At 61.5% G+C, this 53,580-nt stretch carries 60 protein-coding genes, 2 tRNA genes and 1 pseudogene (2 of these 63 running past the window's edge); 28 read left to right on the top strand and 35 right to left on the bottom strand.

All coding sequences use genetic code 11. The features are described from left to right. A protein-coding gene (locus tag EN824_RS07340) for a hypothetical protein (protein WP_135932132.1) crosses the window boundary here: on the bottom strand, positions 1-2,389 show its 5' portion. The gene continues 26 nt to the left of window position 1, outside the view; only the first 2,389 of its 2,415 coding nucleotides appear in the window; it begins with the start codon at positions 2,387-2,389; its stop codon lies beyond the left edge, outside the window. Between the two features lie 107 nt (positions 2,390-2,496). Here EN824_RS07340 and EN824_RS07335 point away from each other — a divergent pair, with 107 nt between their 5' ends. Continuing rightward, a complete protein-coding gene (locus EN824_RS07335; RefSeq protein WP_135932040.1) occupies positions 2,497-2,931 on the top strand; it encodes a hypothetical protein in 435 nt (144 codons plus the stop codon). Positions 2,932-2,953: 22 nt separating this feature from the next. Here EN824_RS07335 and EN824_RS07330 read toward each other — a convergent pair whose 3' ends face one another. The 4 genes from EN824_RS07330 to EN824_RS07310 all read right to left on the bottom strand — a co-directional run bounded on the left by EN824_RS07330 (position 2,954) and on the right by EN824_RS07310 (position 4,581). Then, a complete protein-coding gene (locus EN824_RS07330; protein ID WP_135932131.1) occupies positions 2,954-3,256 on the bottom strand; it encodes a hypothetical protein in 303 nt (100 codons plus the stop codon). 166 nt (positions 3,257-3,422) lie between these two features. Next, positions 3,423-3,668, bottom strand: a complete 246-nt coding sequence (locus EN824_RS07320) for an ABC transporter permease (protein ID WP_135932038.1) — start codon at positions 3,666-3,668, stop codon at positions 3,423-3,425. Next, positions 3,668-3,892: a hypothetical protein gene (locus EN824_RS07315; RefSeq protein WP_135932037.1), complete on the bottom strand. Its 225-nt coding sequence runs from the start codon at positions 3,890-3,892 to the stop codon at positions 3,668-3,670. Before EN824_RS07315 ends, EN824_RS07320 begins: the two co-directional genes overlap by 1 nt. 2 nt (positions 3,893-3,894) lie before the next feature. Beyond that, the gene (locus EN824_RS07310) at positions 3,895-4,581 is read right to left on the bottom strand and encodes a glycosyl hydrolase 108 family protein (RefSeq protein ID WP_135932036.1); all 687 of its coding nucleotides are present in this window, start codon (positions 4,579-4,581) and stop codon (positions 3,895-3,897) included. A 142-nt stretch (positions 4,582-4,723) separates the two neighbouring features. Here EN824_RS07310 and EN824_RS07305 point away from each other — a divergent pair, with 142 nt between their 5' ends. Then, the gene (locus tag EN824_RS07305; RefSeq protein ID WP_135932035.1) at positions 4,724-5,008 is read left to right on the top strand and encodes a hypothetical protein; all 285 of its coding nucleotides are present in this window, start codon (positions 4,724-4,726) and stop codon (positions 5,006-5,008) included. Between the two features lie 28 nt (positions 5,009-5,036). On the opposite strand, the gene EN824_RS07300 is transcribed toward EN824_RS07305, so the two are convergent. The 11 genes from EN824_RS07300 to EN824_RS07250 form a co-directional block, all read right to left on the bottom strand. Continuing rightward, positions 5,037-5,399, bottom strand: coding sequence for a hypothetical protein (locus tag EN824_RS07300; protein ID WP_135932034.1), 363 nt, complete (start codon positions 5,397-5,399; stop codon positions 5,037-5,039). Between the two features lie 8 nt (positions 5,400-5,407). Continuing rightward, on the bottom strand, positions 5,408-6,799 hold the full coding sequence (locus tag EN824_RS35110; protein ID WP_189522129.1) for a hypothetical protein: 1,392 nt from the start codon (positions 6,797-6,799) through the stop codon (positions 5,408-5,410). A 501-nt stretch (positions 6,800-7,300) separates the two neighbouring features. Further along, a complete protein-coding gene (locus tag EN824_RS07290) occupies positions 7,301-8,761 on the bottom strand; it encodes a hypothetical protein (RefSeq protein WP_135932033.1) in 1,461 nt (486 codons plus the stop codon). Continuing rightward, entirely contained in the window at positions 8,733-9,209 is a 477-nt protein-coding gene (locus EN824_RS07285; protein ID WP_135932032.1) for a terminase small subunit protein, read from the bottom strand. The genes EN824_RS07290 and EN824_RS07285 overlap by 29 nt, the downstream gene beginning before the upstream one ends. Positions 9,210-9,317: 108 nt before the next feature. Further along, entirely contained in the window at positions 9,318-9,692 is a 375-nt protein-coding gene (locus EN824_RS07280) for a helix-turn-helix domain-containing protein (RefSeq protein WP_135932031.1), read from the bottom strand. A gap of 600 nt (positions 9,693-10,292) precedes the next feature. Next, positions 10,293-10,733: a hypothetical protein gene (locus EN824_RS07275; protein WP_135932030.1), complete on the bottom strand. Its 441-nt coding sequence runs from the start codon at positions 10,731-10,733 to the stop codon at positions 10,293-10,295. Between the two features lie 29 nt (positions 10,734-10,762). After that, the gene (locus tag EN824_RS07270) at positions 10,763-11,038 is read right to left on the bottom strand and encodes a DUF6074 family protein (protein ID WP_135932029.1); all 276 of its coding nucleotides are present in this window, start codon (positions 11,036-11,038) and stop codon (positions 10,763-10,765) included. Beyond that, positions 11,035-11,889 (bottom strand): hypothetical protein, encoded by an 855-nt coding sequence (locus EN824_RS07265; RefSeq protein WP_135932028.1) that lies wholly within the window; start codon positions 11,887-11,889, stop codon positions 11,035-11,037. Before EN824_RS07265 ends, EN824_RS07270 begins: the two co-directional genes overlap by 4 nt. Next, positions 11,889-12,071, bottom strand: coding sequence for a hypothetical protein (locus EN824_RS07260; RefSeq protein ID WP_135932027.1), 183 nt, complete (start codon positions 12,069-12,071; stop codon positions 11,889-11,891). Before EN824_RS07260 ends, EN824_RS07265 begins: the two co-directional genes overlap by 1 nt. Continuing rightward, positions 12,068-12,508 carry a hypothetical protein gene (locus EN824_RS35875; RefSeq protein WP_245520953.1) on the bottom strand — a complete coding sequence of 147 codons (441 nt, stop codon included), beginning with the start codon at positions 12,506-12,508 and terminating at the stop codon, positions 12,068-12,070. Before EN824_RS35875 ends, EN824_RS07260 begins: the two co-directional genes overlap by 4 nt. Continuing rightward, on the bottom strand, positions 12,505-12,750 hold the full coding sequence (locus EN824_RS07250) for a hypothetical protein (protein WP_135932026.1): 246 nt from the start codon (positions 12,748-12,750) through the stop codon (positions 12,505-12,507). Before EN824_RS07250 ends, EN824_RS35875 begins: the two co-directional genes overlap by 4 nt. 89 nt (positions 12,751-12,839) lie before the next feature. Between EN824_RS07250 and EN824_RS07245 the strand changes: the two genes are divergently transcribed. The 4 genes from EN824_RS07245 (at position 12,840) to EN824_RS07230 (ending at position 15,098) form a co-directional block, all read left to right on the top strand. Further along, positions 12,840-13,325: a hypothetical protein gene (locus EN824_RS07245; protein ID WP_135932025.1), complete on the top strand. Its 486-nt coding sequence runs from the start codon at positions 12,840-12,842 to the stop codon at positions 13,323-13,325. Continuing rightward, positions 13,322-14,512, top strand: a complete 1,191-nt coding sequence (locus EN824_RS07240; RefSeq protein WP_135932024.1) for a site-specific integrase — start codon at positions 13,322-13,324, stop codon at positions 14,510-14,512. The genes EN824_RS07245 and EN824_RS07240 overlap by 4 nt, the downstream gene beginning before the upstream one ends. Positions 14,513-14,592: 80 nt before the next feature. Further along, positions 14,593-14,682: transfer RNA gene (locus tag EN824_RS07235), tRNA-Ser, on the top strand. Between the two features lie 182 nt (positions 14,683-14,864). Then, positions 14,865-15,098, top strand: a complete 234-nt coding sequence (locus tag EN824_RS07230; protein WP_127872417.1) for a hypothetical protein — start codon at positions 14,865-14,867, stop codon at positions 15,096-15,098. 99 nt (positions 15,099-15,197) lie between these two features. Here the strand turns inward: EN824_RS07230 and EN824_RS07225 are convergent, their stop codons facing one another. After that, complete coding sequence (locus EN824_RS07225) at positions 15,198-15,911, bottom strand: SDR family NAD(P)-dependent oxidoreductase (protein ID WP_135864829.1); 714 nt, start codon at positions 15,909-15,911, stop codon at positions 15,198-15,200. 133 nt (positions 15,912-16,044) lie between these two features. On the opposite strand from EN824_RS07225, the pseudogene EN824_RS07220 reads away from it, so the two are divergent. Next, a pseudogene (locus EN824_RS07220) lies at positions 16,045-16,973 on the top strand (LysR family transcriptional regulator). A 53-nt stretch (positions 16,974-17,026) separates the two neighbouring features. On the opposite strand, the gene EN824_RS07215 reads toward EN824_RS07220, so the two are convergent. Then, a complete protein-coding gene (locus EN824_RS07215) occupies positions 17,027-17,263 on the bottom strand; it encodes a hypothetical protein (RefSeq protein ID WP_127277298.1) in 237 nt (78 codons plus the stop codon). A 326-nt stretch (positions 17,264-17,589) separates the two neighbouring features. Here EN824_RS07215 and EN824_RS07210 point away from each other — a divergent pair, with 326 nt between their 5' ends. From EN824_RS07210 to rimO, 6 genes are all read left to right on the top strand, one after another. Next, positions 17,590-18,456: a sterol desaturase family protein gene (locus EN824_RS07210; RefSeq protein ID WP_127277296.1), complete on the top strand. Its 867-nt coding sequence runs from the start codon at positions 17,590-17,592 to the stop codon at positions 18,454-18,456. A 119-nt stretch (positions 18,457-18,575) separates the two neighbouring features. Continuing rightward, positions 18,576-19,382: an alpha/beta hydrolase gene (locus tag EN824_RS07205; RefSeq protein WP_127277294.1), complete on the top strand. Its 807-nt coding sequence runs from the start codon at positions 18,576-18,578 to the stop codon at positions 19,380-19,382. A 101-nt stretch (positions 19,383-19,483) separates the two neighbouring features. After that, on the top strand, positions 19,484-20,182 hold the full coding sequence (locus tag EN824_RS07200) for a DUF2161 family putative PD-(D/E)XK-type phosphodiesterase (RefSeq protein WP_127277292.1): 699 nt from the start codon (positions 19,484-19,486) through the stop codon (positions 20,180-20,182). A 56-nt stretch (positions 20,183-20,238) separates the two neighbouring features. Further along, positions 20,239-20,646 (top strand): DUF930 domain-containing protein, encoded by a 408-nt coding sequence (locus tag EN824_RS07195; RefSeq protein WP_167531434.1) that lies wholly within the window; start codon positions 20,239-20,241, stop codon positions 20,644-20,646. A gap of 180 nt (positions 20,647-20,826) precedes the next feature. Further along, entirely contained in the window at positions 20,827-21,513 is a 687-nt protein-coding gene (locus EN824_RS07190; RefSeq protein ID WP_127277290.1) for a TerC family protein, read from the top strand. Between the two features lie 158 nt (positions 21,514-21,671). Beyond that, positions 21,672-22,985: a 30S ribosomal protein S12 methylthiotransferase RimO gene (gene rimO, locus EN824_RS07185; protein WP_127277288.1), complete on the top strand. Its 1,314-nt coding sequence runs from the start codon at positions 21,672-21,674 to the stop codon at positions 22,983-22,985. A 76-nt stretch (positions 22,986-23,061) separates the two neighbouring features. On the opposite strand, the gene EN824_RS07180 is transcribed toward rimO, so the two are convergent. The 8 genes from EN824_RS07180 to EN824_RS07145 form a co-directional block, all read right to left on the bottom strand. Continuing rightward, a complete protein-coding gene (locus tag EN824_RS07180) occupies positions 23,062-24,129 on the bottom strand; it encodes a BMP family ABC transporter substrate-binding protein (protein ID WP_127277286.1) in 1,068 nt (355 codons plus the stop codon). A gap of 51 nt (positions 24,130-24,180) precedes the next feature. After that, positions 24,181-25,101, bottom strand: a complete 921-nt coding sequence (locus tag EN824_RS07175) for an ABC transporter permease (RefSeq protein ID WP_135864827.1) — start codon at positions 25,099-25,101, stop codon at positions 24,181-24,183. Further along, a complete protein-coding gene (locus EN824_RS07170; RefSeq protein WP_135864825.1) occupies positions 25,101-26,231 on the bottom strand; it encodes an ABC transporter permease in 1,131 nt (376 codons plus the stop codon). The genes EN824_RS07175 and EN824_RS07170 overlap by 1 nt, the downstream gene beginning before the upstream one ends. Then, entirely contained in the window at positions 26,228-27,805 is a 1,578-nt protein-coding gene (locus tag EN824_RS07165; protein ID WP_189343669.1) for an ABC transporter ATP-binding protein, read from the bottom strand. The genes EN824_RS07170 and EN824_RS07165 overlap by 4 nt, the downstream gene beginning before the upstream one ends. Positions 27,806-28,021: 216 nt before the next feature. Continuing rightward, positions 28,022-28,999 (bottom strand): quinone oxidoreductase, encoded by a 978-nt coding sequence (locus EN824_RS07160; RefSeq protein WP_135864821.1) that lies wholly within the window; start codon positions 28,997-28,999, stop codon positions 28,022-28,024. Positions 29,000-29,026: 27 nt separating this feature from the next. Then, complete coding sequence (pcsA, locus tag EN824_RS07155) at positions 29,027-29,869, bottom strand: phosphatidylcholine synthase (protein WP_127280773.1); 843 nt, start codon at positions 29,867-29,869, stop codon at positions 29,027-29,029. Beyond that, positions 29,842-30,456: a DUF1326 domain-containing protein gene (locus tag EN824_RS07150; protein ID WP_135864818.1), complete on the bottom strand. Its 615-nt coding sequence runs from the start codon at positions 30,454-30,456 to the stop codon at positions 29,842-29,844. The genes pcsA and EN824_RS07150 overlap by 28 nt, the downstream gene beginning before the upstream one ends. A gap of 14 nt (positions 30,457-30,470) precedes the next feature. After that, complete coding sequence (locus tag EN824_RS07145) at positions 30,471-31,358, bottom strand: DUF2182 domain-containing protein (protein ID WP_245464524.1); 888 nt, start codon at positions 31,356-31,358, stop codon at positions 30,471-30,473. Positions 31,359-31,472: 114 nt separating this feature from the next. On the opposite strand from EN824_RS07145, the gene EN824_RS07140 reads away from it, so the two are divergent. Together EN824_RS07140 and hspQ are read left to right on the top strand one after the other, a co-directional pair. Then, a complete protein-coding gene (locus EN824_RS07140) occupies positions 31,473-32,687 on the top strand; it encodes a UbiH/UbiF family hydroxylase (RefSeq protein WP_135864816.1) in 1,215 nt (404 codons plus the stop codon). Between the two features lie 148 nt (positions 32,688-32,835). Then, positions 32,836-33,159 carry a heat shock protein HspQ gene (hspQ, locus tag EN824_RS07135; protein ID WP_189343674.1) on the top strand — a complete coding sequence of 108 codons (324 nt, stop codon included), beginning with the start codon at positions 32,836-32,838 and terminating at the stop codon, positions 33,157-33,159. A gap of 85 nt (positions 33,160-33,244) precedes the next feature. Here the strand turns inward: hspQ and EN824_RS07130 are convergent, their stop codons facing one another. Continuing rightward, entirely contained in the window at positions 33,245-33,874 is a 630-nt protein-coding gene (locus EN824_RS07130) for an invasion associated locus B family protein (RefSeq protein ID WP_135864814.1), read from the bottom strand. 232 nt (positions 33,875-34,106) lie between these two features. Between EN824_RS07130 and EN824_RS07125 the strand changes: the two genes are divergently transcribed. From EN824_RS07125 to mgtE, 4 genes are all read left to right on the top strand, one after another. Further along, the gene (locus tag EN824_RS07125) at positions 34,107-35,927 is read left to right on the top strand and encodes an extracellular solute-binding protein (RefSeq protein WP_127278993.1); all 1,821 of its coding nucleotides are present in this window, start codon (positions 34,107-34,109) and stop codon (positions 35,925-35,927) included. Between the two features lie 16 nt (positions 35,928-35,943). Further along, entirely contained in the window at positions 35,944-36,624 is a 681-nt protein-coding gene (locus EN824_RS07120) for a DsbA family protein (protein ID WP_135880360.1), read from the top strand. Between the two features lie 491 nt (positions 36,625-37,115). Then, positions 37,116-39,008 carry an ABC transporter ATP-binding protein/permease gene (locus EN824_RS07115; RefSeq protein ID WP_167531431.1) on the top strand — a complete coding sequence of 631 codons (1,893 nt, stop codon included), beginning with the start codon at positions 37,116-37,118 and terminating at the stop codon, positions 39,006-39,008. 270 nt (positions 39,009-39,278) lie between these two features. Next, entirely contained in the window at positions 39,279-40,643 is a 1,365-nt protein-coding gene (gene mgtE / locus EN824_RS07110; protein ID WP_135880362.1) for a magnesium transporter, read from the top strand. A 56-nt stretch (positions 40,644-40,699) separates the two neighbouring features. Here the strand turns inward: mgtE and gor are convergent, their stop codons facing one another. The 3 genes from gor to rpiA all read right to left on the bottom strand — a co-directional run bounded on the left by gor (position 40,700) and on the right by rpiA (position 43,555). Then, positions 40,700-42,091, bottom strand: a complete 1,392-nt coding sequence (gene gor, locus EN824_RS07105; RefSeq protein WP_135918498.1) for a glutathione-disulfide reductase — start codon at positions 42,089-42,091, stop codon at positions 40,700-40,702. A 119-nt stretch (positions 42,092-42,210) separates the two neighbouring features. Next, complete coding sequence (locus EN824_RS07100; protein WP_127872438.1) at positions 42,211-42,837, bottom strand: DUF2059 domain-containing protein; 627 nt, start codon at positions 42,835-42,837, stop codon at positions 42,211-42,213. Further along, positions 42,824-43,555 (bottom strand): ribose-5-phosphate isomerase RpiA, encoded by a 732-nt coding sequence (gene rpiA / locus EN824_RS07095; protein ID WP_127872439.1) that lies wholly within the window; start codon positions 43,553-43,555, stop codon positions 42,824-42,826. The genes EN824_RS07100 and rpiA overlap by 14 nt, the downstream gene beginning before the upstream one ends. 249 nt (positions 43,556-43,804) lie before the next feature. Between rpiA and EN824_RS07090 the strand changes: the two genes are divergently transcribed. From EN824_RS07090 to EN824_RS07070, 5 genes are all read left to right on the top strand, one after another. Next, positions 43,805-44,488, top strand: coding sequence for a phosphoglycolate phosphatase (locus EN824_RS07090; protein ID WP_135880365.1), 684 nt, complete (start codon positions 43,805-43,807; stop codon positions 44,486-44,488). Between the two features lie 137 nt (positions 44,489-44,625). After that, positions 44,626-44,700, top strand: a tRNA-Val gene (locus EN824_RS07085). Between the two features lie 272 nt (positions 44,701-44,972). After that, positions 44,973-45,230, top strand: a complete 258-nt coding sequence (locus tag EN824_RS07080; protein ID WP_127280102.1) for a PepSY domain-containing protein — start codon at positions 44,973-44,975, stop codon at positions 45,228-45,230. Between the two features lie 121 nt (positions 45,231-45,351). Further along, positions 45,352-46,086, top strand: a complete 735-nt coding sequence (locus tag EN824_RS07075) for a lysozyme inhibitor LprI family protein (RefSeq protein ID WP_135932023.1) — start codon at positions 45,352-45,354, stop codon at positions 46,084-46,086. A 114-nt stretch (positions 46,087-46,200) separates the two neighbouring features. Continuing rightward, on the top strand, positions 46,201-46,677 hold the full coding sequence (locus EN824_RS07070; RefSeq protein ID WP_135932022.1) for a hypothetical protein: 477 nt from the start codon (positions 46,201-46,203) through the stop codon (positions 46,675-46,677). 3 nt (positions 46,678-46,680) lie between these two features. Here EN824_RS07070 and EN824_RS07065 read toward each other — a convergent pair whose 3' ends face one another. Both EN824_RS07065 and EN824_RS07060 read right to left on the bottom strand, forming a co-directional pair. Next, entirely contained in the window at positions 46,681-48,567 is a 1,887-nt protein-coding gene (locus tag EN824_RS07065; RefSeq protein WP_127280693.1) for a murein L,D-transpeptidase, read from the bottom strand. 211 nt (positions 48,568-48,778) lie between these two features. Beyond that, positions 48,779-49,525: a 3-oxoacyl-ACP reductase family protein gene (locus tag EN824_RS07060; protein ID WP_135932021.1), complete on the bottom strand. Its 747-nt coding sequence runs from the start codon at positions 49,523-49,525 to the stop codon at positions 48,779-48,781. A 100-nt stretch (positions 49,526-49,625) separates the two neighbouring features. Between EN824_RS07060 and EN824_RS07055 the strand changes: the two genes are divergently transcribed. Both EN824_RS07055 and EN824_RS07050 read left to right on the top strand, forming a co-directional pair. Then, positions 49,626-50,240, top strand: a complete 615-nt coding sequence (locus tag EN824_RS07055; protein WP_135932020.1) for a TetR/AcrR family transcriptional regulator — start codon at positions 49,626-49,628, stop codon at positions 50,238-50,240. 63 nt (positions 50,241-50,303) lie between these two features. Continuing rightward, positions 50,304-50,702 (top strand): rhodanese-like domain-containing protein, encoded by a 399-nt coding sequence (locus EN824_RS07050; protein ID WP_135932019.1) that lies wholly within the window; start codon positions 50,304-50,306, stop codon positions 50,700-50,702. A gap of 7 nt (positions 50,703-50,709) precedes the next feature. Here EN824_RS07050 and EN824_RS07045 read toward each other — a convergent pair whose 3' ends face one another. Beyond that, positions 50,710-51,621, bottom strand: coding sequence for an alpha/beta hydrolase (locus tag EN824_RS07045; RefSeq protein WP_135932018.1), 912 nt, complete (start codon positions 51,619-51,621; stop codon positions 50,710-50,712). A 47-nt stretch (positions 51,622-51,668) separates the two neighbouring features. On the opposite strand from EN824_RS07045, the gene EN824_RS07040 reads away from it, so the two are divergent. Beyond that, positions 51,669-52,121, top strand: coding sequence for a MarR family transcriptional regulator (locus tag EN824_RS07040; protein ID WP_127279942.1), 453 nt, complete (start codon positions 51,669-51,671; stop codon positions 52,119-52,121). A 24-nt stretch (positions 52,122-52,145) separates the two neighbouring features. On the opposite strand, the gene EN824_RS07035 is transcribed toward EN824_RS07040, so the two are convergent. Beyond that, positions 52,146-52,757 carry a pyridoxamine 5'-phosphate oxidase family protein gene (locus EN824_RS07035; RefSeq protein WP_127872449.1) on the bottom strand — a complete coding sequence of 204 codons (612 nt, stop codon included), beginning with the start codon at positions 52,755-52,757 and terminating at the stop codon, positions 52,146-52,148. Between the two features lie 63 nt (positions 52,758-52,820). Continuing rightward, positions 52,821-53,174 carry a DUF971 domain-containing protein gene (locus EN824_RS07030; protein WP_135915939.1) on the bottom strand — a complete coding sequence of 118 codons (354 nt, stop codon included), beginning with the start codon at positions 53,172-53,174 and terminating at the stop codon, positions 52,821-52,823. Positions 53,175-53,366: 192 nt separating this feature from the next. Here EN824_RS07030 and moaA point away from each other — a divergent pair, with 192 nt between their 5' ends. Next, positions 53,367-53,580, top strand: the beginning of a protein-coding gene (gene moaA / locus EN824_RS07025; protein ID WP_135932017.1) for a GTP 3',8-cyclase MoaA. Its footprint extends 782 nt past the window's final position; only the first 214 of its 996 coding nucleotides appear in the window; its start codon is at positions 53,367-53,369; its stop codon lies off the right edge, out of view.

Genomic DNA, 53,580 nt, shown 5'->3' with positions numbered 1-53,580 from the left:
TGGGCTTGCCGGCCTTGTCCTTGATGATCTTCTTCGGCGCGGTGATCGCTGAGATGACAGCGCCGATCGTGGCCTGGTTAGATTGGACGATGGCGCTCACCAGGGCCTGCATCTCCTTCGCCGACTGCTCGCGCGCCGCCGCCATCTCGGCCATGATCAGTTGGAACTGCTGCTGGTTCATCTGGTTCTGACCCTCAACACTGTAGTCGGGCGGGAAGCCCGCACCCACCAGCGCCTGCTTGAAGTTGGCGGTGTGATCCTGCTGCTTGGAATGCAGATCGAACGACTTTTCCTTCATGGTCATGTCGTGCTGCTCGCGGGCAAACTGCATATTTTGCGCGGCCTGATCGCCTTTGATCTTCGCGTCAGCAGCTTTTGCCGCCGTATCCGCCTCTCGCGCCTTTGCGTCCGCTTCCGCTTTTTGTTGTTCGGGGTTTGGTGGCGGAGGCTTATCGGCCGCTTCCTTGGCTTCGGTCACCATCTTCTCAAGCGTGTCCTCAACCGACTTGCCGAGGTTGAACAGCCGCGAGTTCGCCGCAAAGATTTCGACGGCGACCTCTTTCGACAGAGCGCCCTGCTGCACCAGCGGACCGACTGCCGCCCAATAGGCGCCGGCCGCCTGCATGAATTCGGCCGTTTCGGATTTCTGCCTGGTCAGGTCCGCCTTGATGGTCGAATCGCTCTCGACGTCGACCCGGTAGGACATGGCAAGGGGCTGGCTCAGAAGCCGCTGGATATCGGCGAGCTTCGCCAGCTTGGCCTGGCGCGCCTTCTCCGCCTCCTGAGCGGCCTGCATGGCTTGCTGTAGCTGCTTCTGCTGCTCGGGCGGTATCTGCGCGCCTTGGGGCGGTGCTGGCGGCGGTGTGACCGGCTGCAGATCCTGTTGCGCGGGGATGATCTGCACCCCGGTCATCTGCTGAAGCGTCTCGTGCGTAAACTTCGAGGGGATGATTTCGGACATCATGACGAACAGGTCGCGCGCGCTGCGCTCCATCATCCGCTGCATCTTCTGGATGCGCAGAGAGCCCCATTGGCTCTTGATCTGCTGTGCACCCAGGGTCTCCTGCGCCTTGCTCGCGCCTCGCACGATGTCGGAAATGCCGGTGATTTCGTAGATGGCCTGCTTCGTCTGGTCGCGGGACGCGTACAGCTCGCGGAGCACGAGGATGAACTTCTCGACCGGCCAGAACGCCACCGCGCCCTGAAGACCGCCATTCGCTGCCCAGATGTCAGCATTGGCGATCGGTACGAAGTCGTCGTCATCGGCGTCGACCATGGCTTTGATGTCGCCGGCATCGCCGGGATACCAGCCCTTCACGCGCATCTTGTTCGTGATGAGGTTGATGCGCTTGGTGGTCAGGTCGAGTTCGTCGGCGAGCTTTCTGTAGATCGCGAACGGATTGACCGGCATCAGCCGGCCGGTGACCTCGATTGGCTGCACCGGCGTTGCAATGCAGAAGAAGTTGGTCAGCCCCAGCGGGTCATCGACCTTCTTCAGAATGACGCCGTTGTCCTCGATGAAAATGACCTTGCGGCTGCTCTTGTCCCAGATTTCCCAGCCGGTCAGGTCATCGTCGCTTTCACCGCGGGCTTTTTTCTCGACGTCATCGGTCTGTGTGCTGATCAGGCCGGCATCGAATACCGAGCCCTCGTCTTCGCGCTGCACTATGAACCGGAATGCGTCCCACGGCCTGGCTGCCCAGCGCTTGGCCGGTCCGTGCCTATAGTCGCGCCAGCTTACCGCCTCGAACTCGATGCACTCGTTTGCGAGGCGTTCGCTTGTCGAGCCGTCCGCAGCAGATGCGCCAGATGGTGCTGAATATTCGTCCCCGCTTTCAACATCGTCGCCAGCCGTCGCAGTGCGAACAGTTGTTCCACCGTCGGCGCTGGCGCTCGCCTGCTCAAGTTCGGCATTGGTCGCTTCATCCTTCACGATGTCGCTCTTGAAGCGAAGGCGCACGATGCCACGACCGGCCAGGAACCCGTCTTGCGCCTGTGCCTCCAGTTCGACCTGAAGCTTCGAATCGTCGACTTGCTTGCGAATGGCCCGCTCGATGATCTCGGCGACGTCGGCAGCGGCCGGGTCTTCATCGGCGAAGCGGCGGCGAATGTCCGGCGCTGGCGGGCTGTTGATGATCGCCGGCACGATGGTTTCGGTGTTGGCGAAAAGGATGTTGAAATCGTAGGTGCCGCCGAGCGCGGTCGACGACGTCAGGTCTTGCGACCGGGCCTCGCCGGTGTAGGCCTTCACGGCCTTTTCGGCGTCGTCCATCCAGTCTTTTTCGAGCTTGCCGGCTGCCTCGACACGCGCCAGCCATATCGCGCCCTCCTTGCGAAGGGTCTCGCCCTCTTTCTGCTGATCGGCAGTCCGCGCGTCTTTCTTGGCCATGGCGGGGAGAATGATCGGCACAGCAGCGAAATTCTAAGCCGCTTGAACTAACACTGGACAAGCGTCGAACAATTGCGCTCAATGACAGCGGGATTGGGAGAGTGGCGATGAGCAAGTACACGACAATACTCGCGTTGGTAGTCACAACGGGGTTCGCGCCAATGTTAGAAGCAAAAGCAGCCACGATCAGCAGCCCGGTTGGAAGAGCATTGAAGGCGTGTATAAGCGCAGGCATCGAAAACAATGATTTTTCGAAAGATTGGATCGATCGCACCAGTGACCATACCGATCGGCACAACAATATAGGCGTCCTATGCCGCCGCAGCGATGCTAAGCAGTTGTGGATCGAACTGGGACGCCTTAAAATTATTGACGAGGATAATGATTTAAAGACTCATGATGGGGATAAAGGTGTCGGTCGATGGTTTGGACGAGGCACTGTCTGTTCGCATCTGACTGAGCACGCCAATGGCGATCCCATCGATGAGTTTTTCTGCACTGTAGGCTTCGACATTGATTCAGCGGTCGTTGACGCATTCTAGGCAAGGTTGAGCGGCAGCGCTGTCAGGAAGCGCTATTCTTCAGTCGCCGGCTTGATCTTCCGCACATTGCGGAGACGCCGATCAGAAACGCTGCCGCGAGAGTGGTCGTGTCATTGGTCGGATCCGGCATAGGGAGGCCGGTCGATTGAAAGTATGCAACGGCCGGCAGCGTCAGATATGCGGCGGCCAGCGCCCCGCAAATCGGAGAGGCCACCATTTCACGCAGCTTGTACCGGTGCCGCGACAACGCCCTGAGAACGCCACCAGCGAGGCCGGCCGCCACCACGGGGCCTTTGATCCCGAGAAGATCGAAGAGGTCGTGCATCATGGCCTCCATCCGCATAGACGTTGGCCTTTGAGATTATGGACCAGCGCGTCTCGGGCCTCGACAATCGTCATGTCGTCGACGGGGTTTCGGTTTGGCTTCTCGATGTCGCAGAACGAGCCGCCGGTATGCTGGCAGGCAGCGAGGGCAACGAAAGCTGCAACGGTCAGGACTTTGGGCGCGACCATTGGGCCTGTCCTTTCAGCACTTCGGCATCGGACATGCCGGCCACAGCCTGGTCGATCTTGTCGGATTCGGTGCGTGCCTCCAGCCGTTCAGCTGCACCCTTGGCGCGCTCGGCACTGGCGCCAGCCAGGCGCTGGTGGAACCCCCAGCCGATTGCCGCGATGAATGCCGCGCCAAAGCCCACAATCGTCGGGTTGCCCAGAAAGAAGGCGACGATTGCGCTCATCACTGATCCTTCCCAAGGTCAGGCGCCCGGCGGCGGCGCGCGTATTCCGTCAGGACGCCCATCCCGAGCAGATAGAGCGGGACGTATGGGGTCGGCACATATGCCTGGAAAAGCGATGGATCGAGCGCCATGAACGCGCCGAACACGATGGCGGCGAACATCTGGGCGCGCGCCAGGAGGATGGTTTCGCTGTACGAGAAGAAGGCCTTGAGTTTTGCCCACATGGTCAGTTCCTTTTGAAGATGGCTCGGAGCGCCGCATAGAGCAGCAGCCAGAACCAGTTGGTTTCGACGTCGACGGGCGCGGAGGTAGGCGTCGGGTCGGGATAAGTGATTGGCTTGCCGGCGGGCGCTACAGGAGCCGGGGCCGGCTGCATGGGGGCTGGCGGTGCTGTGGCTGGCTGTATGGTCAGGGACAGCGAAGCTCTGCGCACGCTCTCGACGCGGCTCTGCCAGCCCTTGCCGAATGTGCCCCAGGTCGGGAGGCGCTTCAGGAAGACTAGCCGGTTATCGCACAGGGTATCGATGACGCCGCCGGCAGGCTTGGCCGAAATGGCAGCGATGGTCGTGGGGCCGATCTGGCCATCCTCGGGAACGCCGGCAACCGCCTGAAGGTATTTCGCCGCCCTGCCCGGGCCCGAGTTCACAGCGAAATCAAATGTGGCATAATCAACTCCATCGGGCAGTTGATCACCGGCAACCGCATCCCAGTAGAATTTCCGGTAGACGGTCGCGAGTTGCGCATCAGTGATACGGCGAAGGTCGTCCTTGGTGGCGTTTGGTTGGACGTAGCGGCGGAAATTGGCGAGGGTGACGCCTTTCATGGTGGCGCCGCCAGGATCGGCCGGATTGTCCGACCAAAGGCCTTCCGACTTCAAGACAAGCGCGAGGGACCTCGAAAAGTTGCGATCCACGACGAAAACCCGCTTCCATTGGCGATTGAAGCAGGGTGCGGCAGGCGCATGCGAAAACCATAGCCGCTTGAATTAGGAGGATCGGTTGAATTGTATCGAGCGGTGAAACCGAGGATTGATTGTCGTCTGTTATCGTGCAGCCATGAAACCCATGGCCTCAGCAGCGTTGATGATTGCCGTGGCCGTCGCCGGCGGCTATTTCGCGGATGACATTCTGCACGGTGCGGCGGCCGCAAAGACCGCAATGGTTGCCCGAGCCAACTGCACCATCAAAGGCAACATCTCGTACAACACCGGCGAGCATATCTATCATGTGCCCGGTCAGATGTTTTACGACGAGACCCGCGTCCGATCGGACCAGGGCGAGCGTTGGTTCTGCACAGAAGCAGAGGCACGAGCCGCCGGTTGGCGACGATCCAAACGGTAGCCCGCCCGTTTCCCTTCGAGGTGATTGACTATGATGCCTGTTCGTTCGCCAGGATGGTGCCAGGGTCGAGGGTTAGAGCAGTGACGAAGGCCACGGCGTCGGGGTCATCGCAGTACACGGCAGGATGGTCGGGCGCGAACCAGCGAGCAAAGAACTTCGGTTGCGACGACAACATCGCGTAGGCCTGATCCATTTTGTTCCTGTCGATCAGCCGCTGCATGACGAGCGACTTCGGCACCTTCGGCCGCTCGACGGGCAGCGCATATCCGGGGAAGGCCTCGGCCAACTGGTCAGGGGTCGCGTAATCCGCAAAAAGCTTCTCGCCAGGTGCTGCCTGGTAGTCATCGTCCACCGCGTGGAAGCTGTGGCCGTCGTTGCTGTAGACGAACATGAGGCCTCTCAGATGTTGTCGTCCCAGCCGTTCAGAAGCACGTTGGTGCTGCCGTTGCTGGAGGCATAGTGAAGGTTGGTGCTTTCGAGGATGAAGTCGAACTGCACGTTGACCACAATGAAGCTGCCGGTGATGCCGTTGTTGCCGTTTGCGACCGGCGCCGCGTTGGCCGCGCTCCAAATGCCATAGGTGTTGTTCGGCGCGATCATGGCGCGGGTGCTGTCGCTCTGCGCCATCAGCATCGTGCCACGAATAGTGATAGCGGTCGGCGGTACGAAGCTGCCGATAGCAACAGCGGTCCAGGTTGGCGTCGTCGGGCTTCCGCTTGTGCCGCTGGCGATGATCGGGGGCGCGGTCGGATTGGTGCCGTTCACAACATGCGTGCGGCGGCCATATTGGAGCGAGCGCCACAGATTTGCCGACGCGTCGTTGCGCACCGCGCCCATGCGCGCCTTGAACGTGTAGCCGCCCGGCATAGTCGGTGCGGTCGAACTGGCGGAGAGGATGGCCCTGACGTTCGTCCCGTCAAATATGACCCATGGATAATACCAGGTGTTTGCCGCCTCGGCGCCGGTATCGAGGCCGCTCAAGCCGGCAACAGTCAGGTCGGCGGACACGTTGACGGCTGTCAGGCGAACCGCGCCGCCTGTGCCGTCCTCAACCGTCACGCTGTCGGCGGTGATTGTCACTGCGGTCGCGCTGGTGGCCTGGACCTTCAGATTGCGGAAACCGGCGACGAGCTGCTGCCTGGTGCTGAGCAACATCGTTCCGTCGACGTCCGGCGCGGTGACGGTGCGCGTTGTGCCCGTGGTGATCCCTGACGCCTGAAACTTTAGCTTCTTGGTGTTGTCCGCGTCATCGACAATCGCAGTGGTGGCGTCTTCCAGGGATTTGTTCTTCAGGACTTCCGTGCCGGTCGCCGAGTAAGGGGCTGTTCCCGCTCGCGTGTAGCCGACACAGCGCCAGCTACCGCCACCAAGCGACCGCATGCGCGCGATGTCGCCGGCCGCCGTAGTGATGTTGGCGGCGCCGGGCAGGATGAGACTGGCACTGTGGGTCAGCGTCAGGATGCCGGCGAACACCAGATCCCGTTCCGCACCGGCGCCGACCGTACCGAGTGCGGTGATGGTGACCGTGCCGGTGATGTTGACGAGCGTGCCGGTGGCATTGGCCTGGTTGACCGTGGCCGCTGAAGCCATGTCAGTACTGGCGGTGCTGAAATTGTCGTTGCCGCCCACCGCAGTGCTTGCGCCCGAGCCGCCGGCCGTCACCGGTCGAGCGGCGTTCGCGTCCGCCACCAGGTCATCGACAAGTGCGTTGTACTTCGCGCTTTCGATCGTCGTGTTTGGCGCTCCCTTGGTCCCCGGAGGGGCGGAATAGACACCACCAGCGCGCGACATAGGTTGCTCCAATCATATCGACTGGTACATGGTCACGGAAAGAGCGCGAAAATCTAAGCCGCTTGCCTTGTTTCGAGGCCGCTCTGGTGAATTGGCAAAAGCCCAATTTCGAAATGGGAATTGTGACCGGATTGTGCGGACCGCGTGATTGCGAGCTTGATCAAGAACCCGCTTTGGGCCGTAGAATTCGCGCTATTTCGACATCACGAACTGTATCAGAACGTTTCCGAACGTTCGCCGAATTCACATTTCGAACGTAATCCCGCCTTTTTTGCTGCCCGAATTGTTTGGCCATGTCGGCCCGGTCGGGGATCGAAGCCCCGATGGAAAGGAAGCGATTATGAGCACCAGTGCGCTAATCGCCGTCCTGACGATAGTGGTAGGTATCCTAGCGTTACTCGTAGCTGTCGGATACCTACCAAGATAGCATGACGGTGTTCGGGGTCGCTCAGTTACAGCTGAGCGGCCTCGTTCTCCAAGCTATCACATAAGGCTACAAGGTCAACGATTGCGCCGCCGCTTCACCATGGCGTCAACCGCTTCCTTGACAGTCTGGCCGCTGCGGATCGAACCATCGGGCATGGCGACATAGGAGCCCTTGTCGCCGACCGGCTTGGCCGTGGGTACGACCGCCTCGCGCCATGCCAGGCCAAGATATCGCCAACTCGAGCCGATATGCTCCGCCCAATCCTTAACCGGGTTATCGCGGAATCGCTTCAGGTCGTCATCCCACTCGCGACGGTAGGACTTCAGGCCGTCCCGACCGTCGGCGGTGCGCTCTTCGTCGAAAACCGCCAGCTTGATCGCTTCGCGGCCGGCGGTGATGCCGTCTGCCACGCTGACCATGCCGACCATCTTCGGCTTACGGCCCATTGCCTTGAGCATGTCGAAGCGAGTGTGCTTCGTGCCCCAGACAGGCTGCATGACGTCGTGCGGCACGTAGTCGGTGCCGTTGTAGCCCTTGTCGTTGAGCCATTTGCACCACTGCTCCAGGTCTTCGGTATCGGGCCGGTAGAAATCGACGATGCGCAGTTCCGAGCGCTGATAGATCGGGTTGCCCGTTGCCGACATGACGAAGATCGGGACGACCTGAAAACAGAAAATCGGGTTGTTGACCGCCTTGCCCAGATCCCATGCGGTATGAACCGGGTAGGCAGGATCGACCGGCACGACCCGCACGCGGCCCTGCGTCTCCGCCTGGGCCATATCGGCGCCCCAGTACGCCCCGACCATCGCGCCAGCGAATGAACAGTAATATTCCTGCTCAATCAGCAGATCGGCGATGTCCTTGCCGAAAAGGCCCGTATACTCCCGGCGCTGCCGTTCGATCGCATCGAGGCTGATGGCGTTGGTGACGCTGACGGACAGGACTTCAGTGAACCAGCCCAGCGGATTGGTGACGCGGTCGAAGACGTCTTTCCTCACCGCGTCCAACATGCCCTTGGCGTGATTGTTGCCGCGCGGTGTGGTGATGAAAGAAGCCCAGCCGCCGTTTTCAGCCAGGATCGGTGACAGGTATGCCCATGCCGACGGGTTAGCGAGCGCCCATTCTGAAAAGGTGATCCCGACCGGCGGAGAGCCGACCAGGCTGTTGAAGTTGTCCGACCCTACGACCTGAAAGGTGGAATCGACGTCCTTGAAACGAAGGAACATCTCATTGTCGTTCATGTTGGCTATCAGAGCTTCAGGGAAGGCCTCGAACAGCCGCCGCTTGCCGGTGTGAGGGTTGACCGCGTTCCAGATCGCCTTACGCGCCTGCGCAGCCTCCGGCAGCATGTGCCAGTAGGTGCCTGGCCTCTCATAGGCCGACACGGCATGCATATTCAGGTTGACGTCGTCCTTGCCGGCGCGGCGGTGCCAGAACAGGAGCTGGCGTTTGCACCCCTGCTCCCATGTGTTCCATGCCTTCTGCTGATACCAGCGAGGCCGCCAGTTATTCGCCGGAAGTCTGACTGTCGGCATCAGCGGTTTCCGAGAATTTCACGATCTGCACCGTCAGCGGTCCGCCGTCAGGATCGGTGAGCGCGACCCTGGTGCCGTACTTCTTTGGCTGCATGCGCTCGGCGACCCATTTCCGGGTATCGATGCGCAGCCGCGAACGCTGTATGTGCTCGCTGTTGACCTGGTCGTAAGTCGAGCCATCCGCATTGGTCTTTGTGACGTAGTCGTTGCTGCCATCGTCGGCGATGTCCTGCATTTCGTCCACGTGGGTGTCAGCCTGCATCGCGCGCGCACGCGTGTATTGGTTGCAAAAGACTTCGTGCGCGGGATCAAGCAGCCAGCGATGAACGGTCACCCTGTCCGGCATATCGTCATCCAGACAGATCGACCGTAGGCTTTTCCCGTCTGCAATGCGTTCGCAGATCGTGGTCGCCAGTTCGTCGGTGAATATCGTTGGCCTGCCCGTCATCCTACTGCCTTCCCGAACTTGCGATGAGGACGAAGGCGCCGGCGATGATGATCAGCATCGAGCCAAACACGAGCGCGCCGGCAACGGCCCCCGCTATCTGCACCACAGTCATGCGTTACCTTCCTTCATCCTGATTAGAACAAGGCGCTTGGAAACTCCTAGCCGCTTGGCAATCTCGCGTGGTCGAAAGCCGTCATCGAGCAAACGCCTGATCTCGCGGCGGCGCTTGTCTGCTATCAGAAGTTTCCGGTGCCGGTATGGTCGATCCGCCCGGGGATCCTTGAGGCGCTTGGCCCTTGCGATGCACTCCACCACCGTCGAAATCGAAACGTCGACTTCTTCAGCGATGGTCGCGTAGGAGGCCATCTCGGACCACATGTCGAGAACGCGGTTGCGGGTGCGGGCTACCTTGGGATGCGTCCTGCCGCCCTTAACGTTGAAGGATGAGAAGGCGTAGAATGGAAGGGAGACGCGTTGATTCATTTATCGCCATCCTCATCATCGGCCCGCCAATAGGATTTGTAGGGCCTCGGAGTTCTGAATATCTGGCCGCCGCGATACTCAAACTTTCCCCGCTTTGCCTTCTCGACAATGGAGGCCTGCCGGTGGGCACTCAGCTTTGTGCCTGTAGGCCGAAATTCGATCACATCCGAAGTCTGCATTGGCTCGGGCGGTTCTATGCGATACCACCCGCTTGCATGGAGAAAGAACCGTGCCCGCCCGTGGTCAGCCAGATTTGCAAGCCTAAGCTCGCAGATCATGCCATCAGGGCTGGCGTTAGTGATGGGTTGCCAAGGATTTTCACGTTCGGATTGCTCGCGCGCTCTTCGCTCTGCGATTGTCATGACGCGGCCCTGCCGGATGCCTCAGGGAGGACTGTCCATTTCGGTCGCTTTGACCATCCGAGGCGGCCGACACGGCGCGCCGGCCGGATCTCGTACTCGCCCGAAACGCACAATTTCGCAACGGATTGAGCGGCAGCCTCTGTCGGGTAGATCTGGTCACCCCAGCGACGCCCCTCCCCGATAAGGATAACCCAGCCGTCTTCTACGGCGACAATGCCGTTTTGCTGAAGTCTTGTGCTCACCCTGAAATCTCCTTTGAGGCCAGATATTCCGCCACATCGATGTTCCGCACTGGCGACGCGGCGCCGAATGTGCCCAGCTGAGAGGTGTTGAAGGCCCGCTTGCCTTGGGGATCGAACTTTGCCGAGGCACCCTTGCGCAACCAGCCCGGGGCCTTGGCTGCATTGACCTTGAGGCGGTGCTCAACCTTGCGCTGCTTTTTACCCTCGCGCTTGTCTTTCCGGCCGGACTTTCCAGGAATTCCATGGAATTCCGCAGACTTCCGCTTTCCCGTCGACGGTCGAGCAGGCCCCGGGCCGCTCGACAGGATCTTGTTTGATATCCAGTCCGCGCGCTTTTCAGCCGGCGATATTGGCGAGCCTTCCAGTCGATCGGCAGCACGCCAGGCTTCGGCATTGGTCGGGAAAGGCCCGGCCAGCGTCGTCGCGCCGTCGATCACTGTGAACCCGCCGTCTATCTCAATGACAGTCATGCCGCGTCACCCTCATTGCGACGCGCGGCGCGCTGAAGCTCTTCCTGCACAGCATCCGAAAAGGCTTGTACCTCTTGCCTTATCGCGACTTCCGTCAATCCGGCCCTGGTCAACTGGCCGACAATGCCCGCAACAGTCTGGTGCCAGTAGTGATCGGCGGATCGACCGCGACGCGCCGATAGCAGTTCAGCCGTCCGCCGAATTTTTCCGAGCCTGCGGCGCATCGGGAAGCAGAACACTCTGCACATCGACGGGGTTTCAAGAGTGGTCATGCCACTAGCCTCCGATGGGTTTCGATATCAGCCGGGGTCAATTCTCCCTTCATCAGCTTGAGGCGAAAATAGTTGATCAGCCCAGGCCGGTTTTCCTTGCCGTCCAATAGCGAGAGCAACAGAGGAACCGCGTCGTTCTCAGAAACAGGGATTGGGAACGGCTGGTCCGGATCAGCAGTAGGCCCTGCTAATAGGTTGGCCTGCCCTTCAGAGCTAGAAATTCCAAGGTTTGCTCTAAGATAATTGGGGTCATAGTTTGGCACCCTGTCGTCCCAAACTTTGGTACCCTCGATCGATTTAGGGGTGCCATTATCTGGTACCCTCTCTGCACTACGGGCTGCTTTTCGTCTCCGTTCGTTCTCCTTTCGGGACGCATCATCTGCCCGGAGCTTTTCCTTGGCTTCCACGACATGCATCTGAACGACTTCACGGCGAGGGTTTTCAATGCGGTAAAGCCGACAGCCATCAGAGGTTTGACCGACATCGACCCAATACCCGAGTTTGACCATGCAGCGGCGAATGTTTCCAACTGTGGTTTTCGAGCGGATCCCCGCTTCAGCCATCATCGACATGTTGGACAGGTAAGCCACGGTAGGCTGAAGCGTTCTCTTGTCCACCGTGACGTAACCGGCTAGCGCAACCATCGCGCGGATGCAGACATCTGACACTAGCGGATCAGCGGCGATGGTTTCATACAGGTCGAACTTGAAGGCTGCGAGCTCGCGTTGCGCCTTGGCTAAGAGGGTTTCAGGGCTCCCGTTCCGAAACTCGACCACTTCACCATCATCGGAAACGAACTCTGCTGGATAGTCGCGCGCTTGCGCTCGGGAGGTCGATTGAAGCTGGAACATCAGTCAGCCCTCCCCTGCACACGATGGCTTTCGCGCAGGGCCTGGACGGCCTGCAATGCCGAGAGACTGAAGCGCTCTCGTATCTGCGGGATAACCGCCTTGGACTTGTCAGCGCCGCCGGTCCCCAGCCAAACTGCGGCACGGTCGACCGGGTTCTCCGGGTAGCTGGCGTCGGCGCTCATGCAGCGGCCGCCATGTCGTCAACGATGGTCACTTCCGTCTGAAGCGTGTAGCGAGAATGCGTGCCCGCAAAAGGGCCGCCGTGGCTCTCGCGCGGAGACGAGATGATGAACCCGGCTCGGCGCAACAGGTAAACGGCATGGGAGACGCGCACACCGGCGGGCAGGTCGATCGTGGTGACGCCGCGCTTGCCGGCGTTCACCAACACTCGCATCAGCCACCCGGCCCGCCCGTCTAGCTTGACGATGCGGCCATCCGGCTCGATGCGGACCGTGACTGTGGACTTCTTCGGCGGCGGCACCTGATTTGATTTTGCCTGGGCAAGATGCCCTGCTATGTCATTCATGGTCTGGTTCCATTTCGTAATCTGGAAGGGGTTGTGAAAAGCTATCGGGATCAGATCGGCTTGAGCGGCTTTGGTTTGGCGACCGCCGCTCAAGCTTCCCCTGCCCGGGTGGAGACGCGAAGGCCGAGCTTTTCGGCCAACGGAGCGACCGGGACGACTTTCTTCCCCCCGATCTGAATGGTTGCGATGTCTCCCCGCCGCGCGGCGTCGTAGCTGGCATTTCTTGCCAGGCCGTAGAAAACCTTCCCTGCAACGGGAACAGAGACGGTCGCCTTGGTCAGAACCTCCTGAAGTGTCATGAACATCCTTTCGCGGCGCGAACTGTGGCCGATCATGATTCTACGTTCACCGAATGTTTCATGCAAGAGCCACTTGTGCCGCTTGTGCCTTTTTTGTACAGGTATTTGGGGATAAAGGAAAAATAATGGTCGAAGCCCGCGAAAACCGCATACCGATAATGATGTCAGACGCCGAGTTGAACGCCATTGATGACTGGCGATTCCAACATCGCGTCGCAACTCGGGCGAATGCCGTTCGAAAACTCATGGCGGTTGGCATGCTCACGATGAAGGGGATGGACGCCTTCCTCGAAAAGGCGAACCGAGCCTTGGACGGCGTTGTTGACGCGGAAAAGGAGATTGAGGCTTTCCTGGAAAGGTTGCCTCATGAGAGCCAAATCTCCCGCGAACAGGCATTGGAAATTGCGTTCCTTTATTCGGAGCTGATCGGCAAAGGCGGATATGATCAACTTTGGGAGTTGTATCGATCGGCAGCCGATCTTAGCGAATCGATCGGTCACGAATTCGCGCCGCGCCGCCGAATCCTGCTCTCCAGGAACAGTCTCCACGAAATGGTGAGCAGCCTGCTGCGTCGCGTCATGGGCAAACGCACGATGGAGCCGAAGAAATGAAGGGACACATCACTGAGCGCAGCCCAGGCAGATGGGCTATTGTTCTGGATCTTTACGATGAGGCCGGCAAGCGCCGCCGCAAGTGGCACAGCTTCGAGGGTACCAAACGGGGTGCGCAGGAAGAATGCGCGCGCCTCATCACGGAAATGAAGCAAGGCAACTATGTCGAGCCGACCAAGCAGACCCTTGCCGAGTTTCTGGATGAATGGCTGACATTCATCAAACCTTCCGTCGCGCCGAAGACGTTCGAGCGATACACCGAGATCTGCCGTAAGGGGATCAGTCCGCTTATCGGGTCCGTCATCCTCGCCAAGCTGAAGACGGATCGAATCGACGCCGCCTTGACCGAGGCGTTGACCAAACCCCGCAGCGACCACAGGAAGCGAAAGGACGAAGATCAAGAGCGCAAGCCTCTTCCGCCTCTGGCGCCCCGGACAGTCCACCATTTCCGCCGCGTTCTTATCAAGGCCCTGGGCCAAGCGGTGACATGGGAGCGGCTATCTCGGAACCCGGCAGCGAAGACCACGCCGCCTAAGGTTGAGCGCAAAAAGATGCTCGCCTACGATGCCGCGCAGACCGGCCAGCTTATCGAAGACCTTCGCCACACCCGCATGTTCATCGCCACGCTTTTGGCCGTAAAATGCGGATTGCGGCGCGGCGAGATACTGGCGCTGCGCTGGGGCAATGTCGAGCTTGGTGACAACCTACGTCAGTTGTCGATCGTGGAGAGTGCCGAGCAAACCAGTGACGGGGTCCGGTACAAGGAACCGAAGAACGGACGGGCGCGGACCGTGGCACTTTCGGCCGCGACCGTCGCCGAGCTGAAGGCGCACCGCGTGCGGCAAGCCGAGGAACAGTTGCGTCTTGGCATCCGACCCGATACCGATAGCTTCGTTGTTGCCCAGGTCGACGGCTCACCATTGCAGCCGCGCTCGCTCACACATGAATGGATCAGGGTCATAGGCAAGACCTCCCTGCCCCGCATCCGATTCCACGACTTGCGGCACACCCACGCCACGCAGATGCTATCTGCCGGCGTTCATCCAAAGGTCGCCAGCGAGCGCCTGGGACACTCGACCATTGGCATTACGCTGGATCTCTATTCGCATGTCATGCCCGGAATGCAGGCTGACGCCGCTGAAGCGGTTGACGCGGCGATCCAGAGCGCGGTAAAGCCCGGTAGCTGAGCATGTTCGGTAGCAAAATGGTAGCAGCGGCCCACAACGGCTAGCGCAAAACACCAGAAAAGCTAACGAAATCAAGGCTTGGAGGGATGGCCGAGCGGTTTAAGGCACCGGTCTTGAAAACCGGCGTGGGCGCAAGTTCACCGTGGGTTCGAATCCCACTCCCTCCGCCAGAACGACGGCAATGTACGCCTGTGACCCCTGCCCGGAAAATCGGTTTCGACCAGGTGACGTGGGGGAGCAAAATGCCCGAAATAACGTGGGACGCCGCCGCAAGATGGGCGGTTGAAGTAAGAAAGCCCCCAAAGCGGCCCGACTAACTGGAACGTTGTAGCAGGTAGGCGCGTTGTCGCGCATGCTCAAAAATATCGCCTTCGCCGCGCTTCTCATACAAGTCGCTGCCGTCTCGGCATTGACCACCCAAACGCTGCTTTTTTCATCAGCGTCCACGCAGGCATCGAGCGTTCCGCTGAATGAACCTGTCGCCACCGCGAAAGACTGCGCGAAGGCCACCCGGCCGGATTTTCCTGTTCACTGCGTAGAGTACGTCCAGGTCCGAAAGCTCATCGCCATGACGGCGGCTCAATAAGGGCCAGATGCAGAAGCCGCCAGCGGTCGCGGTACCACTTTATTTCGTGTGGCCGCGGACAAGCTGGCGCTCGTCGCCGCGCAGGCATCGCGATGGGATTTACCAGGGGACGGTGCGTCCGAGATAGTCGACATAGTGCAATCCCTGGCTTCCCTTCCTGGCAAGCAGAACGTTGACGAGGCTCGGCACGCTTTCCTCGATGCTCAGCCTTCCATCCGGCCCTCCCAGCTCCGTACGGACCCAGCCGGGCGCCATCAGCACCATGGCACGCGATGTTGCGGCATGGCGGGCGGCGAAGCTTCGCATGAACATGTTCAGCGCCGCCTTGCTGCCCCGGTAGACCTCACGTTGACCTGTCTCGTTGTTGGAGATGCTCCCCTGCCCGGACGACATCACGCCGATCAGGCCGGCAGCTGGAACAAATGGCGCCAGGCTCTCGAGAACACGCATCGGGCTGAGTGCATTTGTGATCATCACGCGCACGAACTCGTCGGTCGTCACATCGGCGATCGTCTCAGCGGGGTTGTTGCTCACGCCGGCATTGACGAACACCATGTCCAACACCCTGCCCGACAGCCGGTCGCGCAAGGCCGTGACCTGATCGGGTTCGCAGATGTCGACTGTCTCGATTTCGAGCCGGCCTTCGAACGCGTCCGCGAGGTCGTGCAGCTTGGTCCGGCCGCCTTCCCGGACCGTGCCGATGACGTTCCAGCCTTTCCCGAGGAACTCGGCCGCCATTGCATGGCCGAGGCCGCGCGACGCGCCGATGATGAGGACTGTACCTGACGGGGTGTTCAAAACGCTTGCGGGCATTGGGCGATCTCTTTCGTTGGTTGGTGACCGCAGATATGGGCAAGCGGAAGCCATGCGCCAGGCGCGCCAGATTCAAACTATGGTTGCATCCGACGCTATGTCTGGCAAAACACCTGCGATAAGGCTGTGTGCCATGGACAATGTGGACTTGAACCTTCTCGTAGCGCTCGACGTCTTGCTCGCCGAAGGCAGCGTGACGGGGGCGGCCCGCCGGCTCGGCTTGAGCACCTCGGCGATGAGCCGGACACTCGCACGACTTCGCGCTGCCACCGGCGACCCGCTGCTCGTGCGAGCCGGACGCGAACTTGTGCCCACGCCGCACGCTACGGAATTGCGCGATCGCGTCCATGAGTTACCCGGGATGTAAGATCAGTCCTGCGGCCGCAAAACATGCGCGTGGACCTGGCCGGGCTCGAATTGACGTTCACCATTCGCGCCAGCGAAGCGTTCCTGGAATTCCTTGCCGGCCCGGTCGTGAATGCGGTCACCCGTGCGGCGCCTCGTGTCCGCCTACGCTTCGCACCCAAGCCCGACAAGGACGCGCGCCCGCTTCGGGAAGGCCTCATCGATCTGGAGATCGGTTTGCTTGGAACGTCCGCGCCCGAGATACGCACCCAGTTCCTGTTCCACGACAAATATGTCGGCGTGGCCCGGGCTGGACATCCGCTTCTGACAGACGCCGGCGTTACGCCCGAACGCTATGCCGCCTGCAAGCATGTCGTGGCGTCACGGGAAGGCAATGTCGCCGAGCCGATCGATGGCGCCTTGCAGAAGCTCGGCCTTGGACGCACCGTCGTGGTTGTCGTGCCCGGCTACCCCGATGCGATACGGATTGTGCGACAGTCGGATCTGGTCGCGACCGTGCCGGGCTCGTGTTTCGGCAGCACAAGTGCAGGCGACCACGCCATCACGGCAGGTCTCGAGAGTTTCGAGCTCCCGCTTCCCATTCCTCAGTTCAAGATATCGGCGATGTGGCATCCTCGCATGGACGCCGACCCGGCCCATCGTTGGCTGCGCGATACCGTGATGTCGGCCTGCCGGGCGGCATATGCGCGGCGATGAAGGCGTGATCACGCAACGACGGCAAGCCCACGCCATGCCAAGCGGCGACCTGCTCAGTCCGACTGCTGTGTGCGCTCCGCGATGGCAAATGCCTGCAGGTTCCTGGCCTTGCCGATGTCCTGATCCGCGTTTGCGATGATCGAGAAGAAGGCTGCTCTGGCAATATCCTTCTTCGAGGCCTTGGGGTGGGCCTTCCGGGCGGCTTTGACAAGCTGCTTGGGAGACATGCCGGGCGTGACGATCCTCATGAGGGTGTCGCCGATCGCACTCATTTCACTCGCGTCCGTCATGGGCGTCCCTGTGCTGACCGTAATGCCATAATAGCAAGGACAACTCGCGACCGACAATATGGTTCTGGAAATGAAAAACCCCGCCGGCAGGGACCGGAGGGGTTAGTCCTGGGAGGACGCGCGTTGCGCTGCGTTCGACAAGCGCGCGCCGACCAGGTAGCGCCAGCTTGCGACACGGATGTGACACCCGGCGAGCGCGTTTGTCACATGACAAGCGAGGAACGATGCAAGCGGTCGGCATCAAGCCTTTGGAAAGGAGAAATGTGGTTCTGTTCGGGAGCTGAAGCGCCGGGTGCGCTGACCAAAGGCAAGGCGATAGCGGTCGAATGGATATCTTTGGCATCAAGGGGCTGTTGATCTGCGCGCTGATCTTCATTCCGTTCGAGCATCTGTTTGCCGAGCGACCGCAGAAGATCCTGCGCAAGGGCCTGGGTGTCGACCTGATCTACGTGCTGTTCAACGGCCTCGTGGTAAAGGCAGTAATAATTCTGATAGCGGCCAACGCACTCGAAGCCGCTGCGATGCTGATCCCGCGATCGGTAACGCTTGCGGTCGGCGGCCAGCCCATCTGGCTGCAGGTCGCCGAAATCATCGTGATTTCCGATATAGGCGTCTATTGGGCACACCGTGCGTTTCACGAAATCCCCGCGCTGTGGAAGTTCCATGCGGTTCATCACGGCATTGAGGAACTGGATTGGCTCGGCGCATTCCACTCTCATCCCGTCGACGCCATCGTCACGAAGGCAATTTCGCTGACACCGATCTTTTTTCTCGGATTCTCCGAAGCCTCGATCGCTGTCTTTTCCATCATCTACTTCTGGCACACGCTGCTTGTTCATTCGAACTTGCGGATTCCGTTCGGCCCCTTGAAGTGGCTCATCGCCAGCCCGCAGTTCCATCGCTGGCACCATGCCAACCAGCGCGAAGCCTACGACAAGAACTTCGCCGGACAGTTGCCCTTCCTCGACGTGGTGTTCGGCACGTACAATGCGACTGGCAACAAAGTGCCTGAGAAATATGGCGTCGACGATCCAGTCCCCTCCAGCTACTTCGGACAGATCGGCTATCCGCTGCGGCGCCGCAGGACACGATCGGATCGGGCAGTGCGTGACGGCGAAGCCCTCCACGAAAATCAGCCGGCGCGAAACAAGCAGGATCGAACGGCAACAGGTGCGGTCAATATCGGCCCTTAGGCAATGCAATCTCCCCTGTCGTGTCGCCTGATGGCAGCAGAAATTGCCTTGCGGGTTGGTCTCGGTGGGGGCCGGCGATAAACATAAGCCCTGCGCATTTGCCAAGAGGCTGTTTCGGCATGGACTATCGCGATGACGACCTCACCAAATTCGAAGCGCATGGTGCCGCTCCTTTGCCGGCCGCGGCGGACGAAGGCCATGTGGAGCATGAGGGTGCGAGAATCTGGTACGCCACCTTTGGGGCGGGGTTTCCCGTGATCTTGTTGCATGGCGGCCTTGGCCATAGCGGCAATTGGGGATTTCAGGTCCCATCATTGGTCGAGCGCGGCTATCAGGTCGTCACCATCGACAGCCGTGGCCATGGACGCAGCACCCGCGACGAACGGCCATGCAAATACGAGCTGATGGCCTCGGATGTCCTGGCCGTGATGGATCGCCTGCAATTGAACAAGGCCATCGCTGTAGGTTGGAGCGATGGCGCCTGCGTTGCGCTGATCCTTGGCATGAAGGCCGCCGATCGCATCGCCGGTGTGTTCTTCTTCGGCTGCAATATGGATCCCAGCGGCACGAAGGACTTCGAGGCCAGTCCGGTCATCGAGCGGTGTTTCAGCCGGCACAAAAAGGACTATGCCGAGCTGTCGGCCACGCCAGATCAATTCGATGCATTTGTCAAAGCTGTCGGCCTGATGATGAAGAGCGAACCCAATTATGGCGCCACCGAGCTGGGAGAGATCCGCGTGCCCGTTGCGGTCGTCCAAAGCGAGCACGACGAGTTTATCAAGGACGAGCACGCCACCTATCTGGCCAGCAGCATACCGGGATCGGAATTGGTGATGCTGCCCGAGGTCAGTCACTTCGCGCCCTTGCAGCGTCCCGACCAGTTCAACCGCGTGCTGTTGGCTTTCCTCGCAGAACTTCATTCCTGAGCCCTGCCTCGCCGCTTCCGGAATCCCCGCTCTGGCCCAGGCACGCGACACACCATTTCGCCTGCGAGGCTTTTCATGTCGAATCGGCTAGACCTTGCGATATGAACGAGACCTCACTCTATGCGCCGGTGAAGCGTTTCCTCGAAAATCTCGACTTCGTCGTGAAGGGGGAAATCGGCGGCTGCGATATCGTCGCGTTGCGCGAAGGGGAGCCGCAGATCGTCGTCATCTGCGAGTTGAAGCTGCAGTTCAATCTCGAACTGGTTCTGCAGGGCGTCGACCGTGCGGCTGCTTGCGATGAAGTGTGGCTGGCGGCGCGCATGTCGGCGCGAGGCAAGGGGCGCGAAAGCGATGCCAGGTTCCGCAACCTTTGCCGTCGGCTCGGCTTCGGCCTGATTGGCGTAACCGCCAGTGATCGGGTCGAACTGCTTCTCAGTCCGATCGCCGTGGCGCCGCGCAAGAATGCGCGACGGCGATCTCGCCTTGTCGACGAGCACCAGCGCCGCCGCGGCGATCCTGTCGCCGGCGGCGGATCGCGCGCTCCGATCATGACCGCCTACCGGCAGAGCGCCCTCGCCTGCGCCGCCGCGCTTTCGGACGGCCCCAAACGGCCGCGCGATCTGAAAGCCTTGACGCCGATCGCGCCGAAGATTCTGCAGCACAATGTCTATGGCTGGTTCGCAAGGGTCGAGCGTGGTCTTTACGATCTCACGGATGCCGGCCGCGCCTCGCTGGTTCGTTGGCCGCAGGTCCCGCATGATGAAGCCCGACACGAGATTTTGATTGCGCCGGGCCTCTGAATACCGGGGTTTGCCGAGCATGAACCGCCCCTGTTGGTTGATCTTTCAGACAAAACATGCTGCTTGTCCCGCCCATGAAGACACTATGCATGATGGCCATTGCGTCCCTGACGCTGGCTTTTCCGGCCAGTGCGATGGACAACGCCTTGCGCTCCGGACTGATGAAACTTGATCCGCAGACCCGCCTCGAGCAGCGTTGCGATGCCGAAGTCCTGGACCGGATCACCCATGATGATCGCAAGTTCAAGGCCGACCGCGTCGTCGCCTACGCCTTCGCGACGCCAGAGATGAGCGCCGACGCCATCCGGAGCCCCGGTGCGGCGTTCCGCAGCAAGGGACAGTGGTATCGGCTGAAGTTCAAATGCCAGACGGGGCCGGATCATATGGAAGTTCTCCAGCTCCGCTATCGGATCGGGGATGAGATCCCTGAAGCCGACTGGCCGAAGTACAATCTCTACGATTAGTTCTCGCGGGCTTGCCGCATTGGCTTGCCGCCGGCGCATGTTGAGAATCTTCCGTAATTCCACCACCACGAAAATGGTTTTCCAGCGTTGTCCGGTGCTGCGGCTTGACGCCAGCAGACCATGCCTTTAGGCCCGTTCGGACGATCGACGACGAACACTCGACGAAGGGCTTCCAGGTCGATGGAAATATTTACCGCCGCCGGCTTTTCGGCTCTCCTTCAGGTCATCGCCATCGACCTTGCGCTCGCGGGCGACAATGCCATCGTCATCGGCCTCGCCGCTGCAGGCTTGCCGGCCAGCCAACGCCAGCGAGCCATTCTGGTCGGCATCGCGGCGGCCACCGTTCTTCGCATTTTCTTCGCCCTGATCACGCAATGGCTGCTGACCATTGGTCCCATGCTGCTTATCGGTGGCGGCCTGCTTTTGCTGTGGGTTTGCTGGAAGATGTGGCGCGAATTGCGTGTCACCCACGACGAGGAGCGCGACGCCACCGAAGCGCTGTCGAACGGCGACTTCAACAAGGATGGTGCCATTGGCGGCAAGGGGCCGAGCAAAACCTTCTCGCAGGCCGCCTGGCAGATCGTCATTGCCGATGTCTCGATGTCCCTCGACAATGTCCTGGCCGTGGCGGGCGCGGCCATGAACCATCCGACGGTGCTGATTGTCGGGCTGGCGCTGTCGATCGCTTTGATGGGCTTTGCTGCGTCGTTCGTCGCGCGCCTGCTGCACAAATACCGCTGGATTGCCTATATCGGCCTGGTCATCATCCTCTATGTCGCGGTCAAGATGCTGCTGGATGGGGCTGTGCAGCAATTCCCCGATCATTTCGCCTTCCTGTCACCCTGGTTCGGGTCAAGCGGGCACTGACGCACAGGCGGAGCCGCAGGGCTCCGTTTGCCTGATTGAGGAAGCCGTGCTATTGCGCCGCCCGAATTGAGCTCCTGCTAGGAGCCATGCAAACCGTTATATGTCGAGACTGCGGGCCGGATCGATGTTTCCGGTTCGCGTCCATTGGAAAATTGCCCATGTCCGCCCCACGCGTCAGCTTCGTCAGTCTCGGCTGTCCCAAAGCCCTTGTCGATTCCGAGCGCATCATCACGCGTCTGCGGGCCGAGGGCTACGAGATCGCCCGCAAGCATGACGGCGCCGATCTCGTTGTCGTCAACACCTGTGGTTTCCTGGATTCCGCCCGCGACGAGTCACTCAACGCCATCGGCTCCGCGCTTTCGGAAAACGGCAGGGTCATCGTCACCGGCTGTCTGGGCGCCGAGCCGGACGTGATCCGCGAGAAGCACCCCAACGTGCTGGCGATCACCGGACCGCAGGCCTATGAGAGCGTGATGGCCGCCGTCCATGAGGCGGCCCCTCCCTCGCACGATCCCTACATCGACCTCCTGCCGCCGCAGGGCGTCAAGCTGACGCCGCGCCACTATGCCTATTTGAAGATCTCGGAAGGCTGCAACAACCGTTGCACCTTCTGCATCATTCCAGCCCTTCGCGGCGATCTCGTCTCGCGGCCGGCGGCCGATGTGCTGCGTGAAGCCGAGAAACTCGCCAAGGCCGGCGTCAAGGAACTGCTCGTCATCTCGCAGGATACCAGCGCCTACGGCATCGACATCAAATACCAGACGTCCATGTTCGGCGATCGCGAAGTGCGAGCGAAGTTCCTCGATCTCTCGGAGGAACTGAGCAAGCTCGGCATCTGGGTGCGCATGCATTATGTCTACCCCTACCCGCATGTCGCCGACGTCATCCCGCTGATGGCCGATGGAAAAATCCTCCCCTATCTGGATATCCCCTTCCAGCACGCCTCGCCGCAGGTGCTGAAGAACATGCGCCGGCCGGCCCATGGCGAGAAGACGCTCGAGCGCATTCGCGGCTGGCGCGATGTGTGCCCGGATCTCGCCATCCGCTCGACCTTCATCGTCGGCTTCCCCGGCGAAACGGACGACGATTTCGAGATGCTGCTCGATTGGCTGGATGAAGCGAAAATCGATCGCGCCGGCTGCTTCAAATACGAGCCGGTCAGAGGCGCCCGTTCCAACGATCTCGGCCTTGAGCAGGTGCCGCAGGAAGTCAAGGAAGCGCGCTGGCATCGCTTCATGCAGCGCCAGCAGAAGATCTCGGCGACGCAGCTTGCCAGGAAGGTCGGCAAGCGTCTGCCGGTGCTGATCGACGAGGCGCAGGGCACCTCTGCGAAGGGCCGCACCAAATATGACGCGCCCGAGATCGATGGTTCGGTCCACATCCAGTCGCGCCGCCCGATGCGCGCCGGCGACATCGTCACCGTCAAGATCGAGCGCGCCGACGCTTACGACCTCTACGGCTCGGCCGTCTGAGCTCCCGCCAGCTTCTCCATCCAAATGAAAAGGGCGCCTCGCGGCGCCCTCTGCAGATCGAAATGTGTTCTGCCGTTTATTGCGGCAGCTTGTCGTCGACGCCCTTGACGTAGAAATTCATGCCGAGCAGCGTGCCGTCGTCGGCGACCTCGCCATCCTTCAGCCACGCCGAGCCATCCTGCTTGGCGATCGGTCCGGTGAAGGGGTTCCAGCCGCCGGCGATCTTCTTTTCGCTCGCTTCGGCCATCGCCTTCACGTCGTCGGGCATGTTGGTGTAGGGCGCGAGCTTGACCGCGCCGTCCTTGATGCCGAGCCAGACATTGTCCGGCTTCCAGCTGCCGTCGATGGCTGCCTGTACGCGGCTGATATAATACGGGCCCCATTCGTCGGTCAGCGACGTCAACTGCGCGTTCGGCGCGAACTTGATCATGTCGGACGACTGGCCGAAGCCGTGCAGCTTGCGCTCTTCGGCCACCTGCAGGGCAGCGGTCGAGTCGGTGTGCTGGACGATGATGTCGGCGCCCTGGTCGAACAGTGCCTTGGCGGCGTCGGCTTCCTTGCCCGGATCGAACCACGAGTTCACCCAGACGATCTTGGCCTTGAAGTTCGGGTTGATCGATTGCGCGCCGAGCATGAAGGAGTTGATGCCCATCACCACTTCCGGGATCGGGAAGGAGACGATGTAACCGGCGACGCCGGACTTCGATTCCTTGGCGGCGATCTGGCCGAGCACGTAGCGGCCTTCATAGAAGCGCGCATTGTAGATGCCGAGATTATCCCCGGTCTTGTAGCCGGTGGCGTGCTCGAACATCACCTTGGGAAACTTCTTGGCGACCTTCACTTCGGCGTCCATGAAACCGAACGAGGTGCCGAAGATGATCTTGCAGCCTTCGCGCGCCAGACGCTCGAAAGCACGGTCGGCGTCTGGGCCTTCGGAGACGTTCTCCAGATAGGCGGTCTCGACCTTGTCGCCGAGCGCCTTCTCGACCTCGAGGCGGCCCTGGTCGTGCTGGTAGGAATAGCCGAAATCGCCGATCGGGCCGGTGTAGACCCAGCACGCCTTCAACTTGTCGGCGGCCTGCGCGGACGCCGCCAGCGACATTGCGGCAGTCGTGGTCATCAGGGCAATAAGCAGTTTTTTCATTGTGTTACCTCTCTGAGTTAAGCCTTGGAGCTTCCCGTCTTGTTCTTGTTGTCAACGATCCGGAACGAATGGCTGCCCCAGGGATGCCGGCGTGTTCATCATCGTCAGACGCTTGTCGCGCGAGATTAGAACGAGAACCACGACGGTTGCCAGATAGGGCAGAGAAGAAAGCATCTGCGAGGGCACCGGAATGCCAAAAGCCTGTGCATGAAGCTGGCCGATCCACACCGCGCCGAAGATGTAGGCGCCGGCCAGCACCCGCCACGGCCGCCAGGATGCGAACACCACCAGGGCGAGCGCGATCCAGCCGCGGCCAGCGGACATGTTCTCGACCCACTGCGGCGTATAGACGAGCGACAGATGCCCGCCGGCAAGACCGGCGCAGGCGCCCCCGAAGATGACCGCGAGGTAGCGATAGCGGATGACCTTGATGCCAAGCGCATGCGCCGATGTATGGCTGTCGCCGATCGAGCGCAGCGTCAGCCCGGTACGCGTCTTGAACAGGAACCACATCACCGCGGCCGTCAGCGCGATCGAAATATAGAACACAGGGTCCTGGCCAAACAGCAGTCTGCCCACGATCGGAAGCGAACTGAGGCCGGGAATATCAAGGTTGGGGAGCCGGACGCCAGGCTGGCCGACGAAGCGCGTTCCGATCATGCCGGAGAGGCCGAGGCCGAGCAGCGTCAGCGACAATCCGGTCGCCACCTGGTTGGTGGCCAGCGACAGCGTCATGACGGCGAACAGCAGCGAGAAAACTGCTCCCATGATGATTGCCGCCAGGAGGCCGATCCAGGGCGAGCCGGTCAGGTAGCCGGCCCCGAAGCCGCCGACGGCACCCATGATCATCATGCCTTCGACGCCGAGATTGAGCACGCCGGAACGTTCGACCACCAGTTCGCCGATCGCCGCGATCAAGAGCGGCGTCGCCGCCGTGGCAATGGTCAAGAGGATGTTGACGGTAATGTCCATCAGCGGGCTTCCTTCAACTTTGGCGCGGCCTCGAGCTTCGCGGGGGCTTCCTGTTTGGTCAGCGCCAGGCCGATCAATCGGATGCGGTAATGAATGAGCGTGTCGCAGCCGAGCACGAAGAACAGCAGCATGCCCTGGAACACCCTCGCCACCTTGTCGGAAATGCCGAGCGCGCTTTGCACCGCCTCGCCGCCGAGATAGGTCAGCGCCAGCACCAGGCCGGCGGCGACGATGCCGAGCGGATTGAGGCGGCCGAGGAAGGCCACGATGATGGCGGTGAAGCCATAGCCGGGCGAAATCACGGGCTGCAGTTGCCCGATGGCGCCGGAGACCTCCGAGATGCCGGCAAGGCCGGCCAGTGCACCCGACAGCAGGAAGGCGAAGAACACCATGCGGTTGAGGCCAAAGCCGGCGAAGCGCCCTGCTCTCGGGCTGGAGCCCAGCACGCGGACCTCGAAACCCTTGAGCATGCGGCCCATCAGGATCCAGATCAGCACCGCTGCCACAAGGGCGAAGACGAAGCCCCAATTGGCACGCCCGGCATCGGGCATCAGTTCCGGCAGCACCGCCGAGTCGCCGAACTGGATCGTTTGTGGAAAGCCGTGTCCCTGCGGATCGCGCCACGGCCCGCGCACCAGCCAGTCGAGGAAGAGTTGTGCGACATAGACCAGCATCAGGCTGGTGAGGATTTCGTTGGTGGAGAACCGGGTCTTCAGCAAGGCCGGGATCGCAGCGTAGGCCGCACCGCCGACCATGCCGAGTAGAAGCATCAGCGGCAGCACCAGCGGGCCTTCGAATTGCGGAAACAGCACCGGAATGATGGAGCCGAAGATGGCACCGAAAATGAATTGGCCTTCGGCGCCGATGTTCCAGATGTTGGCCTTGTAGCAGACCGACAGGCCGACCGCGATCAGGATCAGGGGGGCTGCCTTGATCGCCAGCTCGTGCAATTGCCAGACCTGGCTGATCGGCTCGATGAAGTAGATATGGAACGCGTTGAGCGGGTTGACGCCGAGCAGCGCGAACATAATGGCGCCGGCAATGATGGTCAGCGCGAAGGCGATGAACGGCGACAGCATCGAAAACAGCGCCGAGCGCTGCGGGCGTTTGACGAGTTCGAGGCGCATCATGCCGTCTCCAACGTATGTTCGGCGTGGCCGGGTTCGGCGCCGCCCATCAGCAAGCCGACCTTCTCGAAAGTCGCTTCGGCGATCGGCATCGGCTTCGAGAGCTCGCCATTGTGCATGACCGCGATCGCGTCCGATATCTCGAACAGCTCGTCCAGATCCTGGCTGATCACCAGTACGGCCGATCCGCTGCGAGAGAGCTCGATCAAGGCCTGGCGGATGTGCGCCGCGGCTCCGGCGTCGACGCCCCATGTCGGCTGGTTCACCACCATCACGCTTGGGCGGCGGTCGAGCTCGCGGCCGACGATGAATTTCTGCAGATTGCCGCCCGAAAGTGCCGCCGCTTCGGGATCCGGCGCGCTCTTGCGCACATCCATCGCTTCGATGATGCGTTGCGATGCCGCGTAGACGGCGCCGCTCTTGACCATGCCGCCGGTGCCGACAAAAGCCTTGCCGTCGGTGGCATGGCGCGACAGCAGCAGGTTTTCCGAGAGTTTCATGCGCGGTGCCGCTCCATGGCCAAGGCGCTCTTCCGGCACGAACGCCGCTCCCAGCAGGCGCCGCCCGGTGATGGTGAGGCCGCCGGCGTCCTTGCCGCGGATGCGCACCGAGGCGGCATCCTGCTGCAAAACCTCGCCGGAGACGGATTCGAAGAACTCGCCCTGGCCATTGCCGGCGACGCCGGCAATGCCGATCACCTCGCCGGCGCGGACATTGAGGCTGATGTTCTTGAGAGGAATGGAAAACGGCGTTGCCGGCTTGCGGCCGAGGCCGCGGATTTCGAGCAGCGGCTGCGCGGTCTCGATCCCCTCGACCGGCGCCCGCACCACAGCCTGCACCTCGCTGCCAACCATCATGCGGGCGAGCGATGAGGCGGTCTCCTCGCGCGGGTTGCAGTGGCCGACCACCTTGCCGTGCCGCAGCACGGTGGCGCGGTCGCAGATGCGTTTGACCTCTTCGAGCCGGTGCGAAATGTAGAGGATCGATTTGCCTTCCGCGCGTAGCCGCTCCAGCGTCTCGAACAGCTTGTCGGCTTCCTGCGGCGTCAGCACCGATGTCGGCTCGTCCAGGATGATGAGTTGCGGCGTCTGCAGCAGGCAACGGATGATCTCGATGCGCTGGCGCTCGCCGACCGAAAGGTCGCCGACCAGCGATTCCGGATCGAGCGGCAGGCCATAGCTGTAGGAAAGCGCCCTCGCCTTGGCCGCGATGCTGCTGATCGGCGAGCCGTCATCCAGCGACAGCGCGATGTTCTCGGCGGCCGTCAACGCCTCGAACAGCGAAAAATGCTGGAACACCATACCGATGCCGAGCTTCTTGGCAACGCCCGGGCTGGTGATCCGCACCGCCTGGCCGTTCCAGAAAATCTCGCCGGAATTGGGCTCGAGCGAGCCGAACAGCATCTTGACCAGCGTCGACTTGCCGGCGCCGTTCTCGCCGAGCAAAGCGTGGATCTCACCTTTGGCGATGTTGAGGTCGATATGGTCGCACGCCGTCAGCGTGCCGAATATCTTGGTCAGGCCACGAACCTCGAGCAGGTTCGCTCCATCATGATTTGCACTCACAGTGCCTCCCATCCGGATTGCCGGACATGTTCTGTGTTCCCGCAAGCATCGTATGCGCGGCCGGCTCTCGTGCGAAAGCAGCACCCGACTTGAAAGAGCTTCAAGAATTTCAGCGGAAACTCAAGGGCAAAGATCAGCCTGCCTCGCACAAGCATGTGGCTGGCCGACTTTTCGTGCAAACCAAGCCCGCGGCTGCGGCGGGACGCTGAAAACCAAGGCAGACTATCGTCAGGGAACCAGGATGGTCGTGCCTGTCGTTCTGCGTCCCTCAAGATCCTGATGCGCCTTGCCCGCGTCTTTCAGCGCATAACGCTGATTGATCTTGATCTCGACGGCACCACTGAGCACGACCTCGAACAATGCGGCGGCGGAGGCATCGAGGTCCTCGCGTTTTGCATTGTAGACGAACAGTGTCGGCCGCGTTGCGAACAGCGAGCCCTTCTGCGCCAGCAGCGACATCGAGAACGGCGGGATGGGTCCCGAGGACTGGCCGAAGCTGACGAACATGCCGAGCGGCTTCAGGCAGTCGAGCGAGGCCGGGAATGTGTCGTTACCCACGGAATCGTAGACGACGTCGCATTTCCTGCCGCCGGTGATGGCGGCGACGCCGGCGACGAAATCCTGCTCCTTGTAGTTGATGACATGGTCGAAGCCGTGTGCCTTGGCCAGTTCGATCTTGTCGGCGGAGCTGGCGGTGCCGATGACCGTTGCGCCGAGGTGTTTTGCCCATTGGCCTAGAATGAGCCCGACGCCACCAGCCGCGGCATGAAACAGGATCGTGTCGCCTGCCTTGACCTTGAAGGTCCGGCGCAGGAGATATTCCGCGGTCATGCCCTTCAGCATCATGGCGGCGGCCTGTTCGTCGCTGATGCCGTCCGGCACCTTGACGACCTTGCTGGCATCGATGACGCGCTCTTGCGCATAAGCACCCGTCGTCACGGCGTAGGCAATCCGGTCGCCCGGCTTCAACCAGTCGACGCCCTGGCCGACTTCCAGCACCACGCCGGCGGCTTCGCTGCCGGGAATGAGCGGAAATCCGCCGGGCGGCGGATAGAGGCCCGAGCGATGATAGACATCGATGAAGTTGAGACCGATCGCGGTATGCTTGATCAGGATCTGCCCCGAACCGGGCTGGCCGGGATCGGTGTCCTCGTAAGTCAGGACTTCGGGGCCGCCATTGGCGTGGATTCGGATGGCTTTGGACATGGACAGGATTCCTTGAAGAGCGGCTGATCAGGCCTTTTTGGCGCCGAGTTTTGGAAAGAACTGCATAATGCCGCCAATGCAGGCCAGGTAGAGCCCCGTGATGGTAATACCGATCTTGGTAAAAGTGCTGACCTGCTCACCCAGCACGCCGATCTCGTCGTAGAAGGCGGCGAGCGCCGCCTGCGCAAGCGCAAGCGCGCCGAAGGCGCACCACAACAGCGTCATGCCGAGATTGATCGGCCGCAGCCGCTTCACCCGCACCGGATGGATGAAGTTTATCGGCACAAAAGTCAGAATGCCGGCCACCACCACCACGGCGAACGAAACCCATTGTCCCGGCTCGATAACGAACAGCGTGAACACCACCATGTTCCAGACCACCGGGAATCCCTTGAAGAAATTCTCCTTCGTCTTCATGCCGGTGTCGGCGTAGTAGATCGCGCTTGAGACCACGATGATCGCCGCCGACAGGAACGACAGGCCTTCGCCCATGAAACCGCGCTGATAGAGCGCGAAGGCCGGGATCAGCACGTAGGTCACATAGTCGATAATGTTGTCGAGAAGTTCGCCCGACCAGGTCGGCAGGATTTCCTTGACCTCCAGCTTTCGGGCGATCGGCCCATCGATACCGTCGACGAACAGCGCCAGCCCCAGCCACCAGAACATGGCCGTCCAGCGCTCCTCGCTCGCCGCCACCAGCGACAGGAAAGCCAGGAACGAACCGGAAGCGGTCAGCAGATGCACCGAAAACGCGCGCGCCTGCGGCCAAGTGACCTTCTTCTTCGGTCGCGGAATCCGTTCCGTGATCTTCTCGGCGATCTTGCGGGCCTTTGTGTTCTTCCTCACGGGCCCCGCCAATCCAGCTTGCATATCTCGGCCGAGCGGCCGGCGAAATTCCAGTTGCGGCCAAAGGCCCGCATCTTGCTCTTGTCGGACCTGGCCACGATGATCTCCGGCGCGATCCAGTATTCGGAATTCGTGATCACCGTATCCTTCTCGCGGTCCTTGCCCGCGATTGGTGTGACCGCCCCGTCGATAATCCTGGGTATCTGGAAAATACGCGTCTTGTCGCGCGTCTCGTAGGTGATCGGCACCTGTTCGACGCCCAGGAATTTGCCGACCAGGATCGAGAGCAGCGACGTCGTTCCGCCGGCTTTGCCGGTGAATATCTTGGTCAAGGCCTTGACCGCGTAGACAGAGGCCCTGACGTCGATGAACAGGCCCGCGGTCCAGTTGCCACGGCTCATGTAACCGGGGATTTCCATGATCAGCCCAAGATTGAGACCGGAGAGGTCGACCTCGCCGAAATGGCCGGCGTCGATACGAAAACCCGCCCAGGTCTGGCAGTAACCTTCGGTCGGAGGATGGTTGCCAAGCGACAGCACGCAAGGGCAAAAAACCGTGCAATTGCAGGAGAGTACGAGCTCTCCTTTCATTGCCCAGCTCTGATCTGCCATCGAATTTCCCCCACTCATAGCGAGACTACTAGCAGCGCGGCTGCCCAGACAAGCAGTATCGCACCAGCCAGCCGGGTTGGAAGACTGCCCGTCGTCTGTTTTTCAATCAGGGTGAACACGCCGATCAGCGCCATCCAGAAGACGTTCATCACGCCGACTGCGAACATCACCAGCATCAATGCCCAGCAGCAGCCGAGGCACCAGATGCCTTGCGCGACGCCGAGCTGGAAGACGCGGACGGTTCTCGCGCTCCAGTTCGAAAACAGGATCGAGAACGGATTCCGGCATTTCTTCAGGCAGGCCTCCTTGAGGCCGCTGAACTGGTAGAGGCCGGCAACCAGCAAGGCGAGCCCACCGGCAGCGCCAAGCAGCGGATCGAATATCCCTCCCGTGGCGGCGAATGCGTGGACGGCAAGTGTCACTGCCGCAAACAGCATCGAGGCGGCAAGCCAGACGCTGAGGTAGCCGGCAACCAGCACCAGCGGATGGACGACTGGCTCCCCCTTGATCCGCGCCGTATCGGCGATCTCGCAATAGGTGCGGATCATTGGCGCCGCGGATGGCAGCATCGCGCCGATCGCCATGAGAAACCACATGAGGATGAGCGCCAGGGTACGCGGGCCGATGCTAGCGTCCAGCGGCGCAGGTGAAAGGCAGAGTACGAAGAACCGTTCGAGCACGGCCGGTAACGGCAGTTGCGGCAAGTTACGCAACAAAGTGTCGCCTGGCGCGCCGATCTGGGCCTCGGCGCCGCGAATCGCCATCGCGGCAAGCAGCAGCCAGGCCAGTGCGATGCTTGCACCGACGACGACGTTGACCGTCCAGCGCGGCTTGCGCGCGACGTTTGCCGTGGCGCGGCCGGCGCGGTCGAGGTGGCTGAAATCGTCCTGTTGGCCGGTCATGACACTCGAATGGGCCGAATCGCCGCGTTGATCAAGCCGCATGATCTGCCCTATATGCGTCTCTCGACTGGGCAGGCCTGATGGCCGCCTCGCACAGCAAGCCGGAAGCCGATCTTGGAGCATCAGGAAACAGCGCGGATACTGATCGCAGGCACCGGGCCGGCGGGATTGATCGCCGCGCTTGCCTTCGCCGATGCCGGCTTTCCGGTGACGATTGCCGGGCCTGAGGTTTCGGCTCCCGACGGTCGCACCACGGCGCTCATGACGCCTGCCCTGAAAGTGCTCGAACGGCTGGGCGTGCTCGAGGACATCGAGCCCAAGGCCGCCCCCTTGAAGGTGATGCGTATTGTCGATGCGACCGGCAGGCTGATCCGCAGTCCCGTCGTCATTTTCCGCGCCAGCGAGATCGACGAGGAACGGTTCGGCCTGAACCTGCCCAACGGCGTCCTTGGACCCGCGCTTGCCGGCAAGGTGGCCGCGCATTCCGGGATCGAATGGCGCAGATCGATGGTGAAGGCCTGGCATCTCGGCGCCGCCAAAGCTCATGCCGCGCTGGTCGACGGCAGCGAGATCGATGCGTCGCTTGCGGTCGCTGCCGATGGCCGCCTGTCGCCGGCCCGCGAGGCCGCGGGCATCTCGACGGCGGCGCGCGCCTACCCTCAGGCGGCGCTCGTCCTCAATTTCGGCCACAGCCGCGAACATGGCTTCACCTCGACGGAGTTCCATACCGAGACCGGCCCTTTCACGCAGGTGCCGCTGCCGGGCAATCGTTCCAGCCTTGTCTGGGTGGTCAAACCTGAGACCGCGAAGGAGCTTGCCGCGTTGGACGACGCAATGCTCTCGCTGCGGGTCGAACGGCAGATGCAGTCGATGCTGGGGCGGGTAACCGTGGAGCCGGGCCGCCAGATCTATCCTTTGTCGACGGTGACCCCCCTGCGTTTCGCGGCGCAGCGGGTGGCGCTTGTCGGCGAAGCGGCGCACGTGTTCCCGCCGATCGGCGCGCAAGGCCTCAACCTGGGTATCAGGGATATCGACGATCTGGTTGGAATCGCGCGTGAAAATCGTGAGGATCCGGGGGCTGCCGCTACCCTTGCTGTATACGATCTCAAGCGCCGGCCCGATATTCTGGCGCGCAGCAGCGCGGTCAATCTGCTCAACATATCGCTGCTTTCGGACATGTTGCCCGCACAGATGGCGCGCGGCGCCGGCCTCGGCGTGCTCGGCGGCTTTGCACCTCTGCGCGCTTTCTTCATGCGCGAAGGGCTTCGTCCTGGCAGCGGCTTTGCGGCGCTTGCAGGTGGCCCTCGGAAGCCGACGCGGCAGCGGTAGCGATTCTGCGGAATTTGCCGCGGTATCGCGACGTTCATCAAAAACCTTTGTTGCGCATTCCACGTATTTTTGAGGCGCTCAGACGCTTGGGATTGAATTGATGCGGAGTCTGCGCCAAATAAAGTCAAGGAATTCAGTGGTGAGTGCGATGAAAACGGCCAAATTCGCGATCGGACAGGTGGTTCGTCACCGGCTGTTCCCGTTCCGAGGCATCATTTTCGACGTCGATCCGCAATTCGCCAACACCGACGAATGGTACGACGCCATCCCCGCCGACGTACGGCCGCGCAAGGACCAGCCGTTCTACCACCTGCTCGCCGAGAATTCGGAAACCGAATACATCGCCTATGTGTCCGAGCAGAATCTGCTCGAGGATCAGTCGGGAGAACCCGTCCGCCATCCGCAGATCAAGGAAATGTTCGACAAGAAGCCGGACGGGCGCTACGCGCCGAAACGGCAGTCCAAGCACTGACTTCCGGCATGCCGGGTACAGCCAGAAATGAAAAAAGCGGGGCATGACCCCGCTTTTTTTGACACGATAATGAGTCGACGCCGGATCAGTTGGCGGTCTTCGCCTTATCCTGCTCGTCCTTGAGCTTCTTGGCGAAGTCCTGGTTGTTCTTGGCGACGAAATCCTGGAGCTTCTTCTGCCGGTCCTCGATGTCCGACTGCTGCAGCGGGGGGCCGTCATAGGCGCCGCTGAAGCCCTGCAGCGCGATCTTAATCGGGTTGGCCTGGTTCTGGAAATTAATCGAGGTCAGCGTGATCCCCTGACCCTTCTTGAACGAGGCGACGAGCTGGTCGGTCAGCGGCACTTCCGCCACGCAACGATCCGGGAAGCAGATGACATAGTCGAGCTTCTGCGCCTTGCCGGTGTCGATCTGCAAGCCGATGCCGGGAGGCACGAGGCGACCGGTCGGGACCGTCACCTGGAACACCTTGCGGTTCACCTTGCCCTTGAGCTCGATCAGGCTGACGCCGGTGACAAGCTGGCCATTGCCAGCGGTGACGATGTTCTGGACGTTGCAGATGTCGACGTCTTCCTGCTTGGTGCAGGCCTTGAACCAGCCCTGCGGTATCTGCTGCTGCTGCTGGGCGGAAGCAGAGGGAAGTCCTGCGCCGAGAAAGCCAACCACGCCTGCGGCCATGACCGACAGGCGGTACGCGTTGCTGTTCAGGCTCGTCATGTCGTGCACTTCCTCTCAATGATCCCGGGACCGGCTTTTTCGTGCCGTGTGGTCCAGCTACCTGTTGCCAAAATGAGGCAACAGAATGACTTCGGACGGCGTGTTACACTGCAAGCGGCGTCGAATCCAGCCCGCTCACTTGTAATTCTTGACGACGCCATTGGCCGCCACGCAGTTGCCCCATGCTAGGGTGCGGATCGAATCATCAAGCCGACCTGTTAAGGAGACGGTCATGGGCCGCGTTCTTGTTTGGCTGGTCACCGCACTATCGTTTTTCACCCTGTCGTCGCCACCGGCGTTGTCGGAGCCGAAATACGCGATTGCGATGCAGGGCGAACCGGCCCTGCCGCCGGACTACACCCATTTCAGCTACGTCAATCCCAACGCGCCGAAGGGTGGCAGCATCACCTATTGCGTCGTCGGCAGCTTCGACAATCTCAACCCCTTCATCCTCAAAAGCCTGCGCACGACGGCGCGCGGCATGATGGACACGATCTTCGGCAATCTGGTGTTCGAGCCGCTGCTGCAGCGCAGTGCCGATGAGGCTTTTACTCTCTACGGACTTCTGGCTGACACCGCCGACATGGATGCCGAGCGCAGAAGCATCGAGTTCCACCTCAACCCGAATGCCAAATGGTCGGATGGTCAGCCGGTAACGCCGGAAGACGTGCTGTTCACTTACGATGCCTATACGCAGAAGGGCCGGCCACCCTACAGCGACCGCATGGCCAGGATCGCCAAGCTCGAAAAGACCGGCGACCATAGCGTGCGCTTCACCTTCAACGACAAGGCCGATCGTGAGTTTCCCCTGATCATCGCGCTGACGCCGATCATCCCCAAGCACGCTTTCGACATCGATACTTTCGACAAGACGACACTGAAGCCGTTGATCGGCAGCGGTCCCTACAGGATCGCACAGGTGACGCCCGGCCAGCGCATCGTCTTCAAGCGCAACCCCGACTACTGGGGCAAGGACGTTCCCGCCAAGCGCGGTTTCGACAACTACGACCAGATCACCATCGAGTATTTTCTCAACGCCAACGCCAAGCTCGAAGCCTTCAAGAAGGGGCTTTGCGCCATCGACGACGACGGCGACCCGGTGAAACGCGAGCGCGATCTCGACTTTCCCGCCTTCCATAGAGGCGACGTGATCTCTGAAACCTTCGACACCGGCATCCCGCCCGTCGTGACCGGGTTCCTGTTCAACACGAGACTGCCGAAATTTTCCAACCCGGTGGTTCGGCGCGCACTCGGCATGCTCTATGATTTCGAATGGGCCAACAAGAATCTGTTCGGCGGCAAGTACACCCGCACGATGAGCTATTGGCAGAATTCCGAGCTTTCAGCGCTCGGCCATCCGGCTGACGACAGGGAAAAGGCGCTTCTGGCCCCCTACCCCGGCCGCGTGCCGGCCGACGTCATGGACGGCACCTGGAAACCGCCGGTGACGGACGGTTCTGGCCAGGACCGCAAGGTGCTGAAGACCGCTTTCGATCTTCTGAAAAGCATCGGCTACCACGTGAATAATGGCACGATGCTCGATCCCGACGGCAAACCTTTCGGCTTCGAGATACTGACCGCATCGCAGGACGAAGAGCGCCTGGCCGGCATCTATCAGCGTACACTGGAGAAGATCGGCATCAACGTCAGCATACGCAGCCTGGACGGCGACCAGATCCAGTCGCGCAAGCAGCGTTTCGATTTCGAGGTGCTGATCGGCTCCAGCGGTTTCAACAACTCGTTGTCCCCCGGCATCGAGCAGATCGGGCGCTGGTCGTCCGCAGCGGCCAGGACCGAAGGATCGTTCAATCTCGCCGGCGTCGCCGATCCGGCGATCGATGCGGCCATCGACGCAATGCTGCGAGCCCGTTCGAAGGAGGATTATGTCGCCGCTGTCCGCGTGCTCGACCGGCTGCTGATCTCCGGCAATTACCTGGTGCCGATGCAGTACAACACGCAACAGTGGCTTGCTTACTGGAATTATCTGGAACATCCGCGAAAGACGCCCATATTCGGTTATCAGCTGCCGACCTGGTGGCGCAAACCGAACTGAAGATCCGGAGATAGAGATGAGCGAAGCGAACGCCATAACCGTCGATGTGGTGTCGGACGTCGTCTGCCCGTGGTGCTTCATCGGTCAGAAGCGGCTGGACAAGGCGGTGGCGGCTGCCGGTGATGTCGAAGTGCACATACGCTGGCGGCCGTTCCAGCTCGATCCGACCATTCCGCCGCAAGGCAAGGACCGCCACGAATACATGCTGGCCAAGTTCGGCAGCGACGAGCGCATTCGCGAAATTCACGCCCGCATCGAACCGCTTGGCGAAGCCGAGGGCATTTCCTTTGCCTTCGATGCCATCAAGGTGGCGCCGAACACGCTCGATGCGCATCGGCTGATCCGCTGGGCCGGGGCCGCCGGCGAGGACGTCCAGAACCGGCTGGTGCGCCGCCTGTTCCAGTTGAATTTCGAGGAAGGCGCCAACATCGGCGACCACACCGTGCTGGTCGAAGCTGCCCGCGAGGCCGGCATGGATGCATCTGTTGTTGAAACGCTGTTGCCGAGCGATGCCGATGTCGAAGCGGTTCGCACGGAAATCGCCACCGCGTCGCGCATGGGCATCACAGGCGTGCCGTGCTTCCTGCTCGAGGGCAAATATGCGGTGATGGGCGCGCAGGACGCGGACACGTTGGCTGATGCGATCCGTCAGGTAGCGGCCGCCAAGGCGCGTGGCGAGTTGGAAAAGGCCGGCTGAGCCAGCCATCCCCGCGCCGATAGCAAGAGCAGGCGTTGCGTGAGCAAACTGAGCTCCGCACGCCATGAATCGGACATCAAGGACGGCCTGTTTCGGGAATTCTGGTCAGTTCCCGATAAGAAATTCGGCCGGCCCAAAGGACTTTTGAGTCACAAAACCGTGTGCGGAGCTTCCCTAGGGGAAGGTTTCTCGCGGCCATCTGCCTAGAGCCTAATAGATTGAAATAAATAGAGATTTTATGGGTTTTGTCAGGCATTCGGGTGGCGATCCAGCCATCGATATGTTGCCTCAGGGCAACGACTGCGGACGCAATCTCGCATCCCCACTTTAAAAATTAATGGAAAATGATCAATTGGTGTTACCATCCGTAACAAAACAAAAAAGGTTTGGGCGGGATCGTGATTCGGATCGGCAGACGATCGCAAGAGTCAGTACCGGATGGACTACAAGGCGATGCCTCAGGGCGGTCGCATCTGACGCCGGTATCCTCGATGCGCAATTTTTGGGGCCTCGTGCGAGCCTACTGGGTCTCGGACCGCTGGAAGGAAGCCTGGACGCTGACGCTGGTGATCGCGTTGCTCACCGCGCTGTCCAGCAAGGCCAGCGTGTGGTTCGCCATGGCTTCGGGCGAATTGGTGAATTCGATCGCCTTCCTGCACGATGCCGCCAACACTCGCCCGCTGGAGACAATCCTGACCAACGCCGGGGTGCTGGTGCTGCTGGTCCTGCTCAAGGATGCCGGCTTCACCGGTATACGCAATCTCGTCTCGGCAACCTTGCACCGCAAATGGCGTGGCTGGCTGAACGACCAATTCAACCAGGCCTTGCTCGACGGCAACCATACCCATTTCCATGCTCAACATGGTTCCGCGGACGGCGGCATCGTTGCGCCCGACAACGTTGACCAGCGCATCCAGGAATCGATCAAGGACATGACCGGCGGTGCGATCGGCCTCGCCATGGGCGTGCTGGGGCTGGCGACCTCGCTCTACTTTATCGGCCAGAACCTGTTGCAGTCGTCAGTTGAGGTCAAAGGTCTGGAGTTCCTTGGCAGCTATGGCAGCGCCGTTCTCGCCCTTCTTGCCGTTGCCACTTACGTGCCCCTAAACACCTGGATCGCCGTCAAGCTCGGCAGCCTGCTGGAACGTCTCAATATTCGCATGCAGAAGGCCGAGGGGAGCTATCGTAGCGAACTTACGACATTTCTGCGCCGCAGCTTCCATGTCGCCGCCTCACATGGCGAAGGCGTGCAGAAAGCGATGCACGACCGGCTCTATGTCGACATTGATCGTACCTGGGGACGGCTGAATGTCGTCAACACCAGCTATATGTCGTTCGAACTAATCTACAATTTCATCGGCGCCCGCATGGTAGCCTATGCTCCGGGCCTGGTGCCGTTCATCCACAGTCGCCTGGACTATAAAGGCTATATCACCGGCTCCGAAATGGTTGCCCAGCTCATCAGCCAGTGTTCGTGGTTCATCCATGTCATGCCCGCCATCGCCACGCTTCGCGCCAACAGCCAGCGTGTGACTGAGCTCGCCAACGCGATCGAGAATGTCCAGCACCCGCAGGAATTCTACAGCCAGAGCGGCCGTTCCGACTTCCACTACGCCAACCAGAATCCGGTTTTCGGCCTGACCATCCAGAAGCTGGAGTTGGCGCACCAGGGCGAGGACGCGACGCCATTCCTCAGTTCCGCCAACTTGCGCTTCCGGCGCGGCGAATGGACCTTCCTGAAAGGCGAATCCGGTTGCGGCAAGACCTCGCTGATCAAGGCGATCAACGGCTTATGGCCCTACGGCCGCGGCACCATCGTCTTCCCCGAGGGCGTGAAGAGTTTTTATGCCGCCCAGGAGGTCAAGCTGCCGCAGGTGTCGCTGAAACAGCTGGTCTGCCTGCCCGGCTCCGAGCGCGACCATGGCGATGCCCAGGTTGCGTCCGCGCTGCACAAGGCTGGCCTTGGCGATTTCATCGAACACATGGCCAATGAAAGCCGCGAGGGTAAAAGCTGGGATCAGGTTCTGTCGGGCGGCCAGAAGCAGAAGCTTGTGGTGGCTCGTATCATACTGCAGCAACCGGGGCTGCTGTTCCTCGACGAAGCGACCGGTGCTCTCGATCCTGACGGCAAGATTGCCTTCCACCAGGCCATCAAGGACAACTGCCCCGATGTGACGGTGATCAGTGTCATGCACGAAGCCGTGGCGCCGAGATCGGCTGCGGGGACCGAGTTCTACCACTCGATGGTCTTGATTGCCGACGGTGTCGCCACCAAGAAGCCGCTCGCCCCGAGCCTGCCCGTCGAACTCACCACGATCCTGGTCCAACCAAGGCCGGTCGAGGACAAATGGACGCGGTTCTCGCGCCGGCTGAAGCAGAAATAACGACGACGTAACGGGAACTTCCGCGTCAACCCGCGCGCCGTGATCACAGTCTCGCGATCAGGGCCGTTCGGGACTGTTTTCCCTCCTCACCGCGATTGACTCGGCAAGGCTCGCTCCTATGTTGCGCCGGCTTGCAGACAGTCAAAAGCGAACCCGCAAGCAGAAAGGTCACCGCGCCATGCCTGGCGATAGTCACAGTCGAACGCAACCGCCGTCCGCCTAGACGTGACCTGAATGGTTCACGTCCTGCCGGACGGCAAGGAGTGAACCATGAACGATTTTTTCCCCGTAGCGGACGATGAGGCCGTCGCCATCGCCCGCATCCTTGCCAACGACCACGTCGCCGACGTTGTCGAGGCGCTCAATCATGAAACGCGCGAAACCGCGACGGAGCTGCTTTGCGCCGTGCCCTTCGAACGGCTGGTCGAGATTTTCGACCAGCCTGAGCTCGAAAGCGCGCCCGAATTGGCGGAGGCCCTGCCGCGCCCCAAGGCGAGCAAGCTGCTCACCGCCATGTCCGTCGACCGCGCGGCCGACATTCTGCGCGAACTCGACGAGCCGGCACGCTCCGAACTGCTCGGCGCATTGGCCCCGCCACTGCGCGCGACCCTGCTTTCCATTCTGGGCTATCCCGAAGGCAGCGCCGCCTCGATCATGACGACGGAGTTCGTCAGCGTTCCCTCCGACTGGACCGTGGGGCGCACGCTCGATTACATCCGCAAGGTCGAGCGGACGCGCGAGACTATCTACGCAATCTACATCGTCGATCCGCAAACACACCTCCTGGTGCGGTCGACGGGCTTGCGGCGGCTCATCACCGGTGAGCCGGGCGACTCGATCCTGTCGGTTGCGCCCGACCGCATGCCGGTGACGGTCAGCCCGCTGACCGATCGCGAAAACCTGGCGCAGACGATCTCCAAATACGATCTGCTCGCCGTCCCGGTCGTCGACCACGGCAAGATCCTCGGCATCGTCACCATCGACGACATCATCGACACGATGATCGAGGAGACCACGGAGGACGTGCATCGGTTCGGCGGCATGGAGGCTCTGGACGAGCCGTATATGAAGATGAGCTTCCTCGCCATGATCAAGAAGCGTGGCGGCTGGCTTTGCGCGCTGTTCATCAGCGAGATGCTGACGGCCAATGCGATGCAAAGCTACGAGGGCGAGCTGGAGAAAGCGATCGTGTTGACGCTGTTCATCCCGCTGATCATGAGCTCCGGCGGCAATTCCGGCTCACAGGCTACCTCGTTGGTCATCCGGGCGCTGGCGTTGCGCGAGATCGGCCTTCGTGACTGGTGGCGGGTGGCGTTGCGCGAATTGCCCACCGGTCTCGTGCTCGGCGCCATGCTCGGCGTGGTCGGCGTCTGCCGGATCGCGCTCTGGCAATATATGGGCTTCTACGACTATGGCCCGCACTGGCCGCTGATTGCCGCAACGGTTGGTGCTGCACTGGTCGGCATCGTCACGTTCGGCTCGCTCTCGGGGTCGATGCTGCCTTTCGCCCTGAAACGGATCGGTTTCGACCCAGCCAGTGCGTCAGCGCCGTTCGTCGCCACGCTGGTCGATGTCACCGGACTGGTGATCTATTTCTCGGTGGCGCTCGTCATCCTGCGCGGCACGTTGCTATAGCGGTTTGACTGCCGCCGCCGGCCAGGGCTGGTGGCGGCGCGCCGGTAGGCGAGGCGTCAGATGCGCTCGCCGTCCTTCACCCGATAGGTCGGCTTGTACATGGTGACGAGCTCTTCTGCCGCGGTCGGATGCACGGCCATGGTGCGATCGAAATCGTCCTTGGTCAGCCCCGCCTTCAGTGGGATCCCGAGCAGCTGCGCCATTTCGCCGGCATCCGGCCCCAGTATGTGGGCGCCGAGAACCTTGCGCGAAGCGCCGTCGACGACCAGCTTGATCAGCATCTTTTCGTCACGGCCCGACAGCGTGTGCCGCATCGGCCGGAAGCTGGCGCGGTAGATTTCGATATCGGCGAAGCGCTTGACGGCTTCGTCCTCCGACAAGCCGACCGTGCCGATTTCCGGCTGCGAGAAGACGGCGGTCGCGATCGTGTCGTGATCGGGCGCGGTCGGATTGTTCTTGAACGCCGTTTCGACGAAGCACATGGCTTCGTGAATCGCCACCGGCGTCAGCTGGACACGGTTGGTGACATCGCCGATCGCCCAGATATTGTCGATGTTGGTGCGGGAAAACCGGTCGACCTTGATCGCACCCGTCGCGGCGGTCATCTCGATGCCTACGCCTTCCAGGCCCATATTCTCGGTGTTGGGGATGCGGCCGATGGCCAGCATCACCTGGTCGACCGTTAGCACCTGCCCGCTCGTGAGCTGCGCGTCGAGCCGCCCGTCCGGCCGCTTGCTGACCGATTCGGAGACGGCATGGCAAAGGATTTTTATTCCCTTCTTTTCCATCGTCTCATGCAGCGTGCGCCGCAGGTCCATGTCGAAACGGCCAAGGATTTCCTTGCCGCGATAGACCAGCGTGGTGTCTACGCCGAGGCCGTGAAAGATGTTGGCGAACTCGACCGCGATATAGCCGCCGCCCTCTATCATGATCGCCTTCGGCAGCTCCTTGAGATCGAAAGCCTCGTTGGAAAAGATACAGTGTTCGTGGCCGGGCAGTGCCGGATGGGCAGCCGGACGGCCGCCGGTGGCGATCAGGATCTGATCGGCGGTGACGGTGCGGTCCTCGCCCAGGAGATGGATCACGTGCGGGTCGACGATCATCGCCCGCGAATGAAAGGTCTCGCCACCCGAGCCCTCGACATTCCTCTTGTAGATCGCTTCCAGGCGGCTGATCTCGCGGTCCTTGTTGGCGACCAGCGTTTGCCAGTCGAAGCTGGCTTCCGGCACCGTCCAGCCATAACCGGCGGCGTCGGCAAAATGCTCGGGAAACTGCGAGGCATAGACATAGAGTTTCTTCGGCACGCAGCCCCTGATGACGCAGGTGCCACCGAAACGGTATTCTTCGGCGATACCGACGCGTTTGCCGAGTGCTGCCGCGACCCGCGCCGCCCTCACCCCGCCGGAGCCGCCGCCGATGACGAAGAGGTCGTAGTCGTAACCGGCCATGAAGCGGCTCCTTGAACGTCGAAAATGTGAGTGACAGGTAGGCCGCAAACCATCAAAAGAAAAGCCCGGACAGGCCGGGCTTTACAGATGGCCGCAAGGGCCGCGTTTGAAATGCAGGATCAGTTCTGCGTGCCGTCGGCGGGAGCCGATCCGTCCGCGGGGGCGGCGCCATCCGCCGGGGCCGCATTGTCTGCCGGAGCGGCGCCATCGGCGGGCGCGGGCGTAGGCGCAGCCACCGCCTTCGCTTTTGCCGCCGCCGCCAGAGTTTCGCCGACCTGCTGGGCAAGATCGCGGGCTACGCCGTTCTGCCAGATGTCGGCGGCCTTGACGAGGTCACGCGTCACGGTCGGGCCGCTGTCGAGCAGCTTCTTGCCGGACTCGGAACTGTAGAAGGCCGCGATGTCGGTGAGCTCCTTTTCGGAAAACACCTTCGCATAGGCAAGAGCCGCTTCCTTCTCGAGGTCCGCGCGGCGCGAGGCCAGCGCCAGCGCCTTCTCGTTTATCGTCTTGCCGATCAGCTCCTGCATGTCAGGGTTCTTCTGGATGAGCTGCGATTCGAGCGCCGCGGCGGCCTGCGGCAGGATGTTGTCGAACGGGTCGGTCGCGTGGATCGCGGCGACCGCGGCGCGTGCGGCCTTCAGATGCGATTCCGTGACGTCCTGCGCGAAGATAGGCGAGGAGAACGCGAAGACAGCCGAAGCCGCCACGAGAACTGAAAGACGGCGAACCCGGTTATGCAACATCATGATCGGTAGAACTCCCTGGTTTTCGGGCGGCATGGACGGTTTGGATACCGTCGCCGCCGGCGATGATGGCCGCTGACGCCAGCCCGATGAAAAGACCATGCTCGACCACGCCAGGAATGGCGTGGAGAGCATTCGAAAGCGCTCTTGTATCCGGAATGCGGCCAAAAGATGCATCGAGGATAAAATGGCCGCCGTCTGTAACAAAAGGCTGGCCTCCCGTCATCCTCAATGTCACCGGACCGGAAAGGCCGAGATTTCCGGCCACCACGGCCACGGCGATCTCGGTCGAGCGCAGGCCGAACTGATTGACTTCGATGGGAAGAGGAAACCGGCCGAGCGTCTCGACCATCTTCGAACGGTCGGCGATGACGATCATGCACTGCGAAGCCGCGGCCACGATCTTCTCACGCAGCAGCGCACCGCCGCCGCCCTTGATCAATGTCAGCTCACCGTCGACCTCGTCGGCGCCGTCGACGGTGAGATCGAGCTCGGGTGTTTCCTCCAGCGTCGACAGCGGCACACCGAGTTCGCGGCACAGCGCGGCGGTGCGTTCCGAGGTCGGCACGCCGATAATGGTCATGCCTGAGGCAACCTTGTCGGCGAGCAGCCGCACGAATTCCTCGGCAGTGGTGCCGGTGCCGATGCCGAGCCGCATGCCGTCGGTGACATGGGCAAGAGCCGCCCGCGCGGCCTCGACCTTCAATTGCCTCGCATCCATGCTGCTTGCTGCCCCGAAACCTGATGCACGTCGCCCAACAGTGACCTCGGTTTGGGAACGACATGCATGAAACAAAAACCCAAGGCGTGTCGCATGGGTCCGTTTCGATGCGACGTGCTTTGGCGTTTGGGCTCCTAGCATTTTTGCTGGCCGGGTCAAAGCCCTTGGCGGCTGCGCCACCAGTTTGCTTGCCTTAAAGCGTCGCAGCCGCTATCGCCTGCCGATGCGCAAACCTGCTCAGGATGGATCATGAGTCGCCCGATCATCGTGTTCGACCTCGACGGAACGCTGATTGACACGGCGCCGGACTTGCTCGACAGCCTCAACCACAGCCTGGCGGCCAGCGAACTGGCGGCCGTCGACGAAGCCGGCTTCAAACGCTTCGTCGGCCATGGCGGCCGGGTGATGATCGAACGGGCGCATGCCGCGCAGCAACGATCCCTCAAGGTTGAGGAGCACGACCGGCTGCTGAAACTGTTCCTTGATCACTACACCGACAACATTCCGGGCAAATCCCGCCCCTACCCCGGCGTGATCGAGGCGATTGCCCGCTTTGAGAAGGCCGGCTATCTGCTGGCCGTCTGCACCAATAAATACGAAGCCAATTCGCTGGCGCTGATCGAGGCGCTCGGCCTGACCAGGCATTTCGCGGCAATTGCCGGACAGGATACGTTCGCGTTTCGCAAACCGGATCCGCGCCACCTGATCGAAACCATCAAACTGGCCGGTGGCGATCCGCACCGCGCCTTGATGGTCGGCGATTCGCAAACCGATATCGACACTGCCAAGGCCGCCGGCATTCCTGTCGTCGCCGTCGATTTCGGCTACACCGATCGTCATGTGCGCGAGTTCGAGCCCTCGGCGGTGATATCGCATTTTGATGCATTGACGCTCGATCTGGCACAAGGGCTGATCGGCGCCGCCGCACACTGAGCGCCGGGGACGAAATCTCTCCGGAACGGGCCAGCCGGGACCGCAAATCCGATCTGTGTGAGAACACCAGACACTGCCTTGACTTAACCGGCCGGCCTCCCTTATATCGCGGCTCGCTTGGCCTTCGGGCAACGAGCGGGCGATTAGCTCAGCGGGAGAGCACACCCTTCACACGGGTGGGGTCGCAGGTTCAATCCCTGCATCGCCCACCATCCAACCTGAAGAAATCGTTGGATGTTCGGCCGCAATCAAATTCTCTTGAAAGCTTACTGGCGCGTAGGACAAGGCTTGCTGGCGCGTAAGCAAATGTAGGCCAGTGCAAAATCATGGTCGGAAACTCGACGTTCTAAGTCGTCCGAAAACACGGCGGGTTTAGATGTCTTTCGTCGGCGCGGTCACGCTTCTTTTGGGCCAACAGTTCCCTGCCTCCGGAACCAACCAATACACCAGCGAGTTTCCCTCCGTCGAAACCTGAGGGAAAACCATGTCCAGATTTCTGCTGGCGACCAGCGTCGCCGTTCTTCTTACCAGCGGATCGGCCTTTGCCGCGGATGAAGCCCCCCTGCCGCCACCCAATGCCAAGAAGCTGTCGGAGATCATCGCGAAGGTCGAGCAACGCGACGGCTTTCGCTACGTGAAAGAAGTCGATTGGGACAAAGACGGCTACACCGTCACCTACTACACCTCGGACAAGGCAAAAGTCGAAATCGACTTCGATCCTGTGACGGCCGAACCAAAATAAGGTTCGCAGGGACCTCGTCGCCAATGCGCTGCCTCCGAGCATTCTCAGCGACGAAACGCGGGCCCACATTGTCCATCCTGGGGTATGTTATGCCTTGGACAAACCTGTTGGCTTGGGGGCTATGATGCGATGTTTCGCTGGAACCTATTTTCTGTCTGTACTCGCCATCATCCCAGCCGACGGCTTCCTTGCCGTTTCTCCCGCGCGAGCCGATGGCCCGTCCTTCGACTGCGCCAAGGCTGCAGTGCCCGCGGAAAAAGCGATCTGTGCCGACCCGCGGCTGTCGGCGATCGATCTGCTGGTTTCGAAGGCGTTCAAGGGATTCGAGCCGGCGTTCGGCGGCGACAAGCGCAGGATTGCCCGCGGGCTGATCGCCGACCGCAATGCCTGCGAGAGCGATACGGCCAGCGCCCTCAACAACGCCTTGCAGACCTATGGCAATGCGCCTTCCTGGATCCAGGACTACAACATCGCGCTGATTGGCAAGAAGGCGCTCGAAGCCGCCGGGCGAAACCCCGGGCACGTCGATCAGCCCCTGCCTTCGGCTATCGGCCAATGCGCATCGACGCACATCAAGACGCTTAGCGCCCGGCTCGGCGACGATCCGCTGGAAACGGCCAGTCCCGAAGCGGGCAGCGCGACCACGTTCACCAATGGCGGCGGGGCTGTCTCCTATGATCGCGAGGCCGGCTTGGCCGCCTCGAAGGTCGGAGAACCGGTCGTCATATGCCTGATCTCGATTCCCAGGGACTGCCCCAAGGACGACGACCGTGGCCGGGTCTATTATTCCGTCGACCTCGTCTCGAAAGGCTCCTGGGCTCTGCCGGATTCGCAGCATATGTGCGGCGGCGCCTGAACGGCGGTTTCATCCGTCCGCGTCGGGCCACGACGCTGACAGTCTCTGTCTCCCCTTGCGTCAATTCGCCATTGATGGCTGATTGTGGAGTGACCGGGCTTCACGGGGGTGGGCATGTCGACTGCGAAGCACTTGATGAAGCGCGTCCTGATGATGCTCGCCGGCTATTTTGTCGCGATACTGGTTGGCCTGATCGCCGTGGTGGCGATCTATGCCGCGCTGAGCGCCCTGCCCAACGCGCCGGCCTATTTCGACTTCATGGGCGTCTCGCCGATCGCGGCCTTTGTGGTGCCGCCGCTCGGCATGTTCATCTATTTCCTGACGGTTGTGGTGACAGCGCCGCAGACGCTGATTTTCGCGCTGATCGCCGAGTTCTTCTCCCTGCGCAGCGTCCTGCTGCACATGTTCTTCGGCGCCGCGGCGGCCGCCGGCGGCTTCTTCCTGATCTGGCCGAGCGCGGCGGAAGACGTGGATCTGGAGCGCTGGGCCGACATCGGCATCATAGCCGCCGCTGGTCTTGTGGCCGGGCTGGTCTATTGGCTGATCGCCGGGCGCGACGCCGGTTTCCGGCGCCCGCTGTCGGAGCGTTGACTGTTAGCTCGACGGTGAGCGCACCGCCTCGGTCGCGTCCAGGGCCTGCTTCAGCCGCGAGTCGCGGTCATAGACGTCGCTGAAATACTCGACCTTGCCGGACATGTCGGGCCAGGCGGTGAAATAGGCGACATAGACCGGGATCTTGCGCGTCACATCCTCGGTCGAGTGTCCGTGCTTCAGCTTCTCCGCGATATAATCGACAGAGGTGCCAAGCACCGCCGCTGCCATTCCTCGCGGATCCTGCAGGCGTACACAGCCATGGCTGAGCGCGCGCATGTCCTGCTTGAAGAATGATTTCTGGGGCGTGTCATGCATGTAGATCGCATGCTTGTTGGGGAACAGGATCTTCAATTCTCCCAGCGCATTGGCCTCGCTCGGCTGCTGGCGCACGCTGTAGGGAATGTTGGCGCCATAATCGCCCCAGTTGATCGCCGACGACGGAATGCGCTTGCCGCGTGAATCCGTCACCTCATAGCCGGCACGGTCGAGATAGCCGGGATCGCCACGCAACCTCGGCAGCATTTCGTTGACGATGATCGACTGCGGCACGCCCCAGTAGGGATGGAAATCGACCTGCTTGATCTGGTCGTAGAAGAAGGCCGTCTGGTTGGTGACACGGCCGACGACGGCGCGTGTCTTCAGCTTTTCCTGGCCGTCGTCAATGTAGCTTGCGGTGAAGGCGGGCTGGTTGATGAAAACACGCGGACTGCCGAGATCGGAAGGCAGCCAGCGCAGTTCTTCCAGCGCCACCTGAACCTTGAGCAGCCTGTCGGCCTTCGACGTGCCGGCAAGCAAGGCGACGGTGCGCGGTCCGATGACGCCGTCGCCCTTCATGCCCTCCTTCTGCTGCACCGCCTTGATCAGAGGGACCAGTTCGGGAACATAGACTTCGCTGGTTGCCAGCCGCGACAGAACCTCGCCATAGGTGCCGCCCATCTCGTCATCGAGATTGCGCGCGATCAGCGACAGGAGCTTCGGCAGTTCGGGGCTGGTTTCGCCCGGCTTCAGCAGCAGTTTCGGATCGACGACGATCTCGTTCTCGGCGCTCGCCTGCAGTGACTCCAGTTCGACGCGCAGCGCCTGGTATTCTGCATTCTGCGGATGGCGCGATTCGAGGTAGGTGCGAACTTCCTGTGTATGCGCCAGTGTTTTCAGCACGCCCACCATGTCGAGCGGCTTGGCCGGGAAATCGTAGTAGCCGGTCATGCGGTTGGGCTCGACACGGCCGCTCTGGGCGTCATGGGCGTAACGCAGGACACGCGCGGAAAGCGCCATCTCGAAACGGACGAGTTCCTTCAACTTGGCTGCGTCGTCCGCCGAGGTCGAACCGAGCGCTGGCACATCGACCGTGTAGTCGGCGGGCGTGAGGCCGTAGCTGGCAGCCTCGCCAAGCACCCGCACGGCATCTTGCGCACGGTTGTTGGGGCTTGTCCCGCCTACCCAAATGAAATCCGGGTTGGCAGAGTAGTAGGCGATCAGCGCCTTGGCGATGTCGGGCTCGGCATAGAGTTCGTAGTCGCTGAGGCCGGCAATGGCATCGTGGAAAGCAGCACCCGTGGCCGAGGGAACGAAAGCGGCATCTTGCGGCGCCGCCGGCTGCGGCGCGGCGGCCAGCGTCGAGAAGTCGACGCGCACCAGTCTGTCGGCCTTGTAAGTATAGTAGGACGGACTGCTGATCCTCGCACCGCCGCCGTCGCCACCGGCCGGCGCCTTCGGCTTGTGCTTTGGCGGAGGAGGCGGAAACTCGCCGTTCGGCTCATGCCTGATGCCGCCGCCGAACAGCATGTCGAAAAGCCCTTGGGCACCTGCCTGAGGCGTACCGAAAGCCAGCGTCGCCGTAATCGCCACCAGCGGCATCACGGTTGCTTTTTTACCGAGGAAGTTCATGGATCACCCGCTCCGGCCGCAACCGGTTCCCGTTCCGCACGCTAGACCGTCCCGCTAACCGCATGGCGGATGTAAGGCGCGACTATACCGATTCATACCGATTTCGTTAAGCTTTCATAAATTTCGGCGGGCCTGTTGCAGAACGGTTTCACAAGATCGTGACGGCCGGGGCGACCTTTGGGTCGCCCCGGCCGCGGGGATCCCTGCGTCTTCAGGCGTTTGCGCCACCGTCGATGGTCAGCGCGGCTCCGGTGACGAAACGGCCCTCTGGACCTGCGAGCCAGGCAACCATGCCGGCGATGTCCTCCGCCTTGCCGAATCGCGGAGTTGCCATCTTCTTTCGCTGATGTTCGGCATGCGGGCCGTCGGCCGGGTTCATGTCGGTATCCGTCGAGCCGGGATGGACGACATTGGCGGTGATGCCGCGTGGCCCGAGGTCGCGGGCCAATGCCTTGGTCAGGCCGACCAGCGCCGCCTTGCTGGTCGAGTAGGCTCCCAGGTTGGTGTCGGTGACCCGTTCGGCCAGATTGCTGCCGATCGAGATGATCCTGCCGCCCTCGCCCATGTGTCTTGCCGCCGCTTTCGAGGCGATGAACGGCGCCCTCAGATTGACCGACATGGTTTCGTCGACATCGGCAAGCGACAGCATATCGATGGGTGCGGCGCGCCAGATGCCGGCACTGTTGACCAGGATGTCGAGCCGGCCGAAGGCGGTCATCGCATCGGCAACCGCCTGGTCTATGGCTTCGGCGTCGCGGTTGTCGGCCTTGATCGCGATCGCGCGACCGCCCTTGGTCTCTATCTCGGCGACGACCGAGCGGGCCTGGTCCTCGCCATGCACATAGGTCAGCGCGACATCGGCCCCCTCCGCCGCGAGCCTTCGCGCGATTGCCGCGCCGATGCCGCGGCTGCCTCCGGTGACGAGTGCCGCCTTGCCGTTCAAATTCCTGGATGCCATCGGTTTCTCCATTTATGTAGTGATTGATACATAAATATCTGCCAGCCTTGCCTGATTGCGTCAACTCATTTATGTTTCGATCAACACAGAAATGAACGTCATGTCGGAAAGAGGCCGTCCCCGCACCTTCGATCGAAACGCGGCCCTGCGGCGCGCGATGGATGTGTTCTGGGCCAAGGGCTATGAAGGCGCGTCGATCAGCGACCTCACCGCGGCGATGGGCATCAATTCGCCGAGCCTCTATGCCGCCTACGGCAGCAAGGAGACCCTGTTCCTCGAGGCGGCGGATTTCTATTCCCGCGTGGAGGGCGCCGATATCTGGCTGGCGCTCGACGAGGCCGTGACGGCAAGGCAGGCGATCGAAAATTTCCTGCGGCGGACAGCCGATGCCTATTCTCAGACCGACCGCCCGCAGGGCTGCCTTATTACGCTTGGCGCATTGCATCAGGACAGCACGCGCGGCGCGATCTGTGACGATCTGCGCCGCCGTCGTGCCGAAAACCATTCGGCCTTGCTGAAGCGGCTGGAGCGTGGCGTGGCCGAAGGCGAGTTGCCGGCAAGCTTCGACAGCAATGCCGCCGCCACCTTCTTCGCGACGGTCCAGCACGGCATGTCGATCCAGGCGCGCGACGGCGCTTCGCGCGCGGCGCTGCTGGCGACGGTGGCCGGGGCAATGGCCGCCTGGAAGACCATGGCCGACACCGCCGAGGCGTGACAAACACCGTTCGTTGTGCTCGAAATTCGACTTGCTAGCAAACCAGCGGCCGGGAGGGACGACGTGAAAAAAGGGTATCGCGAACTGCTGGATGAGGCCAACGCCGAGATCGAAGTGGTTTCGCCCGAGGAAGCGGCAGGACTGCTTGAAGACGAAAGCACCATTTTCGTCGATCTCCGCGACCCTCGAGAGATCGAACGTGACGGCAGAATACCCGGAGCCAAGCATGTCACCCGTGGCATGCTGGAGTTCTGGATCGATCCCGAAAGTCCCTACCACAAGCCCTTCTTCGCTTCCGGAAAAAGCTTCGTCTTCTTCTGTGCCGGCGGCTGGCGTTCGGCGCTGGCCACCAAAACGGCGCAAGACATGGGGCTTTCGCCGGTCAAGCATATTCTCGGCGGCTACACGGCCTGGAAGGCAGCCGGATTGCCCGTAGAGTCCGGGGAAAAGAAGAAAGCCTGAATGCCGCTCAGTGGGCCAGCGACGCCCCGCGCTGCGTGGTCACGAAGCCGACGGCGCGTTCGACCACGCCCTTGTCGGCCAGAATGCGGCGATGGCCAAGCCCATCGGCCCAGTGAAGCCGCACATGGTCGCCTGCGCCAGCATAGCGTCGTGCGTGTTCAGCCGGCACTTCACGGTCATCGGGGGCATGAATGACCAGCGTCGGCACGGGCGCCTGGGCGAGCTGGCGGTCACCGGTGAATTCATGCAATGGCCGGCCAGAGAGATATTCAACACGGTCGGCCATGGCGATCTGCGAGCGGGGACCGACATTAAGCATGCGGCTGAAGTCGGCGAAGATTGCCGGCAGCGAGCTCGGTGCCGCGATCAGCACGAGGCGTGCGGCCGCCAGCGGCGGGATATCCTTGACGGAACCGGCAACGGCGTTGGTGGCGACGGCGCCGCCGAAGGAATGGCCGACGGCGGCCACGAACGGCCCGAACCATTCACCGGCCACTCTGGCGGCTTCGACGGCGTTGACCATGTTCAGGTGCCTGCCCCGCGAATGGCCGTGACCGGGAAGGTCGAGCGAGACGACCCTATAGCCGGCAGCGCGAAAACCTTCGATCAGGGCGCGCATATATTCGGTGCGCGAGCGCCAGCCATGGATGACAAGGACGCTGCCGGCAGGCTCGCGGCCGGGCTCGGGACGAAATTCATGAACCATGACGCAGCCGGTCGCGGTTTTCAGCCGGTGATGCCGCGCCTCGGCCATGAACTCCGCGGCGCGGTCGATGGCGCGGCGCTCGCCGTCAGTCAATGTCCTGGTGCTTGGCGTACGGCAGAACAATTCGAAAGCCGCGCGTCCGGTGATGCGCGGCGCGACATGTTCGGCCGCACCAAACACACCGCGGATGACCTTCAGCCCGAATGATGCCATAGTCAGAATCCATCCATACGTTCAAGCATGAACATAATAGTTCAAAGATGAACAATAAACAAGAGCTACCCTGGGACAACCCGCGTTTTCGCAACTGGGTCGCGGTGGCGCGCGCGTGCCATGTGCTGGAGCGCACGCTGGCGGTGAAACTCGCGCCGCTCGACCTGAAGCCAGCGCAACTCGACGTGCTGATGAACCTCTATCGCCATCCCGGCATGTCGCAGCACGACCTTGCCCGCAAGCTGCTCGTCGGCCGCTCCAACATCACCATGCTGTTGCCGCAGCTCGAGGCGCGTGGCCTACTGCGGCGGGAAGGCGATGAGAAGGACAAGCGCATCTTGCGGCTTACGCTGACCGAAGGCGGCGAGGCGCTGCTGATGCAGGCGCTGAAAGTGCATATGGCGCTGATCGAGAAGGCGATGAGCCAGTCGACGCCGGAACAATGCGACATGATCGGCGAGCAGATGCGCAAGATCTATGACGTGCTGAACGAGGCGTGATCGGCCTTTCCGCCCCTCAACTCACTACCACATCGATTTTTTAGCCCGCTCCGGCCATTCCCTGTCGTAGGTTTCGCCGTCGATATTCTTGCGGCTGGTGATTTCCAGGATCTTTCCGGGTGTCGGCAGCGATTTCGGATCGACATGCCTCTCCGGATTCCACAGTTCCGACCGCACGATCGCCCGGGCGCACTGGAAATAGACCGAATCGACATCGATCACGGTGACCGAACGCGCCGGCTTGCCGTCGACCATGAACGACGCACACGACGCCGCATCCGTGGTGATATGCGCCCGGCCATTGACGCGCAGCGTCGTGCCGGAGCCCGGCACCAGGAACAGCAGGCCGACGCGCGGGTCGCGGATGATGTTCTTCAACGAATCGGCACGGTTGTTGCCGCGCCGGTCCGGCATCATCAGCGTTTTCGCATCGACGATGCGCACGAAGCCCGCGAGATCGCCGCGCGGCGAACAGTCCAGCCCCTCTGGGCCGCTGGTCGCGAGAGCGACGAAGGGGGACGCTTCGATAAAGGCGGCGTATTCGGGAATGACATGGTCGAGTTCCTTGACCACGGAGGCTTCGCCGGGCAGTCCGTAAAGGGCTTCGAGTTGTTCGATTGTGGTGATGACCGACATTTTCCGTCTCCCGATCCGCCGCCCCTACTCCCGACACGTGACGTTTTGACGACGCAATGGCGGCTAACGATCGCGGCTCAGGCCCTTCTCGGCGAGTTCCGCGAGATAGACGCTCCAGCGTGCGTCCTTCTCGTGGCCGAGCGTGTGCAGGTAATTCCAGGTGAAGATGCCGGTGTCATGGAAATCATCGAAGGTGATGCGCACGGCGTAGTTGCCGACCGGTTCGATCTTCAGGATGGCCACATTGCGTTTGCCGGGAACCGTCACCCTTTGTTCCGGCGAATGGCCCTGCACTTCCGCCGAAGGCGACGCCACGCGCAGCAATTCCGCCGGCAGCTCGAACGGCTGGTGGCCCGGAAACGTCACGGTGAGCAGCTTGCGGTCCTTCGAGACCCTCAGTTCTTTCGGCGCCGTCATGGTCGATCCTGCTTGAATTCCCCTTCCCTACGCTGCTTCGCTCCGTACGCAAAGGCGTCAACGGTGTCCGACACGCAATGTCGGTCGGGGAATGTTACCAAAGATCAAGGCAAGCTATCTTGAATGGCGGGCTGGATCGTATCACATAGCTGTATATAACGACGCCGTTAACGGCCACGGAAACGCTCGAACATGAACATGATCGACCCCTTCGGTCGCACGATCAGCTATCTCAGAGTGTCGGTCACCGACCGCTGCGATTTCCGCTGCACCTATTGCATGGCCGAGGATATGGCCTTCCTGCCCAAGAAGGACCTGTTGTCGCTGGAAGAACTCGACCGGCTCTGCACCGTGTTCATCGAAAAGGGTGTCAAGCGGTTGCGCCTCACCGGGGGTGAGCCGCTGG

Source organism: Mesorhizobium sp. M8A.F.Ca.ET.181.01.1.1 (genome assembly GCF_004792025.1).
Lineage (GTDB): Bacteria > Pseudomonadota > Alphaproteobacteria > Rhizobiales > Rhizobiaceae > Mesorhizobium.
The sequence above is the reverse complement of the archived record's forward strand: the minus strand, read 5'-3'. Positions and strand labels throughout refer to the sequence as shown.

What these genes read in the sequence shown, in the direction of transcription:
- EN824_RS07075 (WP_135932023.1), top strand. Translation starts at nt 45,352, where the DNA reads ATGATGCGATGTTTCGCTGGAACCTATTTTCTGTCTGTACTCGCCATC.
- EN824_RS07145 (WP_245464524.1), bottom strand. Translation starts at nt 31,358, where the DNA reads ATGACCGGCCAACAGGACGATTTCAGCCACCTCGACCGCGCCGGCCGC.
- EN824_RS07150 (WP_135864818.1), bottom strand. Translation starts at nt 30,456, where the DNA reads ATGGCAGATCAGAGCTGGGCAATGAAAGGAGAGCTCGTACTCTCCTGC.
- EN824_RS07070 (WP_135932022.1), top strand. Translation starts at nt 46,201, where the DNA reads ATGTCGACTGCGAAGCACTTGATGAAGCGCGTCCTGATGATGCTCGCC.
- EN824_RS07195 (WP_167531434.1), top strand. Translation starts at nt 20,239, where the DNA reads ATGCTGCTTGTCCCGCCCATGAAGACACTATGCATGATGGCCATTGCG.
- EN824_RS07040 (WP_127279942.1), top strand. Translation starts at nt 51,669, where the DNA reads ATGAACAATAAACAAGAGCTACCCTGGGACAACCCGCGTTTTCGCAAC.
- EN824_RS07280 (WP_135932031.1), bottom strand. Translation starts at nt 9,692, where the DNA reads ATGAATCAACGCGTCTCCCTTCCATTCTACGCCTTCTCATCCTTCAAC.
- rimO (WP_127277288.1), top strand. Translation starts at nt 21,672, where the DNA reads ATGTCCGCCCCACGCGTCAGCTTCGTCAGTCTCGGCTGTCCCAAAGCC.
- EN824_RS07285 (WP_135932032.1), bottom strand. Translation starts at nt 9,209, where the DNA reads ATGACGGGCAGGCCAACGATATTCACCGACGAACTGGCGACCACGATC.
- EN824_RS07300 (WP_135932034.1), bottom strand. Translation starts at nt 5,399, where the DNA reads ATGTTCGTCTACAGCAACGACGGCCACAGCTTCCACGCGGTGGACGAT.
- EN824_RS07250 (WP_135932026.1), bottom strand. Translation starts at nt 12,750, where the DNA reads ATGATCGGCCACAGTTCGCGCCGCGAAAGGATGTTCATGACACTTCAG.
- EN824_RS07045 (WP_135932018.1), bottom strand. Translation starts at nt 51,621, where the DNA reads ATGGCATCATTCGGGCTGAAGGTCATCCGCGGTGTGTTTGGTGCGGCC.
- EN824_RS07120 (WP_135880360.1), top strand. Translation starts at nt 35,944, where the DNA reads ATGAGCGAAGCGAACGCCATAACCGTCGATGTGGTGTCGGACGTCGTC.
- EN824_RS07205 (WP_127277294.1), top strand. Translation starts at nt 18,576, where the DNA reads ATGGACTATCGCGATGACGACCTCACCAAATTCGAAGCGCATGGTGCC.
- EN824_RS07130 (WP_135864814.1), bottom strand. Translation starts at nt 33,874, where the DNA reads ATGACGAGCCTGAACAGCAACGCGTACCGCCTGTCGGTCATGGCCGCA.
- EN824_RS07210 (WP_127277296.1), top strand. Translation starts at nt 17,590, where the DNA reads ATGGATATCTTTGGCATCAAGGGGCTGTTGATCTGCGCGCTGATCTTC.
- EN824_RS07200 (WP_127277292.1), top strand. Translation starts at nt 19,484, where the DNA reads ATGAACGAGACCTCACTCTATGCGCCGGTGAAGCGTTTCCTCGAAAAT.
- EN824_RS07055 (WP_135932020.1), top strand. Translation starts at nt 49,626, where the DNA reads ATGTCGGAAAGAGGCCGTCCCCGCACCTTCGATCGAAACGCGGCCCTG.
- EN824_RS07180 (WP_127277286.1), bottom strand. Translation starts at nt 24,129, where the DNA reads ATGAAAAAACTGCTTATTGCCCTGATGACCACGACTGCCGCAATGTCG.
- EN824_RS07035 (WP_127872449.1), bottom strand. Translation starts at nt 52,757, where the DNA reads ATGTCGGTCATCACCACAATCGAACAACTCGAAGCCCTTTACGGACTG.
- mgtE (WP_135880362.1), top strand. Translation starts at nt 39,279, where the DNA reads ATGAACGATTTTTTCCCCGTAGCGGACGATGAGGCCGTCGCCATCGCC.
- EN824_RS07320 (WP_135932038.1), bottom strand. Translation starts at nt 3,668, where the DNA reads ATGAGCGCAATCGTCGCCTTCTTTCTGGGCAACCCGACGATTGTGGGC.
- EN824_RS07270 (WP_135932029.1), bottom strand. Translation starts at nt 11,038, where the DNA reads ATGACCACTCTTGAAACCCCGTCGATGTGCAGAGTGTTCTGCTTCCCG.
- EN824_RS07100 (WP_127872438.1), bottom strand. Translation starts at nt 42,837, where the DNA reads ATGATGTTGCATAACCGGGTTCGCCGTCTTTCAGTTCTCGTGGCGGCT.
- EN824_RS07290 (WP_135932033.1), bottom strand. Translation starts at nt 8,761, where the DNA reads ATGCCGACAGTCAGACTTCCGGCGAATAACTGGCGGCCTCGCTGGTAT.
- EN824_RS07330 (WP_135932131.1), bottom strand. Translation starts at nt 3,256, where the DNA reads ATGCACGACCTCTTCGATCTTCTCGGGATCAAAGGCCCCGTGGTGGCG.
- EN824_RS35110 (WP_189522129.1), bottom strand. Translation starts at nt 6,799, where the DNA reads ATGTCGCGCGCTGGTGGTGTCTATTCCGCCCCTCCGGGGACCAAGGGA.
- EN824_RS07305 (WP_135932035.1), top strand. Translation starts at nt 4,724, where the DNA reads ATGAAACCCATGGCCTCAGCAGCGTTGATGATTGCCGTGGCCGTCGCC.
- gor (WP_135918498.1), bottom strand. Translation starts at nt 42,091, where the DNA reads ATGGCCGGTTACGACTACGACCTCTTCGTCATCGGCGGCGGCTCCGGC.
- EN824_RS07225 (WP_135864829.1), bottom strand. Translation starts at nt 15,911, where the DNA reads ATGCCCGCAAGCGTTTTGAACACCCCGTCAGGTACAGTCCTCATCATC.
- hspQ (WP_189343674.1), top strand. Translation starts at nt 32,836, where the DNA reads ATGAAAACGGCCAAATTCGCGATCGGACAGGTGGTTCGTCACCGGCTG.
- EN824_RS07315 (WP_135932037.1), bottom strand. Translation starts at nt 3,892, where the DNA reads ATGTGGGCAAAACTCAAGGCCTTCTTCTCGTACAGCGAAACCATCCTC.
- EN824_RS07065 (WP_127280693.1), bottom strand. Translation starts at nt 48,567, where the DNA reads ATGAACTTCCTCGGTAAAAAAGCAACCGTGATGCCGCTGGTGGCGATT.
- EN824_RS07265 (WP_135932028.1), bottom strand. Translation starts at nt 11,889, where the DNA reads ATGTTCCAGCTTCAATCGACCTCCCGAGCGCAAGCGCGCGACTATCCA.
- pcsA (WP_127280773.1), bottom strand. Translation starts at nt 29,869, where the DNA reads ATGCAAGCTGGATTGGCGGGGCCCGTGAGGAAGAACACAAAGGCCCGC.
- EN824_RS07335 (WP_135932040.1), top strand. Translation starts at nt 2,497, where the DNA reads ATGAGCAAGTACACGACAATACTCGCGTTGGTAGTCACAACGGGGTTC.
- EN824_RS07030 (WP_135915939.1), bottom strand. Translation starts at nt 53,174, where the DNA reads ATGACGGCGCCGAAAGAACTGAGGGTCTCGAAGGACCGCAAGCTGCTC.
- EN824_RS07215 (WP_127277298.1), bottom strand. Translation starts at nt 17,263, where the DNA reads ATGACGGACGCGAGTGAAATGAGTGCGATCGGCGACACCCTCATGAGG.
- EN824_RS07170 (WP_135864825.1), bottom strand. Translation starts at nt 26,231, where the DNA reads ATGATGCGCCTCGAACTCGTCAAACGCCCGCAGCGCTCGGCGCTGTTT.
- EN824_RS07160 (WP_135864821.1), bottom strand. Translation starts at nt 28,999, where the DNA reads ATGTCCAAAGCCATCCGAATCCACGCCAATGGCGGCCCCGAAGTCCTG.
- EN824_RS07080 (WP_127280102.1), top strand. Translation starts at nt 44,973, where the DNA reads ATGTCCAGATTTCTGCTGGCGACCAGCGTCGCCGTTCTTCTTACCAGC.
- EN824_RS07240 (WP_135932024.1), top strand. Translation starts at nt 13,322, where the DNA reads ATGAAGGGACACATCACTGAGCGCAGCCCAGGCAGATGGGCTATTGTT.
- EN824_RS07175 (WP_135864827.1), bottom strand. Translation starts at nt 25,101, where the DNA reads ATGGACATTACCGTCAACATCCTCTTGACCATTGCCACGGCGGCGACG.
- rpiA (WP_127872439.1), bottom strand. Translation starts at nt 43,555, where the DNA reads ATGGATGCGAGGCAATTGAAGGTCGAGGCCGCGCGGGCGGCTCTTGCC.
- EN824_RS07260 (WP_135932027.1), bottom strand. Translation starts at nt 12,071, where the DNA reads ATGAGCGCCGACGCCAGCTACCCGGAGAACCCGGTCGACCGTGCCGCA.
- EN824_RS07115 (WP_167531431.1), top strand. Translation starts at nt 37,116, where the DNA reads ATGCGCAATTTTTGGGGCCTCGTGCGAGCCTACTGGGTCTCGGACCGC.
- EN824_RS07125 (WP_127278993.1), top strand. Translation starts at nt 34,107, where the DNA reads ATGGGCCGCGTTCTTGTTTGGCTGGTCACCGCACTATCGTTTTTCACC.
- EN824_RS07090 (WP_135880365.1), top strand. Translation starts at nt 43,805, where the DNA reads ATGAGTCGCCCGATCATCGTGTTCGACCTCGACGGAACGCTGATTGAC.
- EN824_RS07230 (WP_127872417.1), top strand. Translation starts at nt 14,865, where the DNA reads ATGCTCAAAAATATCGCCTTCGCCGCGCTTCTCATACAAGTCGCTGCC.
- EN824_RS07190 (WP_127277290.1), top strand. Translation starts at nt 20,827, where the DNA reads ATGGAAATATTTACCGCCGCCGGCTTTTCGGCTCTCCTTCAGGTCATC.
- EN824_RS07245 (WP_135932025.1), top strand. Translation starts at nt 12,840, where the DNA reads ATGGTCGAAGCCCGCGAAAACCGCATACCGATAATGATGTCAGACGCC.
- EN824_RS07165 (WP_189343669.1), bottom strand. Translation starts at nt 27,805, where the DNA reads ATGGGAGGCACTGTGAGTGCAAATCATGATGGAGCGAACCTGCTCGAG.
- EN824_RS07060 (WP_135932021.1), bottom strand. Translation starts at nt 49,525, where the DNA reads ATGGCATCCAGGAATTTGAACGGCAAGGCGGCACTCGTCACCGGAGGC.